At 54.2% G+C, this 46,077-nt stretch carries 50 protein-coding genes (1 of these 50 only partly in view); 12 read left to right on the top strand and 38 right to left on the bottom strand.

Going from position 1 to position 46,077, the window contains the following annotated elements:
• The 9 genes from C7434_RS20575 to fkpA form a co-directional block, all read right to left on the bottom strand.
• The coding region (locus C7434_RS20575) for a GTP-binding protein (protein WP_233255802.1) at positions 1–101 on the bottom strand (101 nt) is incomplete at its 3' end.
• A 68-nt stretch (positions 102–169) separates the two neighbouring features.
• The gene (fusA, locus tag C7434_RS20570; protein ID WP_006120577.1) at positions 170–2,284 is read right to left on the bottom strand and encodes an elongation factor G; all 2,115 of its coding nucleotides are present in this window, start codon (positions 2,282–2,284) and stop codon (positions 170–172) included.
• A 93-nt stretch (positions 2,285–2,377) separates the two neighbouring features.
• Positions 2,378–2,848, bottom strand: a complete 471-nt coding sequence (gene rpsG / locus C7434_RS20565; RefSeq protein WP_006120576.1) for a 30S ribosomal protein S7 — start codon at positions 2,846–2,848, stop codon at positions 2,378–2,380.
• 96 nt (positions 2,849–2,944) lie between these two features.
• Positions 2,945–3,319, bottom strand: coding sequence for a 30S ribosomal protein S12 (gene rpsL / locus C7434_RS20560; RefSeq protein ID WP_006120575.1), 375 nt, complete (start codon positions 3,317–3,319; stop codon positions 2,945–2,947).
• A 128-nt stretch (positions 3,320–3,447) separates the two neighbouring features.
• The gene (gene tusB / locus C7434_RS20555; RefSeq protein WP_033741532.1) at positions 3,448–3,735 is read right to left on the bottom strand and encodes a sulfurtransferase complex subunit TusB; all 288 of its coding nucleotides are present in this window, start codon (positions 3,733–3,735) and stop codon (positions 3,448–3,450) included.
• 9 nt (positions 3,736–3,744) lie between these two features.
• Complete coding sequence (tusC, locus tag C7434_RS20550) at positions 3,745–4,104, bottom strand: sulfurtransferase complex subunit TusC (RefSeq protein WP_110268744.1); 360 nt, start codon at positions 4,102–4,104, stop codon at positions 3,745–3,747.
• Entirely contained in the window at positions 4,104–4,490 is a 387-nt protein-coding gene (gene tusD / locus C7434_RS20545; RefSeq protein ID WP_006120572.1) for a sulfurtransferase complex subunit TusD, read from the bottom strand. The genes tusC and tusD overlap by 1 nt, the downstream gene beginning before the upstream one ends.
• Positions 4,490–5,212, bottom strand: coding sequence for a transcriptional regulator (locus tag C7434_RS20540; RefSeq protein WP_054632986.1), 723 nt, complete (start codon positions 5,210–5,212; stop codon positions 4,490–4,492). The genes tusD and C7434_RS20540 overlap by 1 nt, the downstream gene beginning before the upstream one ends.
• A gap of 158 nt (positions 5,213–5,370) precedes the next feature.
• A complete protein-coding gene (fkpA, locus tag C7434_RS20535; protein ID WP_006120570.1) occupies positions 5,371–6,207 on the bottom strand; it encodes an FKBP-type peptidyl-prolyl cis-trans isomerase in 837 nt (278 codons plus the stop codon).
• Between the two features lie 269 nt (positions 6,208–6,476).
• Here fkpA and C7434_RS20530 point away from each other — a divergent pair, with 269 nt between their 5' ends.
• On the top strand, positions 6,477–6,695 hold the full coding sequence (locus C7434_RS20530; RefSeq protein WP_006120569.1) for a protein SlyX: 219 nt from the start codon (positions 6,477–6,479) through the stop codon (positions 6,693–6,695).
• 118 nt (positions 6,696–6,813) lie between these two features.
• On the opposite strand, the gene slyD is transcribed toward C7434_RS20530, so the two are convergent.
• From slyD to kefG, 4 genes are all read right to left on the bottom strand, one after another.
• Positions 6,814–7,362, bottom strand: a complete 549-nt coding sequence (gene slyD / locus C7434_RS20525; protein WP_006120568.1) for a peptidylprolyl isomerase — start codon at positions 7,360–7,362, stop codon at positions 6,814–6,816.
• 196 nt (positions 7,363–7,558) lie between these two features.
• Positions 7,559–7,753 (bottom strand): YheV family putative zinc ribbon protein, encoded by a 195-nt coding sequence (locus tag C7434_RS20520; protein WP_006120567.1) that lies wholly within the window; start codon positions 7,751–7,753, stop codon positions 7,559–7,561.
• 23 nt (positions 7,754–7,776) lie between these two features.
• Positions 7,777–9,582, bottom strand: coding sequence for a glutathione-regulated potassium-efflux system protein KefB (gene kefB / locus C7434_RS20515; protein ID WP_006120566.1), 1,806 nt, complete (start codon positions 9,580–9,582; stop codon positions 7,777–7,779).
• Positions 9,583–10,134 carry a glutathione-regulated potassium-efflux system ancillary protein KefG gene (kefG, locus tag C7434_RS20510; protein ID WP_006120565.1) on the bottom strand — a complete coding sequence of 184 codons (552 nt, stop codon included), beginning with the start codon at positions 10,132–10,134 and terminating at the stop codon, positions 9,583–9,585.
• Positions 10,135–10,245: 111 nt separating this feature from the next.
• Here kefG and C7434_RS20505 point away from each other — a divergent pair, with 111 nt between their 5' ends.
• Entirely contained in the window at positions 10,246–12,150 is a 1,905-nt protein-coding gene (locus C7434_RS20505) for an ABC transporter ATP-binding protein (RefSeq protein ID WP_033741542.1), read from the top strand.
• 53 nt (positions 12,151–12,203) lie between these two features.
• On the opposite strand, the gene tauD is transcribed toward C7434_RS20505, so the two are convergent.
• From tauD to tauA, 4 genes are read right to left on the bottom strand one after another with little or no spacing between them, the layout of a single operon-like run.
• Complete coding sequence (gene tauD, locus C7434_RS20500; RefSeq protein ID WP_033741543.1) at positions 12,204–13,043, bottom strand: taurine dioxygenase; 840 nt, start codon at positions 13,041–13,043, stop codon at positions 12,204–12,206.
• Positions 13,040–13,870 carry a taurine ABC transporter permease TauC gene (gene tauC, locus C7434_RS20495; RefSeq protein ID WP_006120562.1) on the bottom strand — a complete coding sequence of 277 codons (831 nt, stop codon included), beginning with the start codon at positions 13,868–13,870 and terminating at the stop codon, positions 13,040–13,042. The genes tauD and tauC overlap by 4 nt, the downstream gene beginning before the upstream one ends.
• Positions 13,867–14,634, bottom strand: coding sequence for a taurine ABC transporter ATP-binding subunit (tauB, locus tag C7434_RS20490; RefSeq protein WP_033741545.1), 768 nt, complete (start codon positions 14,632–14,634; stop codon positions 13,867–13,869). Before tauB ends, tauC begins: the two co-directional genes overlap by 4 nt.
• A 10-nt stretch (positions 14,635–14,644) precedes the next feature.
• Positions 14,645–15,622: a taurine ABC transporter substrate-binding protein gene (gene tauA / locus C7434_RS20485; RefSeq protein WP_033741547.1), complete on the bottom strand. Its 978-nt coding sequence runs from the start codon at positions 15,620–15,622 to the stop codon at positions 14,645–14,647.
• A gap of 235 nt (positions 15,623–15,857) precedes the next feature.
• Between tauA and C7434_RS20480 the strand changes: the two genes are divergently transcribed.
• On the top strand, positions 15,858–16,838 hold the full coding sequence (locus C7434_RS20480) for a LacI family DNA-binding transcriptional regulator (protein ID WP_006120559.1): 981 nt from the start codon (positions 15,858–15,860) through the stop codon (positions 16,836–16,838).
• Positions 16,839–16,840: 2 nt separating this feature from the next.
• Here C7434_RS20480 and C7434_RS20475 read toward each other — a convergent pair whose 3' ends face one another.
• A complete protein-coding gene (locus tag C7434_RS20475; protein ID WP_033741549.1) occupies positions 16,841–17,443 on the bottom strand; it encodes a LysE family translocator in 603 nt (200 codons plus the stop codon).
• A 52-nt stretch (positions 17,444–17,495) separates the two neighbouring features.
• Between C7434_RS20475 and C7434_RS20470 the strand changes: the two genes are divergently transcribed.
• From C7434_RS20470 to C7434_RS20460, 3 genes are all read left to right on the top strand, one after another.
• Entirely contained in the window at positions 17,496–18,512 is a 1,017-nt protein-coding gene (locus C7434_RS20470; RefSeq protein ID WP_006120557.1) for a hydrolase, read from the top strand.
• A 4-nt stretch (positions 18,513–18,516) separates the two neighbouring features.
• Complete coding sequence (locus C7434_RS20465) at positions 18,517–18,735, top strand: YheU family protein (RefSeq protein WP_033741550.1); 219 nt, start codon at positions 18,517–18,519, stop codon at positions 18,733–18,735.
• A 61-nt stretch (positions 18,736–18,796) separates the two neighbouring features.
• Positions 18,797–19,666 (top strand): phosphoribulokinase, encoded by an 870-nt coding sequence (locus C7434_RS20460; RefSeq protein ID WP_033741552.1) that lies wholly within the window; start codon positions 18,797–18,799, stop codon positions 19,664–19,666.
• A 29-nt stretch (positions 19,667–19,695) separates the two neighbouring features.
• On the opposite strand, the gene C7434_RS20455 is transcribed toward C7434_RS20460, so the two are convergent.
• Entirely contained in the window at positions 19,696–20,100 is a 405-nt protein-coding gene (locus C7434_RS20455) for an OsmC family protein (protein WP_033741554.1), read from the bottom strand.
• Positions 20,101–20,402: 302 nt separating this feature from the next.
• Here C7434_RS20455 and crp point away from each other — a divergent pair, with 302 nt between their 5' ends.
• Together crp and C7434_RS20445 are read left to right on the top strand one after the other, a co-directional pair.
• Complete coding sequence (gene crp / locus C7434_RS20450; RefSeq protein ID WP_000242758.1) at positions 20,403–21,035, top strand: cAMP-activated global transcriptional regulator CRP; 633 nt, start codon at positions 20,403–20,405, stop codon at positions 21,033–21,035.
• 58 nt (positions 21,036–21,093) lie between these two features.
• Positions 21,094–23,169 (top strand): YccS/YhfK family putative transporter, encoded by a 2,076-nt coding sequence (locus C7434_RS20445; protein ID WP_033741557.1) that lies wholly within the window; start codon positions 21,094–21,096, stop codon positions 23,167–23,169.
• Between the two features lies 1 nt (position 23,170).
• Here C7434_RS20445 and C7434_RS20440 read toward each other — a convergent pair whose 3' ends face one another.
• The 5 genes from C7434_RS20440 to ppiA all read right to left on the bottom strand — a co-directional run bounded on the left by C7434_RS20440 (position 23,171) and on the right by ppiA (position 26,627).
• A complete protein-coding gene (locus tag C7434_RS20440; RefSeq protein ID WP_033741559.1) occupies positions 23,171–24,391 on the bottom strand; it encodes an aspartate aminotransferase family protein in 1,221 nt (406 codons plus the stop codon).
• An 88-nt stretch (positions 24,392–24,479) separates the two neighbouring features.
• Positions 24,480–25,055, bottom strand: a complete 576-nt coding sequence (locus C7434_RS20435) for an aminodeoxychorismate synthase component II (protein WP_006122311.1) — start codon at positions 25,053–25,055, stop codon at positions 24,480–24,482.
• A gap of 161 nt (positions 25,056–25,216) precedes the next feature.
• Positions 25,217–25,816 carry a putative adenosine monophosphate-protein transferase Fic gene (locus C7434_RS20430; RefSeq protein ID WP_006120990.1) on the bottom strand — a complete coding sequence of 200 codons (600 nt, stop codon included), beginning with the start codon at positions 25,814–25,816 and terminating at the stop codon, positions 25,217–25,219.
• Positions 25,806–25,976, bottom strand: a complete 171-nt coding sequence (locus tag C7434_RS20425; protein ID WP_006120991.1) for a YhfG family protein — start codon at positions 25,974–25,976, stop codon at positions 25,806–25,808. The genes C7434_RS20430 and C7434_RS20425 overlap by 11 nt, the downstream gene beginning before the upstream one ends.
• A gap of 78 nt (positions 25,977–26,054) precedes the next feature.
• On the bottom strand, positions 26,055–26,627 hold the full coding sequence (gene ppiA / locus C7434_RS20420; RefSeq protein ID WP_033741562.1) for a peptidylprolyl isomerase A: 573 nt from the start codon (positions 26,625–26,627) through the stop codon (positions 26,055–26,057).
• A gap of 259 nt (positions 26,628–26,886) precedes the next feature.
• Here ppiA and tsgA point away from each other — a divergent pair, with 259 nt between their 5' ends.
• Positions 26,887–28,065: an MFS transporter TsgA gene (gene tsgA, locus C7434_RS20415; protein ID WP_006120993.1), complete on the top strand. Its 1,179-nt coding sequence runs from the start codon at positions 26,887–26,889 to the stop codon at positions 28,063–28,065.
• Positions 28,066–28,101: 36 nt separating this feature from the next.
• Here tsgA and C7434_RS20410 read toward each other — a convergent pair whose 3' ends face one another.
• The 13 genes from C7434_RS20410 to pilM all read right to left on the bottom strand — a co-directional run bounded on the left by C7434_RS20410 (position 28,102) and on the right by pilM (position 39,639).
• Positions 28,102–29,385, bottom strand: a complete 1,284-nt coding sequence (locus tag C7434_RS20410) for a cytosine deaminase (RefSeq protein ID WP_133745869.1) — start codon at positions 29,383–29,385, stop codon at positions 28,102–28,104.
• A gap of 354 nt (positions 29,386–29,739) precedes the next feature.
• On the bottom strand, positions 29,740–30,744 hold the full coding sequence (gene trpS, locus C7434_RS20405; protein WP_033741566.1) for a tryptophan--tRNA ligase: 1,005 nt from the start codon (positions 30,742–30,744) through the stop codon (positions 29,740–29,742).
• A 17-nt stretch (positions 30,745–30,761) separates the two neighbouring features.
• The gene (locus C7434_RS20400; protein WP_058701417.1) at positions 30,762–31,439 is read right to left on the bottom strand and encodes a phosphoglycolate phosphatase; all 678 of its coding nucleotides are present in this window, start codon (positions 31,437–31,439) and stop codon (positions 30,762–30,764) included.
• Positions 31,423–32,106 carry a ribulose-phosphate 3-epimerase gene (rpe, locus tag C7434_RS20395; protein ID WP_006120997.1) on the bottom strand — a complete coding sequence of 228 codons (684 nt, stop codon included), beginning with the start codon at positions 32,104–32,106 and terminating at the stop codon, positions 31,423–31,425. Before rpe ends, C7434_RS20400 begins: the two co-directional genes overlap by 17 nt.
• Positions 32,107–32,172: 66 nt before the next feature.
• On the bottom strand, positions 32,173–32,985 hold the full coding sequence (dam, locus tag C7434_RS20390; RefSeq protein WP_133745868.1) for an adenine-specific DNA-methyltransferase: 813 nt from the start codon (positions 32,983–32,985) through the stop codon (positions 32,173–32,175).
• Positions 32,986–33,081: 96 nt separating this feature from the next.
• Positions 33,082–34,137, bottom strand: a complete 1,056-nt coding sequence (locus C7434_RS20385; protein ID WP_054632976.1) for an SPOR domain-containing protein — start codon at positions 34,135–34,137, stop codon at positions 33,082–33,084.
• Positions 34,138–34,208: 71 nt separating this feature from the next.
• A complete protein-coding gene (gene aroB / locus C7434_RS20380) occupies positions 34,209–35,297 on the bottom strand; it encodes a 3-dehydroquinate synthase (protein WP_133745867.1) in 1,089 nt (362 codons plus the stop codon).
• Between the two features lie 38 nt (positions 35,298–35,335).
• The gene (gene aroK / locus C7434_RS20375; RefSeq protein WP_033741572.1) at positions 35,336–35,857 is read right to left on the bottom strand and encodes a shikimate kinase AroK; all 522 of its coding nucleotides are present in this window, start codon (positions 35,855–35,857) and stop codon (positions 35,336–35,338) included.
• 363 nt (positions 35,858–36,220) lie between these two features.
• Positions 36,221–37,492 carry a DNA uptake porin HofQ gene (gene hofQ, locus C7434_RS20370; RefSeq protein WP_133745866.1) on the bottom strand — a complete coding sequence of 424 codons (1,272 nt, stop codon included), beginning with the start codon at positions 37,490–37,492 and terminating at the stop codon, positions 36,221–36,223.
• The gene (locus C7434_RS20365; protein ID WP_072209546.1) at positions 37,428–37,823 is read right to left on the bottom strand and encodes a HofP DNA utilization family protein; all 396 of its coding nucleotides are present in this window, start codon (positions 37,821–37,823) and stop codon (positions 37,428–37,430) included. The genes hofQ and C7434_RS20365 overlap by 65 nt, the downstream gene beginning before the upstream one ends.
• Entirely contained in the window at positions 37,810–38,298 is a 489-nt protein-coding gene (gene gspM / locus C7434_RS20360) for a type II secretion system protein GspM (protein ID WP_133745865.1), read from the bottom strand. Before gspM ends, C7434_RS20365 begins: the two co-directional genes overlap by 14 nt.
• Positions 38,291–38,833 carry a PilN domain-containing protein gene (locus C7434_RS20355; RefSeq protein ID WP_133745864.1) on the bottom strand — a complete coding sequence of 181 codons (543 nt, stop codon included), beginning with the start codon at positions 38,831–38,833 and terminating at the stop codon, positions 38,291–38,293. Before C7434_RS20355 ends, gspM begins: the two co-directional genes overlap by 8 nt.
• Complete coding sequence (gene pilM, locus C7434_RS20350; RefSeq protein ID WP_166649070.1) at positions 38,833–39,639, bottom strand: pilus assembly protein PilM; 807 nt, start codon at positions 39,637–39,639, stop codon at positions 38,833–38,835. The genes C7434_RS20355 and pilM overlap by 1 nt, the downstream gene beginning before the upstream one ends.
• A 116-nt stretch (positions 39,640–39,755) precedes the next feature.
• Here pilM and mrcA point away from each other — a divergent pair, with 116 nt between their 5' ends.
• Positions 39,756–42,308: a peptidoglycan glycosyltransferase/peptidoglycan DD-transpeptidase MrcA gene (gene mrcA, locus C7434_RS20345; protein ID WP_039342670.1), complete on the top strand. Its 2,553-nt coding sequence runs from the start codon at positions 39,756–39,758 to the stop codon at positions 42,306–42,308.
• Between the two features lie 62 nt (positions 42,309–42,370).
• On the opposite strand, the gene nudE is transcribed toward mrcA, so the two are convergent.
• Complete coding sequence (nudE, locus tag C7434_RS20340) at positions 42,371–42,937, bottom strand: ADP compounds hydrolase NudE (RefSeq protein WP_006121006.1); 567 nt, start codon at positions 42,935–42,937, stop codon at positions 42,371–42,373.
• A 387-nt stretch (positions 42,938–43,324) separates the two neighbouring features.
• Here nudE and C7434_RS20335 point away from each other — a divergent pair, with 387 nt between their 5' ends.
• Together C7434_RS20335 and yrfG are read left to right on the top strand one after the other, a co-directional pair.
• Positions 43,325–45,460, top strand: a complete 2,136-nt coding sequence (locus tag C7434_RS20335; RefSeq protein ID WP_039342672.1) for an intracellular growth attenuator family protein — start codon at positions 43,325–43,327, stop codon at positions 45,458–45,460.
• Between the two features lie 54 nt (positions 45,461–45,514).
• Positions 45,515–46,077, top strand: the 5' portion of a protein-coding gene (gene yrfG, locus C7434_RS20330) for a GMP/IMP nucleotidase (RefSeq protein WP_033741616.1). Its footprint extends 106 nt past the window's final position; 563 of the gene's 669 nt are visible here — the first part of the coding sequence; it begins with the start codon at positions 45,515–45,517; the stop codon falls past the right edge of the window.

Raw genomic sequence — 46,077 nt, 5'->3', positions numbered from 1 at the left:
GTGGTGATTGCTGCAGTCAGGGTGGTTTTACCGTGGTCAACGTGACCGATGGTGCCCACGTTTACGTGCAGTTTGTTACGTTGAAATTGCTCTTTCGCCATGGCGATATTCCTTACGTTATGCCTTCATCACCCGGGATGAAGGCATCAGTTCAAATTTAAACCGTAGCTTATTTGCTACGAGCTTCAATAACGGCCTGCGCAACGTTGTTCGGTGCGTCGTCATACTTCAGGAACTCCATGGAGTACGAAGCACGACCTTTGGTCAGAGAGCGCAGCTGAGTTGCATATCCGAACATTTCAGACAGTGGAACTTCAGCGTGGATCTGAACGCCAGTAGCGTTAGATTCCTGCCCTTTGAGCATACCACGACGACGGCTAAGGTCACCGATTACGTCACCGGTGTTCTCTTCTGGGGTTTCAACTTCAACCTTCATGATAGGCTCAAGCAGAACAGGCTGCGCTTTCTTAAAGCCATCTTTAAAGGCAATAGACGCGGCCAGTTTAAACGCCAGTTCAGAGGAGTCAACGTCATGGTAAGAACCGAAGTGCAGACGAACACCCAGATCCACAACCGGATAACCTGCCAGTGGGCCTGATTTCAACTGCTCCTGGATACCTTTATCAACGGCTGGGATGAATTCGCCAGGAATTACACCACCTTTGATATCGTTGACAAATTCGTAACCTTTCGGGTTCGAACCTGGCTCCAGCGGGTACATGTCGATAACAACATGACCGTACTGACCACGACCACCAGACTGCTTGGCGTGTTTACCTTCGATACCGGTAACTTTAGAGCGGATAGCTTCACGGTAAGCAACCTGTGGTTTACCCACGTTCGCTTCAACGTTGAATTCACGCTTCATACGGTCAACGATGATATCGAGGTGAAGTTCACCCATACCAGCGATGATAGTCTGGTTAGACTCTTCGTCAGTCCATACGCGGAATGACGGGTCTTCTTTCGCCAGACGACCCAGAGCCAGACCCATTTTTTCCTGGTCAGCTTTGGTTTTCGGCTCAACGGCGATAGAAATTACCGGCTCAGGGAATTCCATACGCTCCAGAATGATTGGCGCGTTTGGATCACACAGGGTATCACCAGTGATAACGTCTTTCAGGCCGATCGCAGCGGCGATGTCACCTGCGCGAACTTCGCTGATTTCTTCACGTTTGTTAGCGTGCATCTGAACGATACGACCGAAACGCTCACGTGCAGATTTCACGGAGTTCAGAACGGTATCGCCTGAGTTAACCACACCAGAGTAAACGCGGAAGAACGTCAGGTTACCCACGAATGGGTCAGTTGCGATCTTAAACGCCAGAGCAGAGAACGGCTCTTCATCACTTGCGTGACGCTCAGCTGGGGTATCTTTACCATCGTCCAGCATACCGTTGATTGCCGGTACGTCGGTCGGGGCTGGCAGATACTCAACAACCGCATCCAGCATTGCCTGAACACCTTTGTTCTTAAATGCAGAACCACAGGTCACCAGGATGATTTCGTTTTTCAGCACGCGCTGACGCAGCGCTTTTTTGATCTCTTCTTCAGTCAGCTCTTCACCGCTGAAGAATTTCTCCATCAGCTCTTCAGAGGCTTCTGCTGCAGCTTCGATCAGCTTGCCGCGCCATTCTTCAGCCAGTTCTTGCAGGTTAGCTGGGATCTCTTCGTAATCGAAGGTCACGCCCGCATCCTGGTCGTTCCAGTTGATGGCTTTCATTTTGATCAGGTCAACAACGCCGGTGAAGTTTTCTTCAGCGCCGATAGCGATCTGCAGCGGAACCGGAGTCGCGCCCAGACGAGATTCGATCTGACCAACTACTTTCAGGAAGTTTGCACCCATGCGGTCCATTTTGTTAACGAACGCAATGCGTGGAACTTTATATTTATTAGCCTGACGCCATACGGTCTCAGACTGTGGCTGAACACCACCTACAGCACAGTAAACCATTACTGCGCCATCGAGCACACGCATGGAACGTTCTACTTCGATGGTGAAGTCAACGTGTCCCGGGGTGTCGATGATGTTGATGCGGTGTGGCTCAAACTGCTTAGCCATACCTGACCAGAACGCGGTCGTTGCAGCAGACGTGATGGTAATACCACGTTCCTGCTCCTGTGCCATCCAGTCCATGGTCGCTGCGCCATCATGCACTTCACCGATTTTGTGGTTAACACCGGTGTAGAACAGGATACGCTCGGTAGTAGTGGTTTTACCGGCGTCGATGTGTGCGCTGATACCGATATTACGGTAGCGCGCAATGGGTGTTGTACGAGCCATTTTATTCCTCGGTTTTTAGGACGTTCAAAGTTAGTCGACCCCAGCGGGTTGGCTGTTTGAGCGCCCGCTGGTTTAACAACAACTACGCAGCTGTTACCAGCGGTAGTGAGCGAACGCCTTGTTGGCTTCAGCCATACGGTGAACGTCTTCACGTTTCTTAACTGCAGTACCTTTGTTTTCTGCAGCGTCAGAAAGTTCGTTCGCCAGGCGTAAAGCCATAGATTTATCACCGCGTTTACGAGCAGCTTCTACGATCCAACGCATTGCCAGGGCATTACGACGAACCGGACGGACTTCAACTGGAACCTGATAGGTTGAACCACCAACGCGACGTGACTTAACTTCGACAGTCGGACGCACGTTTTCGAGAGCAACCTCAAAAGCTTCCAGGCCATCTTTACCAGCACGTTGAGCCAGGGTCTCAAGTGCGGTATAGACGATAGATTCAGCAGTAGATTTTTTACCATCTACCATCAGGATATTTACAAATTTAGCCAGCAGCTCTGATCCGAACTTAGGATCCGGCAGAATTTTACGCTGACCAATGACGCGACGACGTGGCATGGAAATACTCCGTTGTTAATTCAGGATTGTCCAAAACTCTACGAGTTTAGTTTGACATTTAAGTTAAAACGTTTGGCCTTACTTAACGGAGAACCATTAAGCCTTTGGCTTCTTCACGCCGTACTTGGAGCGTGACTGCTTACGGTCTTTAACACCTGAGCAGTCCAGCGCGCCACGGACGGTGTGGTAACGCACACCTGGCAGGTCTTTAACACGACCGCCACGGATCAAGATCACGGAGTGTTCCTGCAGGTTGTGACCTTCACCACCGATGTAGGAGGTGACTTCAAAACCGTTAGTCAAACGCACACGGCAAACTTTACGCAGTGCTGAGTTTGGTTTTTTAGGAGTGGTGGTGTACACACGGGTACAAACGCCACGTTTCTGCGGGCAAGCTTCCAGCGCCGGCACGTTGCTCTTTGCAACTTTGCGGACGCGTGGTTTGCGAACCAGCTGGTTAACTGTTGCCATTAAATAGCTCCTGGGATTTAGCTTTTTGCTTCGTAAACACGTAATAAATCACCTCGTAGAATTACGAGGAGGCAGAATTTTAGGGCTGTGTCAAAAAGGTGTCAAGAAATAACCAGGGGGCCAACGCATTACCAGGCCATTTGTTGTTGATGTTTTACCGTTAGCGCAACGAAAAAAGTATAGTCCACAGACTGCACAACAGGGGAAATTTGCGTGCTCAGCCCCCGGGCATTCAGGTCATCTTCCAGTGCCCAGAGCTTCGCCCCTGAGGCGCGAAGCTGTTCCAGCGCCCTGCTGCCCTCAATCGCCGCCAGTACGCCATCCTGCAGCAAGAGCAGGTCATCTTCCGGCATAAGCAGTCGGGTCAGGCTTTCGATGTCGCTGTAAGTCGGTGAGTGAAATAACGTATGCAGCATTAGGTGCTCTTAAAAAGTCAAAATACGGTCATAGCCTGCGAGTTTTTTCCGCAGGGCCGACGCATCTAAAATTTCGGCATCCAGAATGCGTGGCGCATTTTCCGCTAAACCGCGCGACTGCAGCGACGCCCTGCACAGATAACACTGGTCGATATCATACAGCGCCAGCACGCCGAAGGTAGCGGCATAATGCCGGCTGTGAATATTTTCCGGCTGTTGCTCACTGTTAAGCTGCAGAACGCCATCTCCAATAAAAAACAGGCCGATATCGTCACTCAACGCGCCGGTGGCCAGCACCGCATCTAACCCTTCACGTCCCGCACTGCTGCCATGTGGGGCTCGGGTGAATACAAACGCGACACGCTTCATCAGAACTGCACCATCCGCTCGCAACGCAGCGCCGCTTCCGCCAGCGCGCCTAAGCCGGCCAGGGTAAAACCGGGCTGAAGATTCGCGCCCGGCAGCGCAAGCCGTGAGGCTTCCTGCGCATCCGTTACGCCGCGCCGGAGTGCGGCCGCCACGCAAATGTTCAGCGCCACCCCATGCGCCTGATGAAGCGACTGCCAGGCACGAACAAGATCGAATTCGTCACTGGCGGGCGCGCTAAGCTGATTGGCGTTCAGCACCCCTTCCCGATAAAAAAAGACGCTTTCCAGCTGGTGTCCCGCTGCCAGCAGCGCGTTGGCAAACAGCAGCGCGCTGGTCGCCTGCTGCGTACCATAGGCCGGACCGGTGACAAGAAGCGCATAGCGCATTAACGATCCTGCCCCTGAAAGTCACCGTTTTTAAACTGGCGGATGTACAGGTACACGGTATGTTTGGAAATATTTAAGCGCTCGGCGACCTGATTGATGGCGTCTTTGATATCGAAAATCCCTTTTTCATACAGATTCAATACGATCTGACGGTTCTTGGCATTATTCGAGACGTTACGGTCGGCGCTCACTTCTTCAATCGTAAATTCCAGCGTCTGCATGACCAGGTCATCGACCGAACTGGCAAAGTTCACATTGGAATCGACCTGCTGCATCTCTGGCGGCAGAAACGTCGACATGATCTGTGAAAACGGAACGTCGAGGTTCATGTTGATACACAGCAAGCCAATCACCCGCTGCTGGCGATTACGAATCGCAATCGTGACGGACTTCATCAGCACACCACTTTTCGCGCGGGTAAAATAAGCGCGGGAGACGTTGCTGTCTGCACCCTGCATATCATGCAGCATGCGCAAGGCTAAATCCGTGATGGGCGAGCCCACTTTACGCCCTGTATGCTCGCCGTTAGCAATACGCACGGCCGAACAGTTTAAATCTTCCAGTGAGTGAAGGACGATTTCACAATGCGAGCCGATCAACATGGCAAGACCATCTACAACGGCCTCATACGATTTTAAAATATCGTAATCAGTTTGCTCGAACGGATGCTGCTCCAGAAGATCGAAGTCGCTCAGTTCACCGGGATTGAATGGATTAGACATTGAAGACATCACCCTACATGGCTGGAGCCTGTCACAGCGGCTACGGGCAGACTCAATATTGGGATAGTTATGCAGGCGATAGTCTGGCAAATGTCGCGGGGTTATGCCAGAGGTTTGTCATAAAGAGAAACCGCCACCCGAAGGTGGCGGCAGACAGATTACTGGGATTTCTTCGCGTCAGCAGCAGGTGCCTGCGTTTTTTCATCCGCTTTTGGTGCCGGTTTGATATCAAGCAGCTCAACGTCAAACACCAGCGTGGAGTTAGCCGGGATGCCCGGAACACCGTTTTTACCGTACGCCAGGTTTGGTGGGATAACCAGCTTGATCTTACCGCCTTTCTTAACGTGCTTCAGGCCTTCAGTCCAGCCTGGAATCACGCCGTCAAGACGGAAAGACAGGGGCTCACCGCGCGTGTAAGAGTTATCAAACTCGGTGCCGTCGATCAGGGTACCTTTGTAGTTTACAACGACTGTATCGCTGTCTTTTGGTGCTTCACCGGTCCCTTCTTTCTCAACCTTATACAGCAGACCACTTTCGGTCTTCTTCACGCCGCTCTCTTTAGCAAACTTAGCGCTGTAAGCTTCACCCTTCTCGGCATTTTCTTTTGCGTCTTTTTCCATCTTGGCTGACGCCGCGCCTTTCACGCGGGCTTCGAACGCCTGCAGGGTTTGCTCGATTTCTTCGTCAGACAGTTTACTCTTGCCGCCAAACGCGTCCTGAACACCGGCAATCAGTTGCTGCTTGTCCAGCTTGATGCCCAACTTCTCCTGTTCTTTCAGGGAGTTGTCCATATAACGGCCCAGTGACGCACCCAAAGCGTATGCAGATTGCTGATCTTCATTTTTGAAGGCGGCATTTTTTGGAGCCTGAGGAGCAGACTGTGGAGCATCGGCAGCGGCCGGAGCTGCTGCTGTTTCTGCAGCCATTGCCAGCGGAGCATTCAGCGCGACGGCCATGGTGGTAGCTAACAATGTGACTTTAAACAGTGATTTCATCCTTTCTCCAAAACCGAAGCCTCTCACCTCGGGAATCATTGCGGACTGAGGGCCCACACTATAACTTTACGTGGCAGTGACGAACACTCCCACAACGTAATTATCTGGTCTACTTCCGACCTTTTTTGCATCAGGAAGTTTCACCAGAGATGATGTCATCTGACCCTTTTTCAAGCTAAACACCAAATAAAAGCGAATAAATAGGGCAATTCTGCAACGCCAGCCTTTAGAATCATGCGCTGAGTAACCCCTTAACAGGAGAAAAGATCATGCAACAGTCAGAGTGGGAACAACGTATTGAAGCGCTTGAAAGTAAGCTGGCCTTTCAGGAGATCACTATCGATCAACTGAACAATACCGTCGTTCAGCATGAACTTGAAATGAGTAAGATGCGCGAACATATGCGCCTGTTACTTGAGAAGTTTAAAGCCAGCGCGCCGTCGATGATTGCCGATGCTTCAGAAGAAACCCCGCCGCCGCATTACTGATCCATCCGTGACAGGCCAGGCTGACTGTCGGCAGGCCCGCTCTGCCGAGGTCTGCTGACAATAAAATGCCGCAAAAAGTAAGGCCACCCGAAGGTGGCCCTGCACTACCGCGTCGGACTTAGTGGCTGCAGCCACAACCGCCCGTTCCGCAACCACCTTTACCGTGGTCATGGTCATGGTCATGGTCGTGGTGATGACCATCTGCACCGTGAACATGGCCGTGTGCCAGCTCTTCCGGTGTGGCTTCACGAATCGCAACCACCTCAACGTTAAAGTTCAGGTTCTGACCCGCCAGCATGTGGTTACCGTCAACCACAACATGGTCGTCTTCCACTTCGGTGATTTCAACCGGCACCGGACCCTGATCGGTTTCCGCCAGGAAACGCATGCCAACCTGTAATTCGTCAACGCCCATAAAGACGTCTTTTGGTACGCGCTGTACCAGGTTGTCATCGTACTGACCGTACGCGTCATTTGCCGGGATATGCACGTCAAACTTATCGCCCGCGACGTGGTTTTCCAGCGCATTTTCCAGACCAGAAATCAGGGAACCATGACCGTGCAGATAGTCTAACGGTGCACTCACCGGTGACTCGTCAACCAACACACCGTCTTCTGTACGTACCTGATAGGCCAGGCTTACCACCAGGTCTTTTGCTACTTTCATGATATCTCCTAACCGTTGAGAACTAAGATCCCGTCTCATTGGTCTATTCTTGCGTGCAATAACACCAACCAGAAAGGTTCGGGGCTGAGTACAAGAGGCACTCTTTTTCTCTTGCGACTTCAGCGTTAATGGCGTCAATTGTAACGGAATTCAATCCCGCTGTGTGCTTAAGCTTAAAAAAAGCTGGGCCATTTCGCTACTCGGGATGGAAAATTCCGATCACTTGCTCGTTACTGCGAACCTGATCGCGTGCCTGTTTATCGGCTTCCCGCATTTGATGGCCGCACTTCACACACTCGACGACATCGACATTGTTTTCACGCCACATGGCCAGCGTGTCTTTTTCCTGACAATGCGGACATACCGCACCAGCAATAAAGCGTTTACGCATGCTGTTCTACCTGTGTCTTTTGATTACTGATCGTCATCCCAGTCATGGAACTGACGTCGTTCATGCTGCATTTCACGCTGAAAAATGTCTTCCAGTTCACGTCGCGCCTCGCGGACACGGGAAATCTGCGCCATATCAGAGTGGACAGGCATCAGCTCCCGCAACATGCGCATATCCAGCCGGCGGAAGTGTTGCTGTGCCCGATGAGCCTGATGAGGATGCATTCCCAGCGACATAAGCGTTTTACGCCCCAGTTCCAGCGCACTGGAAAAAGTTTCGCGTGAGAACTGCGTCACGCCCGCCTGCAGCAGTTCGTGGGCTTCCACACGACCACGGGCACGCGCCATAATCTGCAAATGCGGAAAATGTTGCTGGCAGAGATGCACAATCGTCATCGCATCTTCCGGATTGCTGCAGGTAATGACGATTGACTGCGCATCAGCCGCACCCGCCGCTCGCAGCAGTTCCAGCTCCGTTGCATCACCATAGTAAACCTTGTAGCCGTACTTGCGCATCAGGTTGACCGCACTAATATCACGCTCCAGTACGGTGATGCGCTTATTGTTTGCCATCAGCAAACGGCCCACTACCTGACCAAAACGTCCGAAGCCCACCACAATGACCTGCGGCTGATCGTCCTCAACGAAGGGTTTTTCAGTGTCTTCATCGCTTTCATTAAAGCGACGCGCCAACAGCCGATCAATTGCCTGCATAAGCAGCGGCGTGGTCATCATGGACAGCGTCACGGTAACCAGCAGCAGCGGCAGTTGGTCGCCCGAGAACAGTCTGGCTGACGAGGCCGCCGAGAACAGTACAAAAGCAAACTCGCCGCCCTGACTCAACACGCCGGCAAACTGCTGACGTTCAGAGCTGCGTAAGCCATAGATTCGAGCCAGCACATACAGCACCAGTAACTTGACCGACACCAGCGTCAGTACGCCCAGTAAAATGGCGATAATGTGGGTATAAAGCACCCCGAGGTTCAGCGCCATGCCCACCGAGATAAAAAACAGCCCCAGCAGTAAGCCTTTGAACGGCTCGATCGCCACTTCCAGCTCATGACGGTATTCACTTTCCGCCAGCAGAATCCCGGCGATAAAGGTGCCTAACGCCATGGATAACCCCAGCGCATCCATAAACAACGCGGAGCCCAATACCAGCAGCAGCGAGGCGGCGGTAAATACTTCACGCACGCCTGAGGCCGCGATGTAGCGAAAAATGGGGCGCAGTAAATAGCGGCCCCCGACGAGCATGCCGGCAAACGCCAGGACCTTCATGCCCACTTTCATCCAGTCGACGCTGCCGCTGTCATTCCCGGCCAGAAGCGGAATCAGTGCCAACGCCGGAATAACAGCCAGATCCTGAAACAGCAGCACCGAAAACCCTAGCTGGCCCGCTTCGCTGCGGTTCATGCCCTTGTCCCGCATCAGCTGCAAGGCCATCGCCGTTGATGACATGGCCAGACCGATCCCGCCGATTACCGCCGCGCGCCAGTCAAAGTTTGTCAGCCACAGCAATGCGCCAAGAATGGCGGCGGAGAAAATCACCTGCGCGGCACCGATACCAAAGATAGAACGGCGCAGCGCCCACAACTTTGCCGGGTTCAGTTCCAACCCGATGATAAACATCAGAAAGACAACGCCCAGTTCAGAAAAGTGCAGAATCTCGTCGACGTCACTAATAAATCCCAGTCCCCACGGACCAATGGCAATACCGGCCAGTAAGTACCCCAATACTGCGCCAATCCCCAGGCGAGCCGCTACCGGTACAATCAGCACCGCCGCAAAGAGATAGATGACTCCTGCGGTCAGCAGCGTTTGTCCTTCCATTTATAACCCTCCATTCGGCAGCGGTGCTGCCAGCCAGTCGCTATAGGCACGGGCATATTTTTTGAGTAAATCAGGTTGCTGACGGCGCGCCCAGTAAATAATCATCGGCGACATCCAGTGCATACGGCACATCTGTGCGGTCAGCTCAAAAGGTCGCAAAATGTCATTCATGGAATAGCGGTTCAGTCCGTGCTGCTGAAAGGCCGTTTCAGGTTCGCCGGTTGTGACGATACTGCGCCAGTACTTTCCTTCTAATGCGTTTCCGTCTATGCCGTTGGCAAAACCCCGGGACAACACGCGATCTAACCACTCTTTAAGTAACGCCGGGCAGCTGTAGGTATAGAGAGGATGTTGAAAAATAATCACATCATGCTCACGCAGTAGCTGTTGCTCATGGTGGATATCGATAAAAAAATCCGGATAGGCGGCATAGAGGTCATGAACGGTAACATGCTCAAGGGGCCTGGCCGCGTCCAGCAAAATACGATTTGCGATGGAATCCTGCGCTTCCGGATGAGCAAAAAGCAGCAAAATCTTAGGTGGCTGCGACATCCTTTCCCTCCAAAGCGTCGTCATTGGTGCGGATTTCCGCTACCATGCACAACGCAACAAAAACCCAATTATGTTGCACGTAAATTAACATATTCTGACGATACGGCGCTTATGATTGTCTTTTCTGCCCTACAAATTCGCCGCGGTGTTCGCGTCCTGCTCGACAACGCTACCGCCACCATCAATCCCGGCCAAAAAGTCGGGCTGGTGGGTAAAAACGGCTGTGGAAAATCCACCCTGCTGTCGTTGCTGAAAGGTGAGATCACCAGCGATGCGGGATCGTTTACCTTTCCCGGTAACTGGTCGCTTGCCTGGGTGAATCAGGAAACGCCTGCCCTCAGCCAGGCCGCCCTTGACTATGTCATCGATGGCGACCGTGAATACCGCCATCTTGAAGCAGAACTGGCAGAGGCCAACATCAGAAATGACGGAAATGCCATCGCCCTGATTCACGGTAAGCTCGATACCATTCAGGCCTGGACGATTCAGTCGCGCGCCTCAAGCCTGCTGCACGGGCTCGGATTCAGTCAGGAACAGCTTCAGCGCCCGGTCAGTGATTTTTCGGGGGGCTGGCGCATGCGTCTTAACCTGGCCCAGGCACTGCTGTGTCGATCGGACCTGTTGTTACTCGATGAACCGACGAACCACCTCGATCTGGACGCCGTGATCTGGCTGGAACGCTGGCTAAAAAGCTATGAGGGCACGCTGATTCTGATCTCGCACGATCGCGATTTTCTCGATCCGGTGGTGGACAAAATTATCCACATCGAACAGCAGACGATGACCGAGTACACCGGTAACTACAGTTCCTTCGAACGCCAGCGCGGCGCGAAACTGGCCCAGCAGCAGGCGTTATACCAGAGTCAGCAGGAAAAAGTGGCGCACCTGCAAAAATATATTGATCGTTTCCGTGCACAGGCCACCAAAGCCAAACAGGCGCAAAGCCGTATTAAGATGCTGGAACGGATGGAGCTGATTGCGCCAGCCCATGTGGATAACCCGTTTAGCTTCAGCTTCCGCGCGCCCGAAAGCCTGCCGAATCCGCTGCTGAAAATGGATAAAGTCACCGCGGGCTATGGCGATCGCATTATTCTGAACGCCATTAAACTTAACCTGGTGCCGGGATCGCGCATTGGCCTGCTGGGTCGCAACGGTGCCGGCAAGTCAACGCTGATTAAGCTGCTGGCGGGCGAACTCGCCGCCAAAGCGGGCGAAATTGGCCTGGCGAAAGGGATCAAGCTGGGTTACTTCGCTCAGCATCAGCTGGAGTTCCTGCGCGCCGATGAGTCGCCTTTACAACATCTTTCACGGCTTGCGCCGAAAGTGCTCGAGCAGCAGTTACGGGATTATCTGGGCGGCTTTGGCTTCCAGGGCGATAAAGTCACAGAGGTAACCGAACGCTTCTCTGGCGGCGAAAAAGCGCGGCTGGTGCTGGCGCTGATTGTCTGGCAGCGCCCCAACCTGCTGTTACTGGATGAACCCACCAACCACCTCGATTTGGACATGCGTCAGGCATTGACTGAGGCGTTGATTGATTTTGAAGGCGCACTGGTTGTCGTATCGCACGATCGCCATCTGTTACGTGCCACCACCGATGACCTCTATCTGGTGCATGATGGCAGCGTTGATGTGTTCCCGGGCGATCTGGAAGATTATCAGCAGTGGCTGAGCGACCTGCAAAAACAGCAAACGCAAAATGAGGCCGCGCCTAAACAGAACAATGGTAACAGTGCTCAGGCCCGTAAGGATCAAAAGCGTCGTGAAGCCGAGCTGCGAACGCAGACCCAGCCCTTGCGCAAAGAAATCGAGAAGTTAGAAAAACAGATGGCGAAGTGGCAAGCCCAACTGGCCGACGCTGAACACCTGCTGGCAGACAGCGCGCTGTACGAACACAGCCGCAAGGCTGATTTAACGGCTGCCCTGCAAAAACAGGCTGAGAGTAAATCGGCGCTGGAAGAGGTGGAAATGGCCTGGCTGGACGCGCAGGAAAAACTGGAAGCGATGCTCGCCTCCTGACAGAGGCGGCATCACCTTTCGTCACAACCGTACCGGTGTACTCGCGGTACGGTTCAGTAAGGCTTATCGCCTAATACCGTGGCGCGCTGCATCACTCTTCGGGCCGGATAGTAATCGGCATTGGCGTAGTGCTGAGTGACGCGATTGTCCCAAATCGCCAGGTCATTAGGCTGCCAGCGCCAGCGCACCTGAAACTCCGGTTTCGTGCTATGCGCAAACAAAAAGCCCAGTAATGCATCGCTCTCTTTCTGACTCAGCGTCAGAATTCGGGTTGTAAAACCCTCATTGACGAACAACGCTTTTTTCCCACTAACCGGATGCGTCCGGATAACAGGATGCTGCACAGGTGGGTTTTTCGCCGCAGCCTGCCGCCAGCGCTGGTGTTCCTCTTCTGTCTTACGGTGTTTATATTCCGGAAACGACTTTGTAAAATCGTGCTCCGCATAGAGTTCAGACAGCAAGGTTTTGAAGGGAGCAGACAGCGCCTCATACGCCGCAATACCGCTGGTCCATAACGTATCCCCACCCGCCTCCGGCAAGACTTTGGACGCCAGCAGCGCCACAGCCGGAGGCGTCTGAATGAACGTCACATCGGTGTGCCAGTTATCATTATCCGGAGGATTATCCTGATGCGTATCCAGGACAATGATCTCTTCCACGCCCGGCGCATGCGGATAAACCGGATGGATATGAAGATCGCCAAAGCGAATGGCCAGCGCACGATGCTGCTCGGGCGTGATCACCTGATCACGTAAAAACAGTACCTGATGACGCAGCAAGGCGTGATAGAGCTGCTCAAACTGCGCGTCACTGAGTGGACGCGAGACATCAAGGTTGCCGACCTGCGCGCCGATAAAGGGGCCCAGAGGCGTAATCGCTAACTTTTCGTTCATTTTTGCTCTCCGTTCCAGGGCGTCAGACGGCGCTGTAGCGCACGCAGACCCAGTTCTAAACTACATGCCACAATGGCAATCACCGCGATCCCTGCCAGCACCACATCCGTTGCCAGAAATTCCCCTGCCGACTGCACCATAAAGCCCAGCCCACGCGTGGCAGCAATGAGCTCGGCGGCCACCAGCGTTGACCAGCCCACACCTAATCCAATGCGTAAGCCGGTCAGTATCTCTGGCAAGGCACCCGGCAGGATGACCCAGCGCAGCCGTTGCCAGCGATTCGCCCCCAACGATGCCGCGGCGCGCAGACGAACCTGCTGTGCGTTGCGAACACCGGCCACAGTCGACAGCACTATCGGGGCAAAAATCGCCAGCGTGATCAGCAGTATTTTCGATGTTTCACCAATACCGAACCAAATGACCATCAACGGTAAATACGCCAGCGGCGGCACGGGCCGATAGAGCTCAATCAGGGGATCGATCAGGGCACGTAAAACCGGGCTGACGCCCATCGCAATGCCCACCGGAATGCCTGTTAATGCCGCCGCGCTGAGCGCAATCAGCATGCGCGTCAGGCTGGCTGACAGGTGCTGCCACAACGTCGCGTCCATAAACCCCTGCGGACCGGCAACGCTCAGTAACTTACTCAGCACCTGCTGCGGCGACGGCAGAAACAGCGGCGCAATGAGCCCCAGTGTGGTCACGCTCCACCAGATGAACAACAGCACAAGCAGGCTCACTGTGCTCAGCGTGGCCGTCAGGGAGAAAGGCCAGCGCAGGCGACGACGCCGGGCGCGGGTCGGCACATCGTTAATGATCGCACTCATGCAAATGCCTCCCGTTGTGCAAATACCCGGTTCAGCACATATTCCCGTTGGGCGATGAAATCGGGATCAGACTTGATGCTGCGGCAGGGTTCGCCGTCCACGAAACGCTGGCCAAAATTCAGCGTCAGCGTTTCCTGTACCCGACCGGGCCCCGGAGAGAGCAGCACCAGCTCGCTCGCCAGAAAAATGGCTTCTTCAATGTCGTGCGTAATCAGCAGGATCTGTTTACCGCTGTCCTGCCACAGCCTTAACAGCAAGGTCTGCATTTGTTCACGGGTAAACGCATCAAGTGCGCCAAACGGTTCATCGAGCAGTAACAGGCGGGGATCGGCAGCCAGCGCGCGGGCGATGCCAACGCGTTGACGCTGTCCGCCAGATAACTGCCAGATATGCCGCTTTTCAGCGCCTTCCAGCCCGACATTTTTTATCATCTGCCGTGCAAGGGCTTCACGCGGCTGGCGCGCCATACCGGCAATCTGTAATCCGAAAGCGACGTTATCCAGCACATTCCGCCAGGGCAGCAGGCCTTCATGCTGAAACACCACGCCGCGATCGGCGCCTGGCCCCTGAATTGCCTTGCCGTCCAGAGAAATACTGCCGGACTCGACCGGTAAAAACCCGGCGATCAGATTCAGCAACGTGGTTTTGCCACAGCCTGACGGTCCCAGCACAACGACCAGCGCGTTATCCTCCACGCGCAGTGAGATGTCCTGTAATACCGGCTGTCCGCCATAGCTCGCGTTCAGATGGGCTATTCGCAACATGACGATGTCCTCAGGGCTTGACCAGGGGCGCAACAAAACGACTCGTGACAAAGGCGCTGTAATCATTACCGGCCTGCGGCACCTTGCCCTGTTCTTTCAGGAATTGCGCCGTGTCCACGATGGCTTTGTTCACCGGCTGCTGCAGTTGCGCCACCTGCTGGGCGGCGGTCAGATAGGTGTTGCCCTTAACCAGTCCAGGAATTTGTTGCTCGGGCACGCCGCTTAAGCGCGAAAGTTTACTGAGGTTATCAGGCTGTTTAAGCCACTGTTCGGGATGGTCCAGGTAGGCTTTCTGCGCCTCAATAGCGCTACGGGCAAAGGCGGTCACGATATCCGGATGCTGCTGCGCGAAGTCTTTGCGTACCACCCAGACATCAAGTGTCGGTGCGCCCCAGCGCCCGACCTGCGACGAATCCGTTAAAACGGTGCCATCTTTCTCCAGTTCATTCACCGCAGGTGCCCAAACGTAAGCACCGTCAATGTCCCCGCGTTGCCAGGCCGCCACAATCGCAGGCGGTTGCAGATTGACCAGTTGAACCTGAGACGGCTTAATCCCCCAGTGTTTTAATGCCGCTAACAAGCTGTAATGGGTGGTCGAAATAAAGGGCACGGCGATCCGCTTGCCGATCAGGTCCTGGGGACGGGTGATTGTTTTCTTCACGACCAGCGCTTCAGAATTGCCTAACTGAGAAGCCAGTAAAAAGGCTTCGATGGGAAGCTGCTGCGTTGCCGCAACGGCCAGTGGGCTGGAACCAATATTGCCAATCTGGACATCGCCTGATGCCAGCGCACGAAGCACGCCTGACCCGCTATCGAATTTGCGCCATTCGACCGTCGCACCGCTCTCTTTGGCAAACGTATTATCCGCCTGCGCCACCTTAGCGGGTTCAGCGGAGGTCTGATAAGCCACCGTTACGTTGACCGCGTTGGCCTGAAACGCCAGCACTGACAGGACCGCCGCCAGAATCGTGAGTCGCCCTTTTTGCATGATTTTTCCCCATCATTTTTATGATGTGGGCAGTGTTGCTGGCAGAAGTAATTTCATAAAGGAATTAAAAGTTATCCCTAATAGAAAGAAATTCTTAGATCATCATCTGCAATAGATTGCCGTTATACGCAAATTAAATTTCAGACAAAAAGCCATAAATTTGTCAGGCGCTCACATCCTGGTTGTGCTATTGATATGCGCTATTATTTGCTCCCCGGTGAGGCTTGCGAGTTCGATGTCGATCGACAAAGTTGCCCTGTTAGCTGGCGTGTCTAAAGCCACGGTATCCCGCGTGCTTAACGCGCATCCTGGGGTAAAAGCAGATACGCGACAGAAAGTGCTGGATGCCATTGCCACAAGCGGCTATCAGCCAAACCTGCTGGCGCGTCAGTTGCGAACCTCGCAGAGTCATATGCTGCTGGTCCTGATCTCCGATATCACGAACCCTTTTTGCTCCCGAGTTGTTCAGGGCATCGAAGCTGAAGCAGAAATGCACGGCTACCATATTCTGCTGTGCAATTCGGCCTCACAGTTTAAACGTGAGTCGGCCTACCTGACCTTACTGACCGGCAAGGTGGTGGACGGCGTGATTACGATGGATGCCGCCGCCGGGCTGCAAAGCCTGATCGATATTATCGGTGATGCGCCCTGGATTCAGTGTTGTGAGTTTGATCCCGAGATTGCGGCCTCGTCCGTCTCTATCGATCATCTGGACGCCGCACGTGATACCGTTCATTATCTGGCCGGCCGGGGCCGTAAGCGCATTGCACTGGTGAATGGCGATATGCGTTATCTCTATTCTCAATATCGCGAACAAGGCTATCGAGAGGGCGTTGCGCAATCGGGGTCAGACTGGACGAATGTCGTCTATACCGAAGGCATTACCTGCGAAGAAGGCAGTCGGGCATTGCAGGAATTGTTGCGTTTAGCGGAGCCGCCGGATGCGGTATTTGCCGTGTCTGATGTGCTGGCGGTTGGCGTGGTGCATGCAGCGCTGGAGGCGGGCCTGCGTGTCCCGGAAGACCTTGCCGTCGTGGGGTTTGACGGCATTCCCTTTACCAGCAGCCTGAATCCACCGTTAACCACCATCGAACAGCCCATGTATCAACTGGGCGCGCGCAGCGTGCAGCTGTTGCTGAAAAAAATTCGCCAGCCGCACGCGCCGGTTGTTCGCGAAGTGTTGCCCTGGACGCGCCTGGAGCGCGCATCCAGCTAAGCTCAGTGCCAGATCAGCAATACGCAGGCCGCCGTTAACAGCCCCATGCTCAGGTTAAAGCGTTTCCAGGCGCGGGGACTACGTAAAATACGGCCGATCATCGCACCAAAGCCCATCCAGATAACGCCTGCAACCAGATTGACCATAACCATGCCAAGACTGATTAACAGGACAGAATGGCGATAGCCCGCACCGGCCAGACTAAAACTGGCGACGGCACCCAGCGCCATGAGCCAGGCTTTGGGGTTAATCAGTTGTAATAAGCCTCCCTGCCAGAACGGCATAGGTGCGACAGGCGCCGCATCGGTTTCCAGCTTCTCATAGGCTGCGGTGGCAATCTTCCAGGCCAGCCACAGCAGGTAAAGGCTACCGGCAATTTTCAGGATGAGATGCAGGGAGGGATAAAGCAGTATCAATCCACCCACGCCAAACGCTACCAGCAGCAGCATTAGCTGCATGCCGATCATAATGCCGATCATCAACGGGAGGGTGCGCAAAAAACCAAAATTGGCCCCCGAGGCGGTGAGTAACATATTATTAGGTCCGGGTGTAATCGCCGCGACCCAAAGAAAGCCTAATAATGATAAAAACAGACTGAGTTCCATTAACCCGGGTTCTCCTCCCTTAGTGAAAACTTATCGAAGCTAACAGTGTGATATGGAACAGACAAGCCTTTACAACATGAAATTTTCGGGCCCTGACGACGCGGCGTTCATTCCCCTGCCCGGTCTGGGCAACCCGCACCTGCAAACCATTCTGCCGCGGTTGATACGGCGGACGAAAAGGTTAACGCCACACTGGCAGCGGCTGGATTTACCTGACGGTGACTTTGTTGATTTGGCCTGGAGTGAAGATCCTCAGTTTGCCCGGCATAAACCGCGCGTGGTGCTGTTTCATGGCCTGGAGGGAAGTTTCCACAGTCCCTATATTCATGGCCTGATGCTGCAGTGCAAACAGCGTGGCTGGCTGGCGGTAGTAATGCATTTTCGCGGCTGCAGCGGTGAGCCGAACCGTCTGAACCGGATATACCACTCCGGTGAAACCGAGGATGCGCGTTTTTTCCTGCACTGGCTGACGACGCGCTGGGGCCGGGTGCCCACAACTGCTGTCGGCTTCTCGCTGGGCGGGAATATGCTCGGTTGCCTGTTAGGCCAGCAAGGTGATGAAGCCCTGATTGACGCGGGCGTGATTGTGTCTGCGCCCCTGATGCTGGAACCCTGCAGCGCCCGACTTGAGCGCGGCTTTTCACAGGTTTATCAGCGTTACCTGTTAAGCCAGTTAAAAAAGAATGCCCAGCGTAAACTGCGGGCCTGGCCCGACACGTTGCCGGTGAACCTCATTCAGCTTAACGCCCTGCGCCGTCTGCGGGACTTTGACGACGCGATCACGGCCCGGGCGCATGGTTTTGCCGACGCCACGGATTATTACCGTCGCGCCAGCGCTATGCCGCGACTTAAGTTCGTGACAAAACCGCTGCTCATCATCCATGCAAAAGATGACCCGTTCATGAGCGATGAGGTGATCCCGCAGCCTGCGCAATTATCTGCCACTATTACCTATCAGCTGACACAGCAGGGTGGGCATGTTGGTTTCGTCAGTGGCACCCTGCGTCAGCCTCGGTTGTGGCTGGAGCAGCGCGTGCCACAGTGGATTTCCTCTTATCTGGATAACTGATTCTGTGATTATTCCCTGGGAACAGGTTTCCCCCGAAACCCTTGAAAATCTTATCGAAGCGTTTGTTTTGCGTGAAGGCACGGATTACGGCGAGCAGGAGCTCAGCCTGACGGAAAAAGTCGCCGATGTGCGTCGTCAGCTGGAGCAAGGCGAGGTCGTTCTGGTATGGTCGGAACTGCACGAGTCGGTCAACATCATGCGCAAAAGCGAGTTTCGTGGCTGATGCAACGAACGGAAAATCGTGCTAACAATGCTCATCGCCCGACGTCACAGAGACTTCAACTATGTCTGCACGCCATCCGATTATCGCGGTAACGGGCTCCAGCGGTGCGGGAACCACCACCACCAGCCTGGCGTTCCGTAAAATTTTTCAGCAACTCGGTTTGCACGCTGCCGAACTGGAAGGGGACAGTTTTCACCGCTTTACCCGACCCGAAATGGACATGGCTATCCGAAAAGCGCGCGATCTGGGGCGACATATCAGCTACTTTGGCCCGGAGGCGAATGATTTTGGCCTGCTGGAGCAAACGTTCATCGAATACGGCGAACACGGTAAGGGCCAGTCGCGTAAGTATCTGCACACCTATGATGAAGCCGTTCCCTGGAATCAGGTTCCCGGCACCTTCACGCCCTGGCAACCGTTACCACCGGATACGGATGTGCTGTTTTATGAAGGCTTGCACGGCGGCGTGGTGACTGCACAACACAATGTGGCGGAAAAAGTCGATTTGCTGGTCGGCGTCGTGCCCATCGTCAACCTGGAGTGGATTCAGAAACTGGTGCGCGATACCAGCGAGCGTGGCCATTCACGCGAAGCGGTGATGGATTCGGTAGTGCGTTCCATGGAAGATTACATCAATTTCATTACGCCGCAGTTTTCACGAACCCATATTAACTTTCAGCGCGTCCCCACGGTGGATACCTCTAATCCCTTTGCCGCGCGCACCATCCCTTCGCTGGATGAAAGCTTTGTGGTTATCCACTTTCAGGGGCTGGAAGACATTGATTTTCCCTATCTGCTGGCCATGCTGCAGGGATCGTTTATTTCCAATATCAACACGTTGGTGGTACCCGGCGGCAAAATGGGACTGGCGATGGAGTTAATTATGGCGCCGTTAGTAAAACGGCTCATGGAAGGGAAACGGATTGAATAACCACAGAGGCCAGCCTGGCCTCTGTGAGATTACAGCGCGATCACTTCGTAGCTGTGGGTAATGTTGACGCCTTTGCCTAACATGATGGCGACAGAGCAATATTTTTCCGCTGACAGATCGACAGCGCGTGCCACGGCTTTATCCGAAAGTGCGTTGCCGCTGACGATAAAATGCAGATTGATATGGGTAAAGATGCGGGGGGCTTCTTCCCGACGTTCAGACGATAGTTTCACTTCGCAATCAACCACATCGTTGCGGCCTTTTTGCAAAATTGACACAACGTCAATGGCGCTGCATCCCCCTGCCGCCATCAGCACCATCTCCATGGGGCTCGGCGCTTTGTCGCCAGAATTGCCATCCATCAGTACCTGATGGCCGGACGATGATTCCCCCAGGAATGTTAACCCTTCAACCCATTTGACGCGTGCCTGCATAATTTTGACCTCAGAATACCCTGTTTTGGCTCAGCGTACGCTTTTGCCTGGGAAACAGCAATCCAGAGAAAACGCCATCTTGCTGAAGCGAGACAACACAAGACAGTCGACGTAAGCTGTGCTACAAACAGAGCTGAAAATATTTTTCGTCATCCGAAGACGAAGCCGGGAAGAATGATGCGCACTGCGCCGAATGCAGCCCGAATAATTTCCTGAATGGAAAGACGCTTAACGCTTACATCGCCTGGCAGGGAAACAGAGCCCTGTATTTTGGGCACGATTACAACAGAGGATAATAGCGAATGGTTCTCGGCAAACCGCAAACAGACCCTACACTTGAATGGTTCCTGTCCCATTGCCATATTCACAAGTATCCATCCAAAAGTACGCTCATTCATCAAGGTGAAAAGGCGGAAACGCTTTACTACATCGTTAAAGGTTCCGTTGCGGTACTGATTAAGGATGAAGAAGGCAAGGAGATGATTCTGTCCTATCTGAATCAGGGCGACTTTATTGGTGAGCTTGGCCTGTTCGAAGAAGGTCAGGAGCGCAGCGCCTGGGTACGTGCGAAAACCGCGTGCGAAGTGGCAGAGATTTCCTACAAAAAATTCCGTCAGCTGATTCAGGTGAATCCGGACATCCTCATGCGCCTCTCCTCGCAAATGGCGCGCCGTCTGCAGGTCACATCGGAAAAAGTGGGCAACCTCGCGTTCCTTGATGTCACCGGTCGCATTGCGCAGACGTTGCTCAACCTGGCGAAACAGCCGGACGCCATGACGCATCCTGACGGCATGCAAATTAAAATTACGCGTCAGGAAATTGGCCAAATCGTGGGATGTTCACGTGAAACCGTGGGACGTATTTTGAAGATGCTGGAAGACCAGAATCTGATCTCCGCACACGGCAAAACAATTGTTGTTTACGGCACGCGCTAAGCTTTATTCTTCACGGCATAATGGCAACGTTATGCCGTGAATTATTTGCGTTGAGCCGATGTGGCGAAGAATAATTTATCACCCTGAAGTTAACTATGCCCTGCGCCAGACACTGGTGTTGTGTCTCCCCGTCGCGCTCGGCTGGCTGTTTGGCGATCTGCAAAAAGGATTGCTGTTCTCATTGGTGCCTGCCTGCTGCAATATTGCCGGTCTGGATACACCCCACAAACGCTTCTTTAAACGCCTGATTGTCGGCGGCAGCCTGTTTGCCCTGGGTAGCTTACTGATGCAGTGGCTTCTGTTTAAAGACGTGCCCTTACCGCTTATTCTTTTCGCCCTGCCTTTGCTGCTGGGCGTGACAGGTGAAATCAGCCCACTGCACGCACGGTTACTCCCTGCCACACTGATCGCAGCGATATTTACCACCAGCCTGATTGGCCGCATGCCCATTTACGTACCGCCCCTGCTCTACATCGGCGGTACGCTGTGGTATGGCCTGTTTAACTGGTTCTGGTTTTGGCTGTGGAAAGAGCAGCCAATGCGTGAAAGCCTGAGTCTGATTTACCGCGAACTGGCGAACTATTGTGACGCCAAGTACACCTTGTTGACGCAACTTACCGATCCGGAGAAGGCGCTACCACCGTTGCTGGCGCGGCAACAAAAAGCAATCGACCTCATCAACACCTGTTATCAGCAGATGCATATGCTGTCCGCCAGCCGCGATCACAGTCATAAGCGACTGACCCGCGCTTTTCAGGTCGCACTGGATTTACAGGAACACATTTCTGTCAGCCTGCATCAGCCAGAAGAAGTGCAAAAACTGGTAGAACAAAGCCATGCTGAGGCCGTGATTCGCTGGAATGCGAAAACCATTTCCGCCCGTTTACGTGAGCTGGCAGACAACATCCTGTACCACCAACTGTCCAGTCGCTTTGATATGGACAAGCAGCTGGGGGCACTGGAAAAAATCGCCCGTCAGCACCCGGACAATCCGGTAGGAAATTTTTGCCTTTATCACTTCAGCCGCATCGCACGGGTACTGCGTACACAAAAGCCCCTTTATCAGCGTGATTTGATGGCGGATCGCCAGCGCCGTTTACCGCTTCTGCCCGCACTCAGAAGCTATCTCTCGCTGCGCTCTTCTGCCCTGCGCACGGCCGGACGTTTTTCTGTGATGCTGATGCTGGGTAGCGGGCTGGCGCTGTTCTTTTCGATTCCCAAACCCTACTGGATTCTGATGACCATTATGTTTGTCAGCCAGAGTAACTACAGCGCCACACGGGTGCGTATTCAGCACCGTGCGCTGGGCACCTTTGCCGGGCTGGTGATTGCGGCAGCCTCGCTGCGGCTGGATGTCCCTGAACCGCTGGTGTTGAGCATCATGCTGGTGATTACCTTTATCAGCTATCGCTTTACCCGCCAGTTTTACGGCTGGTCGATGGTGGGGTTCACGGTCACCGCGGTATATACCCTGCAACTTCTGTCACTTAACGGCGCACAATTCTTACTGCCGCGCCTGCTGGATACCCTGATGGGCTGCCTGATTGCGTTTGGCGGAACGTTATGGCTTTGGCCGCAATGGCAAAGTGCCCTGCTACGACAGAACGCACATGATGTGCTTGAGGCTTTCCAGGACGCGTTACGCATGTTGCTTGGTCCGGAACAGTCTCCCGAGGTACTCGCCTATCAGCGCGTTAACGTTAATCAGGCCCACAATGCAGTCTTTAACTCACTAAATCAGGCGATGCAGGAGCCGGGGTTTAACGCACGCTATTTACAGGATATGCGTTTATGGGTCACGCACAGCCAGTTTATCGTTGAGCACATCAACGCCATGACGATTCTGGCACGCGAACATACCATGCTGCCGCCTACGCTGGCGGAGCACTATCTGCAATGGTGTGAAATTGCGCTGCAGCGTTGCCAGCAGCGGCTTGAATATGACGGCGAAAGTTCGCAAACCGATCTGTTACAGGGGATTGAAGACATCAACGAGGGACCGGTCACAGTACTGGAGCAGCACATCAGGCGCATTCTGGATCATCTTAAGGTGATGCACACGATCTCATCGCTGGCGTGGAACCAGCGACCGCATCATGGTCGCTGGCTGATTCGCAGTCTGGGTCGAAAATAACTCAGGCAGCCAGGACTTTCCCGACCGCTTTGGCAAAGCGCGCCATGCCTTCTTCAATATCGGCGGGTTCAATAATCAGTGAAGGGGCAAAACGCATCACATCCGTACCAGCCACCAGCACCATAACGCCTTCAGCCGCGGCGGCATTGAGGATATCGCGTGATTTTCCGGCATGTTGCGGCTTCAGGGCCGCGCCTACCAGTAAGCCTTTGCCGCGAATATCGCTAAACAGATCGTAACGGGCATCAATCGCCTTGAGTGCCTCGACAAATTGCTGGCGACGGGATTCCACGCCGTTCAGCACGTCTGGCGTATTGATCAGATCCAGCGCGGTTTCAGCAATCGCACAGGCCAGCGGATTGCCACCATAGGTGGTGCCATGCACGCCAGGAGCCATCGTTGACGCCACCTCCTCAGTGGTCAGCATCGCGCTGACAGGAAAACCACCGCCCAGCGCTTTCGCCGAAGTCAGAATGTCTGGCGTGACGCCGTAGTGCTCATAAGCAAACAGCTTACCGCTGCGCCCCATACCGCTCTGAACTTCATCCAGCACCAGCAACGCCTGATGTTTATCGCAGAGCTCACGCAGCCCCTGCATAAATTCTGGCGTGGCCGGCATGACGCCACCTTCACCCTGAATGGGCTCAACGACAATCGCACAGGTGTGGTCGTCGATAACGGCTTTCACTGCCGCCAAATCGTTGAATGGCACATGCACAATGTCAGCGGGTTTCGGGCCAAAACCGTCGGAATATTTTGGCTGGCCGCCTACCGTGACCGTAAACAGCGTCCGGCCATGAAAGGCATTATGGAAGGCAATAATTTTGCTTTTAAACGGGCTATGACGTTTACAGGCATAATAACGCGCCAGCTTAAACGCGGCCTCGTTGGCTTCTGCGCCGGAGTTGGCAAAAAACACTCTGTCCGCGAAGGTGGCGTTAATCAGTTTGCTGGCCAGGCGCAAAGCCGGTTCATTGGTGAACACATTGCTGGTGTGCCACAGGGTTTCGCCCTGTTTCTTCAGGGTTTCAATCAGCGCCGGGTGACAATGGCCCAGCGCGGTAACGGCAATCCCACCCGAGAAGTCGATATACTCTTTACCCTGCTGATCCCACACCCGGCTTCCTTTGCCTTTTACCGGTACAAACTGCGCAGGTGCATAAACAGGCAAAATAACCTGATCGAACGTTTCCCGTGTTACCGCAATGTTTTCCGCTGCCATTGACAACCTCGCAAACTGATGAGTTGATTCATGATGAAATAATAATCATGAAATATGCATAAAAAATCACTTAAAGGCAAACACAACTTTACTGTTGCAGGAAATTAGCGAGCAGTTGATGTCCCTGTTCGCTGAGGATACTTTCAGGATGAAACTGCACGCCTTCCAGTGCCAGCGTTTTATGACGGATGCCCATAATTTCGTCGGGCTGACCGTCACGTAAACTCCATGCGGTGACGTCAAATTCATCAGGCAGCGTATCGGCTTTCACAATCAGCGAGTGATAACGCGTTACGGTCAGCGGTTGATTCAGACCGCGAAATACACCACAGCCGTTATGCTGAACAGCAGACGTCTTACCGTGCATGACTTCGCGCGCACGCACGACCTGCGCACCAAACACCTGGGCGATGGCCTGATGCCCCAGACAAACGCCCAGCACCGGCAGGCGACCGGCGAAGTGGCGAATGGCCTGTAATGAGATCCCGCTCTGATCGGGCGTACAGGGGCCGGGTGAAATCACCAGGTGGGTTAACGGCAACGCCGTCATTTCATCCAGAGTGATGGCATCATTTCTTACCACCTGAACGTTCGCGCCCAGTTGGCAAAAATACTGGTACAGGTTCCAGGTGAAAGAATCGTAATTATCAATAAGCAGCAGCATGGTTATGATTTCAGGCAGATCAGAAGGATATGTACAAGGCCCGGCATCCGGAATGAGGACCAGAGCCGTATCTTATCATGCGGTGTGACGTGAGTGTGATGTGAGGAAAACAGACTACCATGCGCAGGGAGACGCGCTCGCCTCCCTGGCGGGAACGGGGTTCAGACAGGATGCGCTTCGCTGACGATGCTGGCAAAGACGTCTTCCAACGGTTGTAAATCCCCTGCCGCACCGGCCTGACTGGCGCTGACCCACTCTTCCGGATTCAGTTTTTCCCATTCCAGCAGGTAACCTGCATGCAGGGCCAGTTGCTCAAAGAAAATACGCTGCGCCCGGCCATTACCTTCGCGAAAAGGATGAAGCATATTGATTTCGCAATAATACCAGGCGACGCGTTTCGCAAACTCAGCTAAAGGCAGATCGGCCAGGCCGTTCTCTTCTTCTAGCGCGGCCATGAGTGCATTACCCTCTTTTTCGATATATTCGAAGTGACAAAAAGGGGTTTCGTCGCGCCAGATGTCCAGCGTGCGGAGTTCGCCAGCCCAACTGTAGACATCCTGAAACAGCGTACGGTGAATGTGACACAGGTAAGGCAGGCCGATTTTGGGTGGGCCCAGTTCAAGTGTGGCAAGCCGGGCGGCGCTAAAGCTCAGTTCTGCTTTACGTAACTGTGCCTCATCATGAATATCGAGACGGTTTTTGAGGACCGTGTCGTTTTGCCACAGGTAGGGATCCTGCGTGACGGCAGTATTAGCAGCCATATTGCCTCCTTAATGAGGCCAGACGGGCTTCCGCCTCTTCACCCTTAACCTCCGGTTCCGTCAGGGTAAAGCCTTCAAGCCGACAGCTTGCCCGATAGCTGGCATTCCGCCGCTGTCGCCAGAGCGCTGCCTTCTGTTTGTCTGTAAGTGTATTTGCCATACCGCCTCCTGCTCAGGTTTGCCCTAAGTATAAGAGCAAATTTTCCCTTTGCCGGAAACGGGATGGCAATCAAGACAATCAGGGCAGGACTTTTGCCGACAAAATGACCACCGGCTTGACGGGAACATTCTGGTAAGGCCCGACATCTTTGGTTGGCACCTGAGAGATTTTGTCCACGACGTCCTGGCCCTTCACGATCTTACCAAAGACGGCGTAGCCAAAATCGCGCTGACCATGATCCAGAAAGGCGTTGTCAGCGACGTTCAGAAAGAACTGGCTGGTGGCGCTGTCTTTGTCGGAGGTGCGCGCCATGGAGATGGTGCCGCGCAGGTTGCGCAGACCATTATCCGCTTCATTTTTGATCGGCGCATTGGTTTGTTTTTGCTGCATTTCATTGGTAAAGCCACCGCCCTGAATCATAAAACCCGGGATAACGCGGTGAAAAATCGTGTTGTTGTAAAAACCACTGTTAACGTAATCAACGAAGTTTTTAACGGAGATCGGTGCTTTTTGATTATTCAGTTCGAGTTCGATGTTACCGGCAGAAGTGGTCAGCAGGACATGCGTATCACCTTTGGCCGCTAAAGCTGAGGCAGAAACAGAAGAGAGCGCTAACAGGGCAACTGCCGCTGTCAAAGTACGTTTAAACATGAGTAATTCCTTACTTTGGAGAGCTAGCTCAAAAACGATATTGATTGTAAAGAGCATGTAATACAAGAGCCAGCGTTTTACCTATATTTACGCTAAACGCACCCAAAAACGCCTGAAAAAGATTGCTTCCGCTTCGTGACTAAAATCACAGTATTGATGAAATGAATGACAACAGTTTTCACTCTTAGTTTATTAAGATCACGGTTCCGTTTACAATTTCTGCCGCTTCAGCGCTCCCGCTTCCCAACAGGTTCAGAACATGACAAATCGTAATCGTATCGGCCTTACCTGGATTAGCTTTCTTTCCTATGCGCTCACCGGTGCCCTGGTGATTGTCACCGGTATGGTAATGGGTGATATCGCGAAAGATTTCCAGATTCCCATCGACAGTATGGGTAACACCTTCACTTTCCTGAACAGTGGCATCCTGGCTGCCGTTTTCCTTAATGCCTGGTTGATGGTCATTGTGCCGCTCAAACGCCAGTTGATTTTTGGCTTTGTGCTGATGGTATTAGCCGTTATCGGACTGATGACCAGCCGGGATCTGTCGGTATTTTCGCTGTGCATGTTCGTACTGGGCGTCGTCAGTGGTATCACCATGTCGATTGGGACGTTCCTGATTACCCACATGTACGAAGGCCGCCAACGGGGTTCACGCCTGCTGTTCACGGACTCCTTCTTTAGTATGGCTGGCACCATTTTCCCGATTCTGGCCGGCATTTTACTGGCACGTCATCTGCCGTGGTACTGGGTTTACGTCTGCATTGGCGTCATTTACGTCGGTATTTTTATCATGACGTTATTCGTGGAGTTTCCGGTTCTGCGTAAGCCAGAGAACAGCCCAACGGTTGAAAAAGAAAAATGGGGACTGGGCGTACTGTTACTGGCGATTGCCGCCTTATGCTACATTCTTGGCCAGCTCGGCTTTATTTCCTGGGTGCCTGAATATGCCACCAAAGTGATGGGCATGAATATTGATGATGCCGGTCAACTGGTAGGAAGCTTCTGGACCGCTTATATGGTCGGCATGTGGGTATTCAGCTTCCTGCTGCGCTTCTTCGATCTGCAACGTATTCTGATGGTACTGGCAGGACTGGCCACGGTGCTGATGTACTGGTTCGTAAGCAGCCAGGATGCAAGCATGTTGCGGTGGATTATTCTGACGCTGGGCTTCAGCTCAAGCGCGATCTATACCACCATCATTACGCTCGGCTCTCTACAAACCAAAGTCGCGTCTCCCAAGCTGGTTAACTTTATTCTGACCTGTGGCACCGTGGGTACCATGCTGACCTTCGTCGTTACGTCACCCATTGTGAAAAACAGCGGCGTGCACAGCGCGCTGCTAACGGCAAATGGCCTGTACGCCGTGGTGTTTATCATGTGTGCGTTGCTGGGCCTGGTGACCAAACACCGCTCGCACGGTCATATCACGCATTAATCCTCTCAGGGCGGCGGCAACGCGCCGCCCTTTGCTTCAACGCCTGAAGGTCACCGCTTCCCACGTTTCCAGACAGATTTTGCTCTCTGAGGGCTGCGTCGCCGCGATGACCTTTCCACGCCGAAGCGAATAACGCACCGGCACCTGCCGCCTGACCGCATCAAAACCGTTTTCTGCGGGCAGAATGATAAAACTGGCGTCATGACCACGCTGAATACCGTACTCTGCTAAATTCAGCGTGTTGGCACTGTTGCGTGTAATCAGATCGAGCCCGGCATTAATTTGCTCGTACCCCATCAGCTGACACACATGTAATCCCATATGCAGCACCTGAAGCATATTGCCTGTACCCAGCGGATACCAGGGATCGAACACGTCGTCATGGCCAAAACAGACGTTAATCTCCGCCTCCAGCAGCTCTTTCACCCGGGTAATGCCGCGGCGTTTGGGATAGCTGTCAAAGCGACCCTGTAGGTGAATATTCACCAGGGGATTGGCAACAAAGTTGATGCCGGAGAGCTTCAGTAAGCGAAACAGACGAGAAGTATAAGCCCCGTTATACGAGTGCATCGCTGTGGTATGGCTTGCCGTGACGCGCGCACCCATCCCGTCACGGTGTGCCAGCGCGGCAACGGTTTCGACGAAGCGTGACTGCTCATCGTCAATTTCGTCACAGTGCACGTCCACCAGCCTGTCGTAACGGTTGGCCAGCGCGAACGCTTTATGCAGGGATTCCACGCCGTACTCCCGCGTGAACTCAAAATGGGGAATCGCGCCGACGACATCCGCGCCGAGTCGCAGCGCTTCTTCAAGTAGCGCTTCGCCATTAGGGTAAGACAGAATGCCTTCCTGCGGGAACGCCACGATTTGAATCGTGATCCAAGGTGCCATCTCCGCTTTCAGTTCCAGCATAGCCTTGAGGGCGGTTAACGTCGGATCGGACACATCCACATGCGTGCGCACAAACTGTATGCCATTCGCGATCTGCCATTTCAGCGTTTGCATCGCGCGCCGTTTTACATCCTCATGACTTAATAAGGCTTTCCGCTCTGCCCAGCGCTCAATACCTTCAAACAGCGTGCCGGACTGATTCCAGGCCGGTTCACCCGCCGTTTGGGTGGTATCCAGGTGAATATGAGGCTCAATAAAAGGCGCGTACGCCAGGCCGCCTTCCGCATCGAGTGCTGCGCCCTCGGCTGACAGCTGCTGAGGCTGCGCCGTGATGCGGGCGATTTTTCCTTCCACGATCTCTATCTGCCACAGCCCTTCCCGGGTGGGCAAACGCAGATTGTTTATCCAGCGAAGTGGTGCTGTTGTCATTCCGGGCTCCTCATGCGTTAAGCGCTGCGAAGTAAAGCTAACACGATCTCTCTGCCCTGCTCCAGATGACTTTATTCGTTATTTAAATCACTTAGCGCGTACGAGGCCGAACCGGCGCCCTGCCTCTGCGGACAGGTCAGGCGCGGGAGCAAAAGGTCGGGGACGAATAAGATGACATGATTACCGAAAGCGAAACGCAAGAAGGGTTGGCACACGTTCCGCTCCGTTTGCGCGTGGTACCTGGCCGTCATTTTCCTTTGTCGGCAGCGTGGTCAGCCTGCGCCGCCCATTACGCCGGGGGGGGAAATCAAAACGGCGAGCCTTCGCTCGCCGTTTGACTTACAACGTTACCGATCAGGGTTGAGAAACAAATCCGACCGCTTCATAGACTTTTTTCAGGGTTTCCTGCGCCTGGGCACGGGCTTTCTGTGCACCGTCACGCATCACCTTTTCCAGCAACGCCTCGTCGTTGCGGAAGCGATGATAACGTTCCTGCAGGTCTGTCAGCATGCCCGATACGGCTTCTGCGACCGCGCCTTTCAGGTGCCCGTACATTTTGCCTTCGAACGCCTGCTCCAGCGCGGTCACCGGCGTACCGGTTACGCCTGACAGGATGTCCAGCAGATTCGAGACGCCCGCTTTCTCTTTAATGTCATAACGGATAACCGGCGGCTCTTCAGAGTCGGTCATCGCACGCTTAATCTTTTTAACCACCGATTTGGGATCTTCAAGCAGGCCGATCACATTGTTGCGGTTATCATCCGACTTAGACATCTTTTTCGTCGGTTCCAGCAGCGACATCACGCGTGCGCCTGATTTTGGAATGAACGGCTCCGGCACCTTGAAGATATCGCCATACAACGCATTAAACCGGCTCGCAATATCACGGCTCAGCTCAAGATGCTGTTTCTGATCTTCACCCACCGGTACCTGCGCGGTCTGGTAAAGCAGAATGTCAGCAGCCATCAGCACCGGATAACTGAACAAACCCGCGTTGATGTTTTCTTCATAGCGTGAGGATTTGTCTTTGAACTGGGTCATGCGGCTCAGCTCACCGAAATAGGTGTAGCAGTTCAGAATCCAGCTGAGCTGCGTGTGCTCCGGCACATGCGACTGAACAAAGATGGTGCTCTTCTCGGGATCGATGCCGCAGGCCAGATAGAGCGCCAGCGTATCTAAGGTGGCTTTACGCAGTGCAACCGGATCCTGGCGCACGGTGATGGCGTGCAGATCGACGATACAGTAAATGCAGTGGAAATCGTCCTGCATCTGCACCCACTGACGCAGCGCACCCATATAGTTGCCAATGGTCAGTTCGCCGGACGGTTGTGCGCCGCTGAAAACGATGGGTTTGCTCATGCTTATGTCCTGATAAATTACAGCCCGATAGCGGGCAAAAGTTCGTCAAAAGAGTCAAGGGTCAGATCGGGCTGGCTGCTGGCAATAGGTTCACCATAGTTATAGCCAAACGTCATGCCGACATTGGGTACGCCGGCAGACTGCGCGGCCAGAATATCATTGCGTGAATCCCCGACAAACAGCAGTTGTGAGGGCAGCAGCCCCCATTTACCCAACACCAGAAAAATCGCGGCAGGATGCGGTTTTTTAACCACCACATCATCGCCACCAATAATCAACGAAAACGCCTGGTCGATTCCCAGCGATTGCAGCAGCGGCGCGACAAACGGCGTCGGCTTATTGGTCACAATCGCCATCGGCATGCCTGTGGCCTGTAACCGTGTCAGCGTCTCTTTGACCTGAGGAAACAGGGTACTGCCCGCCTCCACCGTGCTGGCATAATGTTTGTCAAACAGCACACGCGCATCACGCTGCTCGTCCGGGTGTGGCTCGCGCCCGAGTGCCCAGGTCAGCGCACGGCACATCATAACGTCGGCACCATTTCCAATCCACGTTGATACGCGCGCCACGCCAGCAGCAGGCAACGCCAGGTCTGTCAGCGTCAAATCGATCGCATCCGCCAGCCCCGGCGCGCTGTCGACCAGCGTACCATCCAGGTCAAAGGCCAGCCCACGAATATCAGTGAAATGAGCCATTCGCTTTCTCCAGCTCGTTCCGCATATCGTCGATCACTTTCTTGTAATCCGGATGGCCAAAGATGGCCGAACCGGCAACGAACATATCTGCACCCGCTGCCGCGATTTGCGCAATGTTATCAATCTTCACACCACCGTCGACTTCAAGGCGAATGCTGTAGCCGCTCTGATCAATCCGCTTACGCGCTTCACGAAGCTTGTCGAGCGTGCCGGGGATAAATGACTGACCACCAAAGCCGGGGTTCACCGACATCAGCAAAATGATGTCCAGTTTATCCATCACATAGTCGAGGTAGCTGAGCGGAGTGGCAGGATTAAAGACCAGGCCTGCTTTGCAACCGTGCTCTTTGATTAACTGCAGCGTGCGGTCAACGTGCTCGCTCGCTTCGGGGTGGAACGTGATGTAGGTCGCGCCAGCCTTGGCAAACTCGGGGATTAACGCGTCCACTGGCTTCACCATGAGATGCACATCGATCGGGGCTGTGATGCCATAGTCACGCAGCGCTTTCAACACCATCGGTCCCATTGTCAGATTCGGCACGTAGTGGTTGTCCATTACGTCGAAGTGAACCACGTCGCCTCCGGCCGCCAGTGCCTTCGCGGTGTCTTCACCCAGGCGAGCAAAGTCTGCCGAAAGGATGGAAGGGGCCAGCAAATATTGTTTCATCCGATTCTCCACTGTTGTGCGCCAGCATGATGGCTGGCGTAGTACCCTGGTCGCGGACGAAACAGACTAGCTATAGAGTGCCAGCAGTTCGTCGACCTTGGTGCGACCGGTTATGCTTCGGCTAATAGAACGCCGGACTTTGACCACATGTAACACGGCATCCTGATACCAGCAACGCGTCAGTTCCGTATCATGGTTAGAAATCAGGACCGGAATTTGACTCTCAGACGCCAGCTTTGCGGCCAGTTGCGCCAGATGCTGCTGCTCATGCAGGCTAAAATTGTTGGTGTGGTAAGCCGTGAAGTTAGCCGTTGCGGACAGCGGCGCGTACGGCGGATCACAATATACCACAGAGCCTTTTTGGGCATTGTTCAGGGTAACATCGTAGGATTCACAGACAAACGTCGCCTTTTGCGCCCGTTCGGCAAACCAGAGCAGCTCGGCTTCCGGGAAGTAAGGTTTACGATAGCGCCCAAACGGCACATTGAACTCACCACGCAGATTGTAGCGGCACAGGCCGTTGTAGCAGTGGCGATTCAGATAGAGGAACAGCAGCGCACGCTGATAAGCGTCATGACTGAGGTTAAACTCCGTGCGCAGTTGGTAATAACGGATTTCGCTGTTTGTTTCGCTGGTAAACAGTAAACGCGCATCGCGAATAAAATCCGCCGTGCGCGTTTTGACAATATTGTAGAGATTGATGAGATCGTTGTTGATGTCGGCCAGATGATAGCGATCAAAATCGGTGTTAAGAAACACGGAGCCCGCGCCAACGAAGGGTTCGATCAGGCAATCACCTTGCGGCAAATGACGGTGGATCTCTTCGACTAAGGGAAATTTTCCCCCCGCCCATTTCAAAAAAGCGCGATTTTTTTTCATGCTGTCGTGGTAATTACATCTTATTGTGAGGCTGTGGTTGAACCGACAGCAGATCTGCGCTTAAAACAGGGCCCGCATGGGCAGGCCCCACATCACTTATTGACTGGCTTCTTTCCTGACCTGACTGACCGGTTTCACCCAGGGATTCTGTGCACGTACCTCTGCAGGCAATGTCGCAACGGCACGCTTTGCGTCGGCCGGCGTGGCGTAAGAACCACTGACCAGCACATACCAGGGTTGACCATTGCGCGTGGTTTTATACACATGGTACGCACTCAGGTTTTGCTTCTTCGCCCAGGCATTCAGGCTTTCCGCTTTAGATGCGCCGCTCAACTGCAACGTGTAGTTGCCGCCCGGTACTGATTTGCTGGCCGTAGCGCTACTGCCCGCCGCTTTTGCCGGCGCGTTATTCACGGATGAGTGCGCTGGCGTTGTGTGGGTTTTATGCTCGCTGGCTGCGGGTTTAGACGCCGTTCTGGCAGGCTCACGCGTATGACGCGGCGTGACGGGTGCCTGCGCGGCGTTTTGACGACCTGGAGCGGGAAGACTCGCCGCTGCACCTGCTTTCCCACTCACCGTAGCGGGTGCGGTCGGCAGAGAACTGTTGCCTTCTGCACCCTGTGCGGCGCCATCCACCTGCTGTTGCTGGTTGGTCAATGCGCTGTTCAGGTCACCGGGTAATGTAATGCGTTGCTGATTAGCCGGGGTTTCAACCGGGGCTGCCTGCGTGGGTGTGGATGCAACCGGTGGCATGGAAATATCACGTGGCGCATTTGTCGCCCCCGCTGCCGGTTCCGCTCCTGCTGCATTCGGAGTGCCGGTGGAAGGCTGTGCTGTTCCCGTGGCGTTCTGACCGCCGCTCATGGCGGTGGAGCCGCTGAGATCAATATTTTTTCCGTTGCCCGATCCTGCGGCCCCGCTGGTGGCGGTGCCTTTGTCAGTAGAGGACGACGCGGATTTGCTGTCGTCAGCGCCGTTGAGCGCTGAGCCAATGCCCAGCACGAGCAGCAGCAACACAAGGATACCAACGCCCATCATGACGTGCTGGCGCGAGACCGGAGCTTTCGTCGCAGAGGACGATTTACGTGGGCGCGAGGGACGACGGTCACTGGCGTCAGGTTTTAACTCATCATCCGGTTTGAACTCATCCATTTTGCCTCCTCCGTAAAGCGGCCGTTCGCACTGCGCACCCGCGCGTCGCGTCACCACTTACCTGCTGAATATCAAGATTTCTGGCAGTCATTAATTGCCGCCATCACCATATCATGAGCCACGCCACCACGCACTTCAGCGCGGCCTATCGCCAAAGGCAGTATCAGACGTAATTCGCCCGCCAGCACTTTTTTATCGCGCATCATATGGGGCAAATAGTCTTCAGCCTGCATCTCAACCGGTCCGTGTACCGGCAAACCGGCGCGCTGCAGTAACGCGATAACGCGTTGGCAATCCTGTTCTCTGAACTGACCAAGACGTTGCGCGGTTCGCGCAGCCATCACCATACCAGCGGCAATCGCTTCACCATGCAACCAGTTGCCATAGCCCATATGCGCTTCAATGGCATGGCCAAAAGTATGACCCAGATTCAGTAATGCGCGCTGACCGTTTTCACGCTCATCCGCGGCGACAACCTCGGCTTTCAGCTCACAGCAACGACGGATGCACCAGGCCAGCGCGGCTTCATCCAGCGCCAGAAGGCGATCAAGATTTTGCTCAAGCCAGTGAAAGAATTCACCGTCCAGAATGATGCCGTATTTAATCACTTCAGCCAGACCGGACGCCAGCTCACGCGGAGGCAGTGACCGGAGACATTCCGTATCAATCACGACCGAAGCGGGCTGGTAAAACGCACCTATCATGTTTTTGCCAAGAGGATGGTTAACCGCCGTTTTTCCGCCAACCGACGAGTCAACCTGAGACAGCAGCGTGGTCGGCACCTGAATGAACCGCACACCACGTTGATAGCTTGCCGCAGCAAAACCGGTAAGATCGCCAATCACGCCCCCACCCAGCGCCACCAGCGTGGTATCGCGCCCGTGGGGCTTTTGCAGGAGGGCGGTAAAAACCTGATCCATCACCGCCAGCGTTTTGTGCTGCTCACCGTCGGGCAAAATCACCTGATCCGTCTTCACTCCCGCCGCCTTTAGCCGCGCCGTGACCTTATCCAGGTAAAGCGGTGCCAGCGTCTCGTTCGTGACCAGCATGGCATTATCACCCGCTTTTAACGGCCAAAAAGAAGCCGGATCATTAAACAGTCCGGCGGCGATAGTGATGGGGTAACTGCGTTCCCCCAATGAAACGGTGATCTTCTCCATGATGCTCGATACCTGTCAAAGAGCTTTCAAACGTTGGATCAACTTTTTTCCAACATGTGGATAATCTGATTCGCCACCACTTTTGCACTTTGATCGTCAGTGCGGATGGTAACATCGGCGATCTCTTCATACAGCGGGTTGCGTTCAGCGGCCAGCGCTTCAAGTACTTCACGCGGTGGCGACTCGACCTGCAGTAAGGGGCGTTTTTTGTCACGCTGCGTACGTGCCAGTTGTTTCTCAATAGTGGTTTCAAGATAAACCACGACGCCGCGGGCGGAGAGACGATTACGTGTTTCCCGGGATTTTACGGAGCCACCGCCGGTCGCCAGGACGATGCCCTGCTTCTCGGTCAGTTCATTGATGATTTTTTCTTCACGATCGCGGAAGCCAGCTTCGCCTTCAACGTCAAAAACCCAGCCCACATCCGCTCCGGTGCGTCGCTCAATTTCCTGATCGGAATCGAAGAACTCCATATTGAGTTGCTGAGCCAACTGACGGCCAATAGTGCTTTTGCCGGCACCCATCGGCCCAACCAGAAAGATATTGCGTTTCTCTGCCATTTTGTCGGTATTACTAAGAATTCGTTAATGATACCCCGCTTTCAGCATTTTACTGGCGGGACAGGAACTGAGACCTCATGAGCGTTAGCAAGAGTCAGACGAAAAATTATCTCAACACTCAAGGCTGTTTGGCAACCGATTATATTGCTTACAGCACATCCATTTCTGAATTGGCCTGTTGTTCGCGAAACTGTAAGGCGTCAGTAAAGCGTTGTGACATGACTGCGTACAGAGGAATTCGCTCATCTGCTTGCCGGGTTCTTCCAACTCAGACGCTTACAACGTGTTAAAAATCGCTAAACCTTGTAAGCTAATTCCTGTCCTGCGTCAACGCAGTTAAACTTTAAGGGCACATTTTCCGTTTTATCGTGCCGTAAGCGCTGCTTCCCTGACCAATCGCGGCGTCATGAAGATCACCAGCTCGCGTTTTTTATGTTCTTCAGCCTGCTGACGGAATAATCCCCCCACGACAGGCAGACGGCCAAGTAACGGCACCTGCGTTTGTCCCTGAGTGCGCTGCTGATGGAAAATACCGCCCAGGGCCAGTGTTTGCCCGTCGTTAACCGTCACCTGCGTTTCCATTTCCTGCTTATCAATCGACAGCACCTGCGAGGCGCTGGTCTGAACCACGCGCCCCGGCACGTTCTGGCTGATACGTATTTTCAACTGAATGCGGCCATTGCCTAAAACGGTGGGCGTGACTTCCATGCCCAGCACCGCTTCTTTGAATTCGATACTGGTTGCGCCGCTGTTACCGGCTGAGACTTCATAAGGGATTTCGGTGCCCTGTTTAATCGACGCGGTTTGCTGATGCGACGTAAAAAGCCGTGGGCTGGCGATGATTTCAACCTGGTTTTCCTGCTCCAGCGCACTGAGCTCCAGATCCAGCACTCTGCCGCCTGTCCGCGACAACGTGACGCCCAGCGAAACAGCGGGCGAGCTCAACCCCAGGGGAATAGCCAGAAGCGGGTGATGTAAAGCCCGGCTGAGGCTTTCACTATCCTCAGACAGTCGCCAGTTGACGCCCAGCTCATGCAGATTCTCTTCACTAATCGTCACGATATGGGCCGCCAGCTCAACCTGCTCCAGCGGCACATCCAGCGCCTGAATCCAGCGCTCCGTGTCTTGCAGCGCCGGTTCAATGTCGCGTAGCAACAGGCTGTTGGTGCGCGTGTCCACAGAGGCGCTCCCGCGCGATGTCATAAGCGACTGGCGTTCCCCTTGCAGGCTGCGGTGCACCTCACTGGCACTGGCATAGAGCAGGTTGATCCTGCGCTGCATTAAAGGACGCTGCTGACGTGCTTCCGCCTGTTGTACCTTTTCTGCTTCGCGCCGCTGCTGCTGCCAACGCTCGGGATAAACCAGCAGAACGTTATCTTCTTCCAGCACAGTCAGTTGCGCCATCCGCGCGACCAGCGACAGCGCCTGTTGCCAGGAGACGTTGTCCAGCCGCAGTGACAGCGTTCCGTTAACCTCAGGGGAGATCATCAGGTTGATCTGCTGGTAATCAGCCAGCGCCTGTAAAATGCGCTCAATCGGCGCATCATCAAACGCGAGGCTCAGGCCCTCATCAGGGCTGGCGTGAGCGGGGATCTGGCAAAACAGCAGGAGGGTCAGAATCGCTATCCTTATCATGCAGGCGTCCTTTGAGATGAAACGTGAAACGTTGGGCCGGGCAACTGCCCGGAATAAATAGCTGAAGCGAACGGGAAGTAAACCGGAGGGTTTGCCAGGGGAACAACGGAAAAGGCTGGTCGCTCAGGACGTGAACAGATTTGCCCTGTGGCGTCAGTAGCCAGCCCTGAAACCGGGGAGCACGACCAATGATGCCCTGCAAACGCCATTCGCTGAGGGGTTCAACCTCCGCCAGGCAGGCCGCGCCAGGAAGGGGACGAAACGGATCGCGTGCCTGCGCAACGCCAGCGCCACAGCTGAGTAACAGCAGAACAACACTAATGGGTTTCATCAGCGTCCAGCCAGAGTTGCGCCACCAGATAGTCAGAATGAGCGGTTAACTGAAAGCGATCAGGAAACGCCGTTGCAGACGTTGAAAGCGCAGAAAACAACGGCGGAAACTGGGCCCATTGCAGATGGAAAGTGAGGGCTCGAGGCTGTTCATCGGGCAGCCACTGCTCAAGCGCTGCACCCCGCTCTGCGATGATCGCCTCCAGCGTCGATGACGCGGCTGACTTTTCCATCTGAATCTGCTGAAGTTGTGCCTGTAAAACAGCAAGGGCGGGATAGTGAGCCAACTGTCGCTGCAGCTGTTGCAGGTCCGCCTGCTGCTGCACGCATTGATGCCTGGCATCAGCCAACACCCGTTTTTGCGGCTGTAGCACGGTCCACCAGGCCACACACAGCAGGCAGACCGCGCCCGCCAACAGGCTGCCATAACGCAGCGGTGGAGCTAACCGCATCCAGTGCCTGGTAAGGCTACTCACTAGTCGCCTCCTTAAGGCGAATATGCAAGACGAAGCGATACTCCCCTTCAGGCTGGCGTTGCACATTGCCTTGTTTGATCTGTGAAAACAGCGCCACATCGCTTAAGCGCTGACGAAAGGCGCGAATCTCCTGCATATGCTGCGCTTTGCCCTCCAGTTGTAACGACGTTTCCCGTTTATCCAGTCGCGTTAACCACAGCCCGTCAGGCAGCAAAGCAGGCAACGCAAGCCAGAGTTGCTGCCAGACGTGAAACTGCCTGCTCTGCTGGTGCAGCCAGTGGCGGCGCTGCTGCGCCTCATCCAGTTGTTTCAGCAGTCGCTGTTGCTGCACCACCTGCTGTTCAGCGGCCTTAAGGGCATGACTGAGGCCGACATGCTGACGCTGAACCCGTCTGAGCGCCTTATGATCCCGCCAGCACTGTCCTGCCACCAGCAGCACGATCAGTCCTGACGTGACAGCCAGCATACGTAAGCTCTGACGCCGTTGACGCTGCCAGCGCCAGTGCCGCCAGGGAAGAAGGTTTACAGCGACCATCAGCAATCCTCTTTCCGCAACGCCAGCCCGGCGGCCAGGACGAAGGCCCCTGGATGCGCGGGCAAAGGTGGCTGCTGATAGCGAAATGTTTGCAGGGGAGAGAACGGCACCGTGCCAGCCGGCGGCAATGCGTTATCGGCATCACAATAATAAAACGACGTCGCGTGGGGAAAAGCCTGCTCACGTAGCGCGTCAAAATCGCCCTCTCCGGCAAAAAGTGCGGCGTTGACGCCATCGCTCCACAGGTAACGTGCATCCTGGCGTAAAACCACTACACTTCCCGCAGCCAGTTGCGCCTGTTCTGCGACGATGTTGAGTGCGTTCGTCGCCAGTTCAAACACAGAGCATTTAAGGCCGGCCTGCTCCAATGGTGTCCGCCACTGCGTAACGACATCCCGCCGTGCAGCCGTGACGCTTAGCCGTTCCAGGTTGGTATCGACACGGTAATCCAGGGCCAGTTCACTGGGGTCCACCGGGAAAAGACGCTGAGCGGATGCCCGGACAAAGCGGCCCAGTGCGGGTTCTTTTAAGGGCGGATTAGGCAGAGAAAGCGGTTGCTGTAGTGCCAGGTGCGCGGGAAGACAGACCCGTAACGTATAGCGCCGTGGTAACACCTTACGCCACTGGCTTAATACAGACAGCAATGCAGGGGAAGATTGCAGCACACCGTTTCTTAACGTATCTTGCGGCAGCCGTTGCTGCCACCAGTGGCATAATTGCCAACCCCGGCGACGACGCAGGATGGCAAGGGCACAGCACTGCCGGTTCTGAATATCCAGTCCAATTTGCCAGGTGTGAAAAGCCATGCGCGCGATCTCCTTATCGTCCGGAAAAATGGACATATCAAAGCGTCTGGCTTGCCTTTATACTACTGCGCGGTTGCTTATAAACTGCCCAAACGACAACAGATGGGAAATCTCAGGTGAAGTTCGTAAAGTATTTATTAATCCTTGCAGTGTGTTGCATCTTGCTGGGAGCTGGCTCGATTTATGGTTTGTACAAATATATAGAGCCCCAGTTACCCGACGTTAACACACTGAAAGATGTGCGTTTGCAAACCCCTATGCAGGTTTACAGCGCCGACGGCGATCTTATCGCCCAGTATGGTGAAATGCGCCGTATTCCGCTTAGCCTGCAGCAGGTTCCACCTGACATGGTCCATGCGTTTATTGCGACGGAAGACAGCCGCTTCTATGAGCATCACGGTGTGGATCCCATCGGGATTTTCCGTGCCGCCAGCGTTGCGCTGGTTTCAGGCCATGCGTCCCAGGGGGCCAGTACCATCACACAGCAACTGGCGCGTAACTTTTTCCTCAGTCCGGAACGCTCCCTGATGCGTAAGGTAAAGGAAGCCTTTCTGGCGATTCGCATTGAGCAGTTGCTGAATAAAGACGAAATTCTTGAGCTTTACCTGAATAAAATCTATCTCGGCTACCGGGCTTATGGCGTTGGCGCAGCCTCGCAGGTGTATTTTGGCAAACCCGTTGGCGAGCTGTCGTTGAGTGAAATGGCGACCATCGCCGGGCTGCCGAAAGCCCCGTCAACCTTTAACCCGCTGTATTCCCACAGTCGTGCTGTCGCCCGGCGCAATGTGGTGCTGGCTCGTATGCTGGACCAGAAATACATCACCCAGCAGCAATATGATGAAGCACGTAATGCGCCGCTGGTCGCCAGCTATCATGGCCCGAAAATCGTCTTCTCCGCGCCCTATCTGACCGAGATGGTGCGCCAGGAAATGGTGAAACGCTATGGCGATAATGCGTATACCGATGGTTACAAGGTTTACACCACCGTGACGCGCCGTCTGCAGGAATCCGCGCAGGAAGCCGTGCAGAACAACGTCATCGCCTACGATATGCGTCACGGCTATCGTGGCCCTACCAGCGTGCTGTGGAAAGTCGGCGAGCCAGCCTGGGGGCAAACGCAGATTGTTAAAGCATTAAAAAATCTGCCTCTGTACGGGCCGCTTCATCCGGCCGTCGTAACGCATGTCCAGAGTGACGAAGCCACCGTCATGATGAAGGATGGCAGCAATGTGTCATTGACGATGGCGGGCGTGCGCTGGGCGCGTGCCTTTAAATCGGACACAGTACAGGGCCCGACACCCAAAAGCATTGCACAGGTGCTTCAGCCGGGCCAGCAGATCTGGGTACGCCAGGTCGGCGATACATGGTGGCTGGGCCAGGTACCGGATGTGAACTCGGCCCTGGTTTCACTGGACCCTAATAACGGTGCGGTTCGCGCACTGGTCGGGGGCTTTGACTTCAACCAGAGCATGTTTAACCGCGCGACTCAGGCGCTGCGCCAGGTGGGTTCAAACATCAAGCCGTTCCTGTATACCGCGGCGATGGATCGCGGGTTAACGCTGGCCTCCATTCTGAACGACGTACCGATTTCTCGCTGGGATGCCGGTGCCGGTGCGGACTGGCGTCCAAAGAACTCTCCGCCCACTTACGATGGTCCGATTCGTCTGCGTCAGGGGCTGGGGCAGTCTAAAAACGTTGTCATGGTTCGTGCCATGCGTGCAATGGGCGTGGATTACGCCGCAGAGTATCTCCAGCGTTTTGGCTTCCCGGCACAGAATATTGTGCATACCGAATCGCTGGCCCTGGGTGCCGCGTCGTTCACACCGCTGCAGGTCGTGCGGGGCTATTCGGTCATGGCTAACGGCGGCTTCCTGATCGATCCTTACTTCATCAGTAAGATCGAAAATGAACAGGGACAGACCGTTTTCGAAGAGAAACCCAGAATTGCCTGTCCGCAGTGCAACTTACCGGTGATCTACGGTGAAACCAAAAAAGCGCTGGCGCTGAATGCGGAAAGCGTTGAGAACGTTGCCCCGTCCGCCCCACAGCAAAATCAAGCCGTGCCGCAGCCTGAGCTGGAGCAAGTGCCCGCCCAGCCTCAGCAGGGTGGCGAGCAGCAGTATGCGCCGCACGTGATTAACACACCGCTGTCCTTCCTGATCAAAAGCGCACTGAACAGTAATATTTTTGGTGAGCCAGGCTGGATGGGCACCGGCTGGCGTGCCGGACGCGACCTGAAACGTAATGATATCGGCGGGAAAACAGGGACGACTAACAGCTCCAAAGATGCCTGGTTCTCGGGTTACGGCCCGGGCGTGGTGACCTCGGTGTGGATCGGCTTCGATGATGCGCGTCGCGATCTGGGTCGCAGTACGCTTTCTGGTGCCATTCCCGATCAGATTTCGGGCTATGAAGGCGGGGCGAAGAGTGCACAGCCTGCATGGGATGACTTTATGAAGGTGGCCCTTGAAGGTGTTCCTGTTCAGCCGTTAACGCCGCCTGAGGGCATTGTTACCGTGACCATTGACCGCAGTACGGGCAAGCTGGCCAATGGCGGAGGAAACACACGTCAGGAGTACTTTATCAACGGAACACAGCCAACCGAATATTCGGTTCATGATGCAGGCACGACCATCATGGACAATGGCGAAAGTCACGAACTGTTCTGATAAACGTGAGAGGCGGCCTGGCCGCCTCTCCGCTTTATACCGCCCGGAAATCTGGTGCTCAATCAGTAATGCAGACGGCCCTGCTTCACCAGCCACTCACGCACCATAAACAACGCACTGACGTTGCGCGCTTCGCGGAAATCAGGCTCCTGCAGTAACGCCAGCATGTTGCTTAACGGCCAACGGTGGACCACCAGCGGCTCAGGCTCATCCCCTTCCAGCTTCTCCTGGTAAAGCCCTTCTGCAACCACGATGTTCATCTTGCTGGAAAAATAGGACGGTGCCATCGTCAGTTTACCCAGCAAAGTCAACTGGCCAGCCCCGAATCCCGCTTCCTCTTTCAGTTCACGGTCGGCCGCCTGATTGACCGTTTCACCCGGATCGATTAAGCCTTTTGGAAAGCCCAGTTCATAGCTTTCCAGGCCCACGGCATACTCTTCGATCAGAATCAGATGATCATCAATGATGGGCACAATCATGACTGCCTCGCGTTCCGACGGTTTCATGCGTTCATAAATGCGCCGGGCGCCATTGCTGAAGGCCAGGTCGACCGCTTCGACAGTAAACAACCGTGAACGTGCTACGGTTTCTACATTGAGGATGTCAGGTTTTTTTAACGACTTTTTCATATCAGCCTCAAACTTGCTGCGCCAGCACTCCGTAGCGAATTAGCATACCTAACCGTGGAGCATTGTGCGACTCAATGACGTCATCCGGTTACGCAGCCCACGTTTTCTCTATGCAATAACGGCTCTATTTCGGGCACAAAAAATTTGCGTTAGTCAATATCTGCCTTCAAAATTCAGACAATGCCGATACAATACTATGTGCATGATAGTTACTATTCTGGCACTGTGTGCTGTAATAACGCCTAATCAAATGATTTACAGTACAATTTTGTTTGTTGTTAAACTTGTCAGAGTTGTTTAACCTCCCATCAATCGCCTGAAATCAGGGGCGCGTCTGGGGACGTAAGTCTAAAGTGAAGGCAGTATTTTGGCTGAATTGAGCAAAGCATGAGCACAATAATTATTATATTGGCCTTAGTGCTAACCTGTTCAATTCTGGCAGGTATTGGATTTTGGTACGCTATGCGGCGCAGGCCGCCGTTGGCGAAACCGTTGCCATTCATCAGCCCGCCCTGCCGTAAACTGACTGAAAGAGAGCGCAGAGCCGTAGAGCAGTATCTTGCCGCCCTGGAAAAACAACCCCGTATTCTCAGCCCTGGTGAATCCCGTCGTCGGCACGAAAAGCTGGTGCTGACCGCCCAGAGCAACAATGTTTATCCGGTTACCCGCGCGATTACCCGCTATGGGCTTTCCACCGACGATCCGCATAAGTGGCGCTACTATCTGGATGAAGTTGAAGTCCATTTGCCGCCGCTGTGGGAACAGTACATCACCGATGAAAATTACGTTGAGTTGATCCGTACGCAATCGATCCCACTCATCATTTCGTTAAACGGCCACTCGCTGGTGGATTACGCGATTGATCAGCAGTCACTGCCTAATCTGATACGTCCGGCATCCACAAATGCCTCTATCCGTAAGGCCGAAAGCGAAAACGTTGAGTTAGTTCGGGTGCGCAAAGAAACCCTGGAAGAGTATCGACTGTCCCGCCCGGATGGCACGCGCGAGGCCGTTATCATCTCGTTTGCGTTGATGATGTTTTTTATTGGTTTGTTATTACCCACAAGTCTGATGATCTGGCTGGTGGTGATTGCCAGCGCGATGGTCGCCGCAAGTCTGTGGTTAATGTACCGGATTCCCGGTGAAAATGGTCTGCGTGAGATCCACTGCCTGCGCGGCGCGCCAAAACGCTGGGGCTTATTTGGCGAGTCCAATCAAGAGCAGAGCAACATCACGCTGGGGATTATCGACCTGATTTATCCCGCGCACTGGCAGCCTTACGTCGCTCACGACCTGGGACAGGTTACAGACGTCGAAATTTATCTTAACCGTCAGGTGGTGCGTCAGGGCCGTTTTCTTTCTTTGCAGGACGAGGTAAAAAACTTTCCGCTTCAGCGCTGGCGGAAAAATGTCGTTCTGGCCTGCGGTGCCTTTATTGTTCTGGCCTTCTTACTCACCTGGATACCGCTCAGTATGCCCATCAAGCTCAGCCTTGCATGGGTAAAAGGTACTGACAGCCTTGATGTCAGTAGCGTCAATCAACTGAGTCGTGAAGATTTGAAAGTGGGTGATAGCCTGAAGGTTACCGGGACCGGCATGTGTGCCGTGCCGGGCAATTATCAAAGCAATCGCACTTATATCTACATGCCGTTCGACTGCTCGCAGATCTACTGGAATAACGCTACGCCTCTGCCACTGCCTCACTCAGATATTATTGAGAAAGCCTCCGCGCTTCTGGAAACCACCACAAAACAGCTGCATCCCGAAACCAATACGGACCCCAAACTGAATCCGCAGTTAGCGTCTGCGATTCAGAAATCAGGCATGATTTTGCTGGATGACTTTTCCGATCTGGTGTTGAAAACGCAGGCGCTGTGCAGCCAGGCACAGGACTGTGTTCGGCTTAAAAACGCGTTGGTGAATTTGGGCAATGCCAAAGACTGGGACACATTAGTCAGCCGCGCCGATTCCGGTCAACTTAACGGGATGAATGTCCTGCTGCGCCCTGTCAGCGCGGAAGCGCTGGAAAATCTGGTGCACACCGCGACCTCGACCTTCTTTTATCGTGAAACGCGTCGTGCCACAGAAAATCTCAACAGCCCACCGCCGGGCGGGTTTGTGATTGTCAGCGACGAAGGGCATCAGTTAGTCAACCAGCCTCAGCCCGCGGTTCCCTTGTTTGATCTGGATGCGGCCTCACAATGGCAGGAGCTGCAACGTCTGTCCTCACTGCTGTTGCACACGCCGTTCAGCGCGACGGGCATCATCACGAACATCTACACAGATGCCAACGGCACGCGCCATATCGCCCTGCATAATGAACCTGATGCGATGGCAAAATGGCGCTATCTCGGTGCCGCCTTGCTGTTAATCGTGCTCCTGGCCTGTGGCCTCACTAACGGCCTGCTGGCGCTGCGTCGTATGCATCTGAATCGTCAGCGTATGCTCGCGATTCAGCAATACTACGACACGTGCTTTAACCCTTCCCTCAGCACTATACAGGGCGTGCGCTCCGTATTCTGACCGGCCTGCAACTGTGCTACCCTGTTGCGCGAAAAGGCAATGGGTAAATCCGCCATGATGTGTAACGGTTCTGATATTGATACCGTGCTGTTGGATATGGACGGCACGTTACTGGATCTGGCGTTTGACCGCGTCTTTTGGCGGGAACAGGTGCCGGATGCGCTGAGCGCGCATCGGGGCATCCCTGTCGAACACGCGCGGCAGTTGATGGAAGAAAAATATCAGGCCGTGTCCCATACGCTAAACTGGTATTGTCTGGACTACTGGTCAGAGGCCCTGCAACTGGATATCCACGCGATGCTCTGGGCACACCGTCATCGCGTCCGCTTACGGCCCGATACGCTGCCTTTTCTGCAGATGCTGCGGCGCGCAGGTAAGCGCACTATTCTGCTGACCAATGCGCATCCCTGGAATCTGGACGTTAAACGACGACAAACAGGTTTAGCACCACACCTTGATTTATTACTTTCCACCCATACCTTTGGCTATCCGAAAGAAGATCAACGTTTGTGGCAGGCGGTCGCGCAATACACGGGCTTTGATGCATCACGAACATTGTTCATTGATGACAACGAAATCCTTCTTGATGTCGCTAAATCCTGGGGAATCGGCTGGTG

This window comes from Pantoea sp. PNA 14-12, assembly GCF_004364735.1.
GTDB classification, from domain to species: domain Bacteria; phylum Pseudomonadota; class Gammaproteobacteria; order Enterobacterales; family Enterobacteriaceae; genus Pantoea; species Pantoea stewartii.
Note: the sequence above shows the minus strand (reverse complement) of the source record. Positions and strands in the feature narration are given on the sequence as shown.

What these genes read in the sequence shown, in the direction of transcription:
- C7434_RS20440 (WP_033741559.1), bottom strand. Translation starts at nt 24,391, where the DNA reads ATGGCAGCGGAAAACATTGCGGTAACACGGGAAACGTTCGATCAGGTT.
- tauC (WP_006120562.1), bottom strand. Translation starts at nt 13,870, where the DNA reads ATGAGTGCGATCATTAACGATGTGCCGACCCGCGCCCGGCGTCGTCGC.
- rpsL (WP_006120575.1), bottom strand. Translation starts at nt 3,319, where the DNA reads ATGGCAACAGTTAACCAGCTGGTTCGCAAACCACGCGTCCGCAAAGTT.
- C7434_RS20470 (WP_006120557.1), top strand. Translation starts at nt 17,496, where the DNA reads ATGGAACAGACAAGCCTTTACAACATGAAATTTTCGGGCCCTGACGAC.
- C7434_RS20385 (WP_054632976.1), bottom strand. Translation starts at nt 34,137, where the DNA reads ATGGATGAGTTCAAACCGGATGATGAGTTAAAACCTGACGCCAGTGAC.
- C7434_RS20400 (WP_058701417.1), bottom strand. Translation starts at nt 31,439, where the DNA reads ATGGCTCATTTCACTGATATTCGTGGGCTGGCCTTTGACCTGGATGGT.
- aroB (WP_133745867.1), bottom strand. Translation starts at nt 35,297, where the DNA reads ATGGAGAAGATCACCGTTTCATTGGGGGAACGCAGTTACCCCATCACT.
- trpS (WP_033741566.1), bottom strand. Translation starts at nt 30,744, where the DNA reads ATGAGCAAACCCATCGTTTTCAGCGGCGCACAACCGTCCGGCGAACTG.
- pilM (WP_166649070.1), bottom strand. Translation starts at nt 39,639, where the DNA reads ATGGCTTTTCACACCTGGCAAATTGGACTGGATATTCAGAACCGGCAG.
- kefB (WP_006120566.1), bottom strand. Translation starts at nt 9,582, where the DNA reads ATGGAAGGACAAACGCTGCTGACCGCAGGAGTCATCTATCTCTTTGCG.
- tauB (WP_033741545.1), bottom strand. Translation starts at nt 14,634, where the DNA reads ATGTTGCGAATAGCCCATCTGAACGCGAGCTATGGCGGACAGCCGGTA.
- tauD (WP_033741543.1), bottom strand. Translation starts at nt 13,043, where the DNA reads ATGAACGAAAAGTTAGCGATTACGCCTCTGGGCCCCTTTATCGGCGCG.
- C7434_RS20455 (WP_033741554.1), bottom strand. Translation starts at nt 20,100, where the DNA reads ATGCAGGCACGCGTCAAATGGGTTGAAGGGTTAACATTCCTGGGGGAA.
- aroK (WP_033741572.1), bottom strand. Translation starts at nt 35,857, where the DNA reads ATGGCAGAGAAACGCAATATCTTTCTGGTTGGGCCGATGGGTGCCGGC.
- fkpA (WP_006120570.1), bottom strand. Translation starts at nt 6,207, where the DNA reads ATGAAATCACTGTTTAAAGTCACATTGTTAGCTACCACCATGGCCGTC.
- rpsG (WP_006120576.1), bottom strand. Translation starts at nt 2,848, where the DNA reads ATGCCACGTCGTCGCGTCATTGGTCAGCGTAAAATTCTGCCGGATCCT.
- C7434_RS20435 (WP_006122311.1), bottom strand. Translation starts at nt 25,055, where the DNA reads ATGCTGCTGCTTATTGATAATTACGATTCTTTCACCTGGAACCTGTAC.
- C7434_RS20530 (WP_006120569.1), top strand. Translation starts at nt 6,477, where the DNA reads ATGCAACAGTCAGAGTGGGAACAACGTATTGAAGCGCTTGAAAGTAAG.
- dam (WP_133745868.1), bottom strand. Translation starts at nt 32,985, where the DNA reads ATGAAAAAAAATCGCGCTTTTTTGAAATGGGCGGGGGGAAAATTTCCC.
- tusC (WP_110268744.1), bottom strand. Translation starts at nt 4,104, where the DNA reads ATGAAGCGTGTCGCGTTTGTATTCACCCGAGCCCCACATGGCAGCAGT.
- C7434_RS20355 (WP_133745864.1), bottom strand. Translation starts at nt 38,833, where the DNA reads ATGGTCGCTGTAAACCTTCTTCCCTGGCGGCACTGGCGCTGGCAGCGT.
- slyD (WP_006120568.1), bottom strand. Translation starts at nt 7,362, where the DNA reads ATGAAAGTAGCAAAAGACCTGGTGGTAAGCCTGGCCTATCAGGTACGT.
- C7434_RS20425 (WP_006120991.1), bottom strand. Translation starts at nt 25,976, where the DNA reads ATGGCAAATACACTTACAGACAAACAGAAGGCAGCGCTCTGGCGACAG.
- C7434_RS20365 (WP_072209546.1), bottom strand. Translation starts at nt 37,823, where the DNA reads ATGAAACCCATTAGTGTTGTTCTGCTGTTACTCAGCTGTGGCGCTGGC.
- hofQ (WP_133745866.1), bottom strand. Translation starts at nt 37,492, where the DNA reads ATGATAAGGATAGCGATTCTGACCCTCCTGCTGTTTTGCCAGATCCCC.
- ppiA (WP_033741562.1), bottom strand. Translation starts at nt 26,627, where the DNA reads ATGTTTAAACGTACTTTGACAGCGGCAGTTGCCCTGTTAGCGCTCTCT.
- tusD (WP_006120572.1), bottom strand. Translation starts at nt 4,490, where the DNA reads ATGCGCTATGCGCTTCTTGTCACCGGTCCGGCCTATGGTACGCAGCAG.
- C7434_RS20505 (WP_033741542.1), top strand. Translation starts at nt 10,246, where the DNA reads ATGATTGTCTTTTCTGCCCTACAAATTCGCCGCGGTGTTCGCGTCCTG.
- C7434_RS20540 (WP_054632986.1), bottom strand. Translation starts at nt 5,212, where the DNA reads ATGTCTAATCCATTCAATCCCGGTGAACTGAGCGACTTCGATCTTCTG.
- C7434_RS20430 (WP_006120990.1), bottom strand. Translation starts at nt 25,816, where the DNA reads ATGGCTGCTAATACTGCCGTCACGCAGGATCCCTACCTGTGGCAAAAC.
- crp (WP_000242758.1), top strand. Translation starts at nt 20,403, where the DNA reads ATGGTTCTCGGCAAACCGCAAACAGACCCTACACTTGAATGGTTCCTG.
- nudE (WP_006121006.1), bottom strand. Translation starts at nt 42,937, where the DNA reads ATGAAAAAGTCGTTAAAAAAACCTGACATCCTCAATGTAGAAACCGTA.
- C7434_RS20460 (WP_033741552.1), top strand. Translation starts at nt 18,797, where the DNA reads ATGTCTGCACGCCATCCGATTATCGCGGTAACGGGCTCCAGCGGTGCG.
- tauA (WP_033741547.1), bottom strand. Translation starts at nt 15,622, where the DNA reads ATGCAAAAAGGGCGACTCACGATTCTGGCGGCGGTCCTGTCAGTGCTG.
- tsgA (WP_006120993.1), top strand. Translation starts at nt 26,887, where the DNA reads ATGACAAATCGTAATCGTATCGGCCTTACCTGGATTAGCTTTCTTTCC.
- C7434_RS20480 (WP_006120559.1), top strand. Translation starts at nt 15,858, where the DNA reads ATGTCGATCGACAAAGTTGCCCTGTTAGCTGGCGTGTCTAAAGCCACG.
- tusB (WP_033741532.1), bottom strand. Translation starts at nt 3,735, where the DNA reads ATGCTGCATACGTTATTTCACTCACCGACTTACAGCGACATCGAAAGC.
- C7434_RS20335 (WP_039342672.1), top strand. Translation starts at nt 43,325, where the DNA reads ATGAGCACAATAATTATTATATTGGCCTTAGTGCTAACCTGTTCAATT.
- fusA (WP_006120577.1), bottom strand. Translation starts at nt 2,284, where the DNA reads ATGGCTCGTACAACACCCATTGCGCGCTACCGTAATATCGGTATCAGC.
- C7434_RS20520 (WP_006120567.1), bottom strand. Translation starts at nt 7,753, where the DNA reads ATGCGTAAACGCTTTATTGCTGGTGCGGTATGTCCGCATTGTCAGGAA.
- C7434_RS20445 (WP_033741557.1), top strand. Translation starts at nt 21,094, where the DNA reads ATGTGGCGAAGAATAATTTATCACCCTGAAGTTAACTATGCCCTGCGC.
- rpe (WP_006120997.1), bottom strand. Translation starts at nt 32,106, where the DNA reads ATGAAACAATATTTGCTGGCCCCTTCCATCCTTTCGGCAGACTTTGCT.
- C7434_RS20410 (WP_133745869.1), bottom strand. Translation starts at nt 29,385, where the DNA reads ATGACAACAGCACCACTTCGCTGGATAAACAATCTGCGTTTGCCCACC.
- kefG (WP_006120565.1), bottom strand. Translation starts at nt 10,134, where the DNA reads ATGTCGCAGCCACCTAAGATTTTGCTGCTTTTTGCTCATCCGGAAGCG.
- C7434_RS20475 (WP_033741549.1), bottom strand. Translation starts at nt 17,443, where the DNA reads ATGGAACTCAGTCTGTTTTTATCATTATTAGGCTTTCTTTGGGTCGCG.